This window comes from Hungatella sp. SL.1.14 (assembly GCF_024460495.1).
Classification (GTDB): domain Bacteria; phylum Bacillota; class Clostridia; order Lachnospirales; family Lachnospiraceae; genus Hungatella; species Hungatella hathewayi.
In genome coordinates this window covers 1-57,671 of sequence record NZ_JANFYJ010000014.1, presented here as the reverse complement: position 1 = coordinate 57,671, position 57,671 = coordinate 1, and the positions used below count along the sequence as shown (strand labels likewise).

The window sequence follows — 57,671 nt, the reverse complement described above, 5'->3', positions numbered from 1 at the left end:
TCCGCGTATCGATGAGAACCGAGCTTAAGAATATTCATATCCAGCAGAATTCTACCAGCATTTTCGTTACCCATGACCAGTCTGAGGCTATGAGCCTTGCAGACAGAATCGTAGTCATGTATAAGGGCAAGATCGAACAGATCGGTACGCCTATGGAGGTGTATCAGGACAGTGCGACCAGATTTGTCGCGGAGTTTATCGGCACACCGCCGACCAATTTCTTTGTCACAAAGATTGAAAAAACGGCCGACGGTCTCATGGCTGTAAATGACAGTATTCATTATCAGGTCCCGGATTCCTTAAGGGATGCGCTTTTGCCGTATGCAGGCAAAGAGGTGGATTTGGGTGTGAGACCGGAATATATCGATCTGTCCTTTTCCATGGAACGGACAAAAGGTTATTTATGTGACACCGTAATTGATTTTGTAGAACCTCAGGGATCTCATGCAATCCTGATTACCAGGATAGGCGGAAATGAAGTAAAGATTCATACCACTGCCTACATGGAAATGGCACCGAAGACCAATGTGGCATTAAACGTTAAGGATGACAAGGTTATGTTTTTTGACCGCAGCACGTCTTTCCGTATTAAGTAAGAAACAGATAAGTGAGGAAACCGTAAAGCGGTGGAAAGAGGATTCAATATGGATAAGATTCTGATCGCAGCGTCAACCCATTGGGACCGTGAATGGTACCGTACCTTTCAGGAGTTTCAGATCCGGCTCTGTGGCCTGATGAACCGGCTCATTACACTTCTGGAGCAGGACGAAGAGTTTCTGTGCTATACCTTTGACGGGCAGTCAGCAGTCCTGGAAGACTATCTGGAAATCTACCCTGAAAACAGAGGAAGGATCGAAAATCTGGCGGCAGAGGGGCGCCTCGTATTTGGGCCTCTCTATAATCTTCCGGATGAGTTCTTATCCGGCGGGGAGGCGCTGATCCGCAATTTTCTGCTCGGAGACGAGGTCTGCCAGTCCGTAGGAGGAAAGTTAAACGCGGGCTATGTGCCGGACAATTTCGGCCATATCTCCCAGCTTCCGCAGATATTAAACGGCGTGGGGATCGATACCGCCTTTTTCTTTCGGGGGATGGACAGGACGGAATATAAGGAGAAGGAATTCTACTGGGAATCCCCGGACGGATCCCGTGTCCTGTGCGAGTATATGATTCTGGGATACTGGAGCCTGAAGAGCTGGGGAAAAATGGGAAAGAGTACTGCAGAACACTTTTACGATGCATACCGGCTGTTAAAAGAATCCAGCTGTTTAAATACCTTTCTGCTGATCAACGGTTCCGACCATCTCTATCAGGATCCCGATTTTACTGCTATGGTGAGAGAAGTAAAAGAGGCATATCCGGAGCTGGACATAAAGAATGGCTCGATTGCCGATTATGCGGAGATGGCGAAAGCGGCTGCCAGTCAGTCTGATTGTTTAAGGACGGTTGAAGGAGAACTGAGGGATTTCCGGTACGGGCCGGACCCTACGGCGGTCACTTCCTGCCGGGGCCGGATAAAACGTCTCCTCTCAGCAGTACAGTCGGAGGTGGAACGGTATGCGGAGCCCCTGGCTGTTCTGGCTTCCAGGACAGGAGGCGGATTTGACTATCCCGGGGGGCTGTTCGGAAAAATATGGAGAAATATTACCATTTCTCTGGGACACGACGCAGTCTCCGGTTGTTCAACCGATGAGGTGATGGAAGATATCAGGTCCTACTTAACCCATGCCCTCCAGTCAGCCTCAAGGATCAGCGAGATGGCAATGGAGGAGCTGGCCGGACGGGAAGAGTATGGCCGGAAGTATGGGGAGGAGTCGTATCTGGCTGTCTTCAATCCCCACCCGTTTGCCTGTTCAGGCATGACCGAACAGACGATACGTTTGGAGAAGGCGGGGGCGTGGAAGGATTTCGTGCTTTACGGGGAGAACGATGAGGAAATTCCATATGAAATCCTGGAATGGTCGGATGAGGTGATTACCCGTGAATACCTCTATAACAGCAAGGAGAAGGTGCCGGAGACGTGTGTAAAGATTCTTTTTCCGGTAAACGATGTTCCTGCACTCTCCATCCGGCATTTCCGGATTCAGAAAAGCCGCCTGCTGGAGAAAAGGAGCCAGGAATTCTATGTTCGGAGCCAGCCTTCCAGGGCAGAAATTGAAAACCAGCGCTTTTCCATTACAGTTAATGAGGATGCCAGTATCAATGTTCTGGATAAAAAAAGCGGACGGATCTACCGGGGACTGAACAGCTTTGTGGACAGAGGCGAGGCGGGGGATGAGTATCAGCACGTGTCCCCGCTTCTGGACGAGCATGTGATGGCAAGACTTACAGGCGTATCAGTCATACATAACAGCCCGTTGTCGCAGAAGCTTAAGATAACAGCGGAGCTGAATATACCGGACCGGGCAGAACGCGGATTTTTGAAGCGTTCCGGTGCTTATCGGGTGTGCCGGATTGTAACAGTCGTCTGCCTGACCAGGGGAACAGACCGGGTGGAATTTACGGTACAGATCGATAATCCCTGTTCGGATCATATCCTGTTTGCGAGATTCCCGACTGCATTGCATTCCCCGGTGGAATATTCAAATTCAGGTTTTGATGAGACTGAGCGGGACTGTGAGAGGAAGGCTTTTGCACCGGAGCTTAAATCGACCCAGTCTCTGCTGAAACCGATGCGCGGGTATGCGGGGATTAAGGGAGCGGATGGAAGCTTTCATGTGATGGGAAAAGGGCTTTATGAGTACCACACGAAGAAAAGCGGGCAGGGAACAGACTTTTATCTTACCCTGTTAAGGAGTACAAGTTACTTGTTCCATGGCCTTCCGACCTCCTGGCTGGATGGCCAGGAGAGCACAACCCCGGTGGTGGAGACAAAGGGGGCTGCAGAGTCAGGGGAAAGCACTGTGGAATATGCGATTCTGTTTGATGAACAGAATCCGGCCAGGGAGGCGGAGAAGTACCTGTATCCCCTTTATGGAGTCAATGTGACGTGTCTGCCGGATAACAGAGAAGCCTGTAAATCCTTCTTGAGTTTTGACAATGAGAATATTCTGCTCAGTGCCCTCAAGAAACACCGGTCAAAAGACGGGACGGTACTGCGGTTCTATAACAGAAACAGCAGTGAGGAAAAACTGGTGATCCGTACCGGCCGGCAGATTCGCGAATGCCGGGCGTGCAGCCTTTTGGAAGAACTGGAAGGGGAGATGGAGCACACGGCGGACACCATAACCTGCACTGTACCGGGAAAAAAAATCATAACACTATATATTGCATGGAGATAGAATATGGACGGCATAAAAGAACACTTACAACATTTATATCCGGACTGCTGGGAGGAGCTGGAACAGCGGATCGGAGCACTGACAGAATCGTGGAAGTTAAAAATGGGAAACACCTCCGGAGAGGCGCTTTATCCATGGGTAAGTAAAGACGATGTCATGCTGATCACGTATGGTGATGGAATCGGAAGAGAGGGGGAAGCGCCCCTTGCAACACTCCGGTCATTCCTTAACGAGGAACTTTCCGGTACGGTGAGCGCGGTCCATTTACTCCCCATGTTTCCCTATACGTCGGATGACGGATTCTCTGTGACGGATTTTAAAGCAATTAATCCGGAACTGGGAGATTGGGAAGATATCGAGAACCTGCGGAAAGAATACGATCTGATGTTTGACGCGGTAATCAATCACGTCTCTAAATCAAGCGGGTACTTTAAGGAATATGCGGCGGGAAATCCGCACTACCGGGGATTTTTTATCGAGGCAGATCCCGAAGGGGACTACAGCAGGGTAATCCGGCCCCGAACGCTCCCTCTGCTTACAAAGTTTGAGACTTCCATGGGAACGAAGTATCTTTGGACCACCTTCAGTGAGGATCAGATCGATTTAAACTACAGGGATCCGGAGGTCTTAATGGAGATACTCGATGTTCTTCTGCTCTATGCGGCAAGGGGCGCACGGTTTATCCGGTTTGACGCTATCGGTTTTGCCTGGAAGGAGCCGGGGACGACCTGCATGCATCTTCCCCAGACACATGAGCTGATCAAGCTGATGCGATGTGTTTTGGAGTCCTGCGCCAAAGGCTGCACAATCATAACCGAAACCAATGTGCCTCATAAAGAAAACATCAGCTATTTTGGCAGCGGTTACGATGAGGCCGGGCTGGTTTATCAGTTTCCGCTTCCTCCGCTGACCCTGTACTCATATTTAAGCGGAAGCGCCGCACATTTATCCGACTGGGCGGATGGACTGGAAGCAACCACGGAGGCGACCACTTACTTTAATTTTCTGGCTTCCCACGATGGGATCGGCCTTCGCCCGGTGGAGGATATCTTAAGCGAGGGGGAACGGCGCCTTATGGTGGCTGAGGTAATGGAGCGAGGCGGTCAGGTTGGATACCGTTCCCTGGCCGACGGCAGTATGGTTCCGTATGAACTGAATATCAATTACCTGGACGCCATAGCCGGAAACGAGAAGGACATGGGAAGGATGGTACGGAAATTCCTGGGTTCCCAGTGTATTTTGCTTTCTGTTATGGGAATGCCGGCAATTTATTACCACAGCCTTCTGGGATCCAGAAACTGTTACCGGGATTTCGAGGAATCGGGAATCAAAAGAAGAATCAACAGGGAGAAGCTTAACGCAGATCAGCTTAAGACAGAACTCTCTGATCCGAATTCCTTAAGGAGCCGGGTGCTGGCCGGATACAGACAGATGTTGAAAATACGGAAGCAGGAGGAGGCGTTTTCTCCCAACAGCCCGCAGCAGGTGCTGAAGCTGGACGAGCGGGTTTTTGCACTCTTAAGGGGAACGCAGGAAAATCAGATTCTGGTACTTATCAACGTATCGGATGATGTGGTAAAATTAGAGACAGGAATGGCGGGAAGCGGTCTGCTTTCCGAAAAACAGATGAATCAGGCGGTTACGCTGGAGCCATATGAATATCTGTGGCTGAAAATAAAAGGCTGACCGTCACAGGAAAGAGGAGAAGCAGGGTATGGACAGAGATTACAGCTTTTTGGATTCCCTCGACAGGGGAATGTATTTTGATAAGAAAGAGTACGACGGAGTGCCGCCTTTAAGCTATGAAGAGGTAAAGGACAATCTGCCGGTTCCCATCGTATCCAGCCATCCGGAATGGGTAGAATGCTACAGGTATGCGGTTCAGGTTTTATATACCAATATTCACCGCCCGGCAGAGGGAAGCGGATTTGTAAGCAATTTTGTGGATGCCGCGTTTAACGATGATATTTTCCTTTGGGATACAGTATTTATGACGTTGTTTTGTAATCTTCTTCATCCTTACGTTCCGGGAATCTGTTCCCTGGACAATTTTTACTGCAAGCAGTTTGACGATGGGGAGATACCGAGAGAGATGGTGAGGGAGACGGGAAAAGATTTTCTCCTGTGGGTGAATGCATTTGACAGTCCCCTGTACTCCTATTTTCAGAATCACTATGGCTTTCGCACTCTAAGAGAACTGGGAAAGCTGCCGTATGAAGACATGTACAAGCCGAATATGGGACGGATTATTGAGAAGAAACCGTACCTCACCCTGGACAATTTAAATCATCCCCTTCTCGCTTTTGCAGAGTGGGAGAGCTACTGCCATACGAGAGATGCGGCGCGCCTTCACATGGTACTGGAACCGCTGTACCACTATCACGAGGCCATGAAATACCATCTGCGTCATCAAAACGGATTATACGTCACAGACTGGGCAAGTATGGATAATTCCCCGAGAAACAAGCATCTGGGACTGGCGGTGGATACCAGCTGTGAGATGGCCATGTTTGCAGGAAATTTGATAGACATTATGGATGTTCTGGTAAAGCGTGGATACGAGGTGACGGATTACGAAAAAAGGCGTGAGGGTCTTAAAAAGGACCGTGCGGTTTTGATAGAGAAGATCAATCATTATATGTGGAACGAACAGGACGGGTTTTATTACGATATGACATTTGGCGAGCGCCAGACCAGAATCAAGACGATCGCAGGCTTCTTTCCGCTGGTGTCCGGTGTAGCGGACGAAAAGCAGGGAAAGCGTCTTATCGAATGGCTGGAGGATAAGGAGACCTTCAACCGTGTTCACAGGATTCCGGTTGTGGCCGCGGACGAAGAGGGGTATGATCCCAGAGGAGGATACTGGAGAGGTTCCGTCTGGGCGCCGACCAATGCTCTCGTAACCTGCGGACTGGAGAAGCACGGCTTCCATAAGCTGGCCAGGGACATCGCCATCAACCATCTGGATGTGATTGCCAAAGTCTATGAGCAGACGGGAACCATCTGGGAGAACTATCCGCCGGATGAGATATCAAGCGGGGATGCCGATAATAAAGATTTCGTGGGCTGGTCCGGCCTTGCCCCGATTCTCTATCTGATCCAGTACGCCGCAGGCCTGTCTCTCGACAGGAAAGAAGCGGAGCCGACAGTCAGATGGGAGATATCCGAGCATCTGGTTCGGGGAGGCGTTTTGGGATGCAGACGTTACTGGTTTGCAGGAAAGACCGCTGATTTTGTGGCAAAAGACGCAGGCGGATCTCTGGAAGTGAGCATTCATACAGAGGACTGCTTCAAACTCAATCTGATCTATCAGGGAGCACAGCACTCGATTATGGTGCAGGGTGACATGAAGCTGACATTTTAAATCCTGCGAGGTGTGATGTTTTATGAAGACAATAGCGATTTACGGCGACAGTATTTCTACGGGAACACACGGGGAGGGCGGTTATGAGAATACATTAAAAAACAGCCTCTCCCTGGATAAAGTCTATAATTTTGCGGTGGGCTCCAGCGGCCTGACACGGAAGACACCCGGCGGCATGTTGGAAGTGCTCGATAAAAATCCGGTTCCGGAAGATGCAGAACTGTTCCTGATCTGGCATGGAAGCAATGACTGGTATTGGGGAAGTGAATTGGAAGCGTTTTCTGAAGCCATAGAGGCGGCGGTAAACAGACTGCGTGCCGCGGTCCCCACCGCCTGCCTGGTATGGGTAACTCCGATCTACCGGTTCGAATGCCCGGACGGCATGGCACAGGCAGGGGAGGCTTACGAACTGCCCAATAAAAGCGGATACACCATGCTGGATTATTATGTGGAACTGGAACGCGCCAGCAAGCGGCTGGGATTTCCTCTCATAGATATGCGGAGGCTGTGCGGAATTCACCGCGATAATGCTGAGTTATATCTGGAAGACCGGGTTCATCCCAACCGGGCGGGCTACCAGAGGATCAGCGCGGTCCTTGCCAGGGAGATTCAGAGATTTTGTATTTTTTAAACAGGATCTGTTTGACAGACCATATTCCCAGTGGTACACTGAGGAAGTAAAACAAAGAAACCCAAATAAGCATTTCGTTTCCGGCGATAAACGCTTTTTATGAGGATACCAGCGATGAACAGACCAGCTCATGAATTTACTTATGGATATTGCAGCTGTTTCTTCAGTGCAGATACCTGCTGCAGTGAAGTTTTTTGCGTACAATATAAGAGGAAATCCATGCAGTCGGGAAAAGAATTATCGTGAGATTCGTTTTGATATTTTAAATTTAAATGCCAAGATATCGAAGGAACCGTTGCCCGGCGGTTCCTTTTTTGATTGTAAAAAAGTTTGCAGGGAAACAGATGAAAAAATATGTAGAATTTTAGAAACCAATGCAAATTTGCATTGTTCGCTATGATAAAGTATGACCATAGATAACAGAAAGAAAGTCTGAAACGTAACATTTGAGGATGCGTAAGCCCAGCGGCGAGGGCAGGAGACTGTAAATCTCTCACATCGGAAACAACGCAGGTTCGAGTCCTGCCGCATCCATTTCCGCCGGAGAAGCGAGGAACAGCAGACTGGCTGAAACGTGCCGGAAAGTTGAAATTTGGAAAAGTGATCGAGAGGATTAAGATGATACTTTGCTAAAGTATTGTGCTGTCAGGCACCGGGGATTCGAATCCCTCCTTTTCCGTTTGATCTTTTATATGTTTTACATTTTATAATAATTTTATGATAAGTAAGAAGAAAGGAAAATCGAAATGGAAACCGTTGTACTACGTAAGCGATATTGCAGCAGTCAGCCTGTCAGTTATTACAACAACAGGCTTTTTTGCGTTGCAGCAGACAATCGCTTAAAGAGTGTGCGGCGAATATCAAATTCCACGGCATGGACCGCATGATCTTTAAGCCCCAACAGGAGGAGTGGTATCATGCATCAGGTTTTATTTCCGCTGGTGATCGTAACTATATTAAAACAACATGGATCGAAGGAGCAGCCGCTGACAATCTCGCAGATTGCGGACATGATCAACAGACAGTACGCACCGTTTGCGGACGGGGAAAATGTCATGAACCGTTCTACGGTGGCCAGAACGCTGGAATCGCTGGTGCTGTACACGGAAGTCGGCGATCTGCTGGATTTCTGTGTGATCGAGGGCGGTTCAGCCAATAAGAAAAAATACTACATCGAACATCACAAAATTGGATAAATTTTGTCAGGAGCAGATTCGCATAATTTACTCTGCCTCGGCTCATACTAGACTTTGTACAAAAGAAGTACAAAACAAAAAACAGGTGAGTCCATGGAGAAACCGAGTAGGAAACTGAAGAAAACTATTTTAATACTGGGAGTTACGGGGGCAGTTTATGCAAGCTTTAAGTATCTGCTGCCCCTGGTGATTCCCTTTTTGATTGCATATATATTTGCCCTGGCACTTCGCCCTTCCGCCGTATGGCTGGAAAGGAAATGCCGGCTGCCGTTCAAAAAGAAAGAAATTCATCTGCCGTTAGCTGCCATCGGGGGCATCCAGATCCTGATTCTGATGGTTTTGTTTGGGGCGCTTCTGTATTATGGAGGCAGAAAGCTGTTTATGGAGGCAAATTTATTCTTTGACAATCTTCCGCAGATGATTAACAGCCTCGATCACTGGCTGACCGGCTGCTGTTTTTTTACTGAGAATCTGCTCCGCCTTCCCAGAGGGTTTCTCGTGAAAATGCTGCGGGATATGCTGGTTGGAGGCGGAAAAGCCATGAAGGATGCCGCCATGCCGTTTTTAATGGTGAACTCCATGACTGTTGTGCGCTGTTTTATAGAAGTAACGGTCATGACCGTTATCCTGTTTATCGCCACCATCCTTTCCCTTCAGGAGATGGAAGATATCCGGATGCGCCGTGACAATTCCATTTTCCGCCACGAATTTGCCCTGTTGGGCGGCAGACTGTCCATGGTTGGAAGCGCATGGCTGAAGACACAGGGAAGCATCATGTTCCTGACCATGTGCATCTGTACCGCAGGACTGTTTCTGATGGGAAATCAATACAGCCTCCTACTGGGGATCGGAATCGGCCTTCTCGATGCGCTTCCCATCTTTGGAACAGGAACGGTACTGATTCCCTGGGCCCTGTTTCGCCTGGTCAACGGAGACTGGCTCTATGGAATCGGCCTCTTCGTCATCTATATTATCTGCTATTTCCTCCGCCAGGTGATGGAGGCCAAAATTATGGCAGATAAGGTTGGGCTGACGCCGCTTGAAACGTTGATTTCCATGTATGTAGGTCTGCAGCTGTTCGGACTGCTGGGATTTATCCTGGGGCCGATCGGTCTTTTGATTATTGAAGATCTGGTGGAACTGTACGGCGGCTAGTGGTATACTGGTTCCATAAAAGGATCATGGCAGATGTGACACGGCAGTTCTGCCATGACAGAAATGGAGGCAGCGATGGAGCCGGGCAAATTAATTGAATTTTTAGGAATACTGGAAAAATTAAAATGCAACACCCGCCATAACTGGACCACTTCGGGCAGGAGGGAGAGTGTTGCGGAACACAGCTGGCGTCTGGCGGTAATGGCGTTTCTGCTGAAGGACGAATTCCCGGAACTGGATATGGACCGGGTGGTGGATATGTGCCTGATCCACGACTGGGGCGAGGCTGTTACCGGGGATATTCCGGCGTTTATAAAAGGCAGCACAGATGAAAAGACAGAGAGTGCCGTTCTCCGGATCATGACGGGTTCTCTTCCCGAAGACCTGGCCCGCAGGCTTAACGGGCTCTTTGACGAGATGGAGGCCCTTCAGACGAAGGAGGCAAAACTCACCAAGGCTCTGGACAAGATCGAGACCCTGATTCAGCATAACGAGGCGGGGGCGGACACATGGCTTCCCCTGGAATACGAGCTGAATCTTACATATGGAAACGAAATATCGAACATGTCGGAGTACACCAGACGATTACGTGATTTAGTGAGACAGGAGTCTGAGCGGATTATAAGTGAAAAGCCGCTTAAGGATCAGGAATGCGGCAGTACAGGAAGCCACAGCGCTCTGGATGATGAAACTTTTGAAAAAATAAAGGAGCTCCGAAAGGAACTCCACGAAATTCCGGAACTGTCCGGTCAGGAACGAAAGACCATGGAAGTTTTAAAAATGTTCCTAAGGAAACATACCTCCCTTTCGGTTAACGACCGGGGAAGCTGGTTCTACGCCATTCATCAGGAAGATGGCGCCGGGGAAACCGTCGTTTTCCGCGCGGACATGGACGCCATAAAAGGCGCCGGAAATATTCCTTATCATGGCTGCGGCCACGACGGCCACAGTGCTATTCTGGCCGGGCTCTGCCTCTTAACGGAGGGACGGGTATTTCAAAAGAATCTCTGCTTCCTCTTCCAGCCCGCAGAAGAGACTGGAGAGGGCGGAAAAATCTGCTGTAATTTATTAGAAGAACTGGGGGCAGACAGAGTCTACGGCTTCCACAATCTCCCGGGCTATCCGCTTGGGACTGCAGTTATGAGAAGAGAAACATTTTCCTGTGCTTCCAGAGGACTGATCATCAGGCTTACCGGTAAACCATGCCATGCCGCCTATCCGGAGCAGGGAATCAATCCGGCCTATTTGATCAGCGGGATAATCGCTTCCCTGCCGGATTTCCTGAAACCTGAGGAATATCAGGGAATGGTACTGGCCAGCATCATCGAGGTGAAAGTTGGAGACGAATCTTTTGGCGTGTCCGCAGGTGATGGAACACTTGCACTCACTATCCGTGCCGAGCACTTAGAAGACCTGGACAAACTGGAAGGCCGTATCAGAGACGAAGCAGAATCAAAGGCAGAGGCCGAACATATGGCATGCTGCATCACCCGCCGCGACGAATTCCCGGATACCGTAAACACCGCTGAGATCGCAGACAAAAGCCGAATGCTGTTTGAAAAGGAAGGAATCCCCTGTCTCGAAGCCGCCGCCCCCTTCCGCTGGTCCGAGGATTTCGGATGGTATTTAAAGAAATCCCAGGGCATGTATTTCGGCATGGGAGCCGGCGAAGACTGCCCGGACCTCCACACGCCAGACTATGAGTTCCCGGACGAATTGATCCGAAATGCGGTCAGATGCTTATACCTGCTTGCAGAGATTTAGGTACTGTGGAAAGAAGAAATATAAATTGCTTTTACAAGATTGGACATTGAGAGGGAGAAAAGATGAAAAAAGTGGCCGTCATCACCCTTGACAAAGAAATCCAAATAGCGTAAAATCAACCATACAAACCAACATAACAACATACGTTTCAGACGTGGAAGAGGATTAGTAAGCGATGATGCATTCCAGAGAGAGGGTCACTGGTGGAAGACCTTCATGCCCCTGGTCGCCCAACCTGCCTTGGAGTCCCGCAGCAAACTGCGGCGCATATCCGGCGTTATCGGAGATACAAGTGAGTCACATTGTGGCTAAATTGGGTGGTACCACCGAGCTGTTCGGTCCCTTGTATGGGGATCGGCGGCTCTTTTTCGTTTCATAGAAAAATACGTAATTTAACAGGTAAAGGAGAATGATTATGGCAAAGGACAAAAAGTTAGTAGAAGCAATCACATCGATGGATGTGGACTTCGCCCAGTGGTATACCGATGTGGTGAAGAAAGCGGAACTCATCGACTATTCCAGCGTAAAGGGCTGTATGGTGATCAAACCGGCCGGCTACGCGATCTGGGAGAACATCCAGAAGGAACTGGACAGCAGATTTAAAGCGGTTGGCGTGGAGAATGTATACATGCCGATGTTTATCCCGGAAAGCCTTCTCCAGAAGGAGAAAGACCATGTGGAGGGATTTGCGCCGGAGGTGGCGTGGGTGACATACGGTGGCCTGGAGCCGCTTACAGAGCGCCTCTGCGTGAGACCGACCTCCGAGACTCTGTTCTGTGATTTTTATGCAAGAGATATTCATTCCTACCGTGATCTTCCAAAGGTATATAACCAGTGGTGTTCCGTCGTTCGCTGGGAAAAGACGACGAGACCGTTCCTTCGTTCCCGCGAGTTCTTATGGCAGGAAGGCCATACGGCTCATGCCACGGCAGAGGATGCGCAGGCCAGAACCGAGCAGATGTTAAACCTCTATGCTGACTTCTGTGAGGAAGTTCTGGCCATGCCGGTAATCCGCGGCCAGAAGACCGACAAGGAGAAGTTCGCCGGAGCGGAAGCCACTTACACCATCGAGGCGCTGATGCACGACGGCAAGGCGCTGCAGTCCGGAACGAGCCACAACTTCGGCGATGGATTCGCAAAAGCCTTTGAAATCCAGTACTCTGATAAAGAAAATAAACTGCAGTACGTACACCAGACCTCCTGGGGTATGAGTACCCGTCTGATCGGCGGTATCATCATGGTACACGGCGATGACAACGGCCTTGTTCTGCCTCCGAGAATCGCACCGGTTCAGGTGATGATCGTCCCGATTCAGCAGGCGAAGGAAGGTGTTCTGGAAAAGGCGGCTGAGATCAAATCCGTTCTGTCGGGTTACCGTGTGAAGGTGGATGACACCGATAAGAGCCCGGGCTGGAAATTTGCAGAGTCCGAGATGCGCGGCATACCGGTTCGCGTGGAGATCGGCCCGAAGGATATTGAGGCAGGCCAGGCCATTCTGGTACGCCGCGATACCCATGAGAAGATATCCGTTTCCTTAGAGGAGATCGGCCAGAAGGTGGGAGAACTGCTTGATACAATCCAGCACGATATGTACGAGCGCGCACTGGCACACCGCGAGGCCCATACGTATGAGGCGACTGATTTTGATACATTTACAAAGACCATCGAAGAGAAGCCGGGCTTCGTAAAAGCCATGTGGTGCGGATGCCAGGAATGTGAAGACAAGATCAGGGAACTGACAGGAGCGACTTCCCGCTGTATGCCATTTAAGCAGGAGAAGCTTTCCGATACGTGTATCTGCTGCGGAAAGCCGGCGACGAAGATGGTATACTGGGGCCGTGCATATTAAGGTACCGGTGATCCAACCGTACGGCTTCTGTAATATACCGATAATAGAAATGAGATGATGGCATGGTGAAAGAAATACGGGTTCCGGCGGATGCGGAGCAGATCATTGAAAAACTGAATGAGCACGGATTTGAGGCGTATGTCGTGGGCGGGTGCGTCCGCGACAGCCTGCTGGGAAAGGAGCCGGAGGACTGGGATATCACCACTTCGGCCAGGCCTGGGGAAGTGAAATCCATTTTCAGCCGGACGATCGATACGGGGATCCAGCACGGCACGGTTACAGTAATGCTTAACCGGCAGGGATATGAGGTGACCACGTACCGGGTGGACGGTGAGTATGAGGATGGGCGTCATCCGAAGTCCGTAGATTTCACTACCAGCCTTTTAGAAGATTTGAAACGCCGTGATTTCACCATCAACGCCATGGCTTACAACAGCCGTGAGGGGCTGGTGGATGCATTTGGCGGTATCGAGGATTTGGAGAACCGGGTGATCCGGTGCGTCGGCAGCGCCGTGAACCGTTTTACCGAGGATGCGCTTCGGATCTTAAGAGCAGTCCGGTTTTCCGCGCAGCTGGATTTCCGGATTGAGGACGAGACTTATGAGGCGATTTCCATCATTGCCCCCAATTTAGAAAAGGTGAGCAAAGAACGGATTGCCACGGAGCTTACGAAGCTTCTGCTGTCCTCCCATCCGGAAAAGATGAAGAGAGTATCTGATACGGGGGCTTCACGCTACGTCTCCGAACCATTTTGCAGGGCGGCTGCGCTTAACAAGGACGAGCTGCGTCCGCTGGGGCTTCTGCCTGCTGTAAAATATATGAGGTGGGCCGGGCTTCTCCGCAGGGAGAAGGGGGAGACGGCAGCAGCCATACTTCGGGATTTAAAGATGGACTGTGATACCATGGATAAAGTAAAAATACTTGTTTCCCGGTGGAGAATACCGATTTCCGCAGAGAAACCGGCGATTCGCCGGGTGATGAATCAGATTCCTCCGGATCTCTTGGACAGCCTGCTCTGTTTCCAGGAGGTCTTTGCCGCAGAGCTGGGCGAAGGCTATAGAGGGACGTTAAAGGCGGTGAAGACGCTTGCGGAAGAGATCCGCAGGGACGGTGATCCGGTAAATCTAAAGGAACTGGCTGTGGATGGCCGCGATCTGATGGCGGCCGGCATGAAGCCGGGGCCAGCGCTTGGAAAGACGCTGAATGCGCTGATGGAGCAGGTGCTGGAGCGGCCGGAGTGCAACACGAGAGAGTATCTGCTGAATGCCGCCGGATTGAAATGCGAGTTACCATAAAACAGGAGAAGCCGTTTGGCCCCTGCCCGCGTCTGTTTGAAGAAGCAGCTGCGGATGCAGGGGCCAAACTTTCTTTTTTCACGTATATTTCCGTTCCGCCGCTCATACCCTAGAAGTAGCCGATGAGCTAAGAGTTGGAGGGGTGGTTGTGATAGAGAAATACACAGAGGTGCTTTCGCAGTATGAGCTTGAAATTCTGGATGTGAGACGCGGCCGCGGCGCCTGGCTGTGTGAGACAAACCAGGGCCTGAAGCTTCTCAGAGAATATAAAGGGACCATAAAACGGCTGGAATTCGAAGACCAGGTGTTTACGCAGCTGGAAGAGGCCTGGCACCCTTTTGTGGACCGTTATGTGAGAAACCGTGAAGGCGAACTGCTTTCCAGCGCGGATGACGGGACGAGATGGATCGTAAAAGACTGGTATGCCGACAGGGAGTGCAATTTAAAAGACGACAGGGAAGTCCTCAGAGCCATTACGCAGATTGCCAGTTTACATAAAATGTTGCGAAAAATCGAATTCAAGGAAGAGTGGAATCTCGGTTCCATACTCGTGCAGCTTCCGGGAGATGAGATGGAGCGCCATAACAGGGAGCTTATACGGGCGCGTTCCTTTATCAGGAACAAGAGGAAAAAGACGGAGTTTGAACTCTGCGTCATAGGAAATTATGACATGTTTTTTGAACAGGCCAGGGATGCCAGACTCGGCATGAAGGAGTTTTGTGAGCGCTATGGAGAGGAAGAGTGTTACCTGTGCCACGGGGACTTGAACCAGCACCATATCCTGATGTGTCCCAGAGATGTGGCTGTGGTGGAATTTAACCGGATGCATCTGGGAATGCAGATGGAAGACCTGTACCATTTTATGAGAAAGGCCATGGAGAAGCACGACTGGAGTTTAAAACTCGGCACCTCCATGCTGGAAACGTATTCCAGAATTCTTCCGCTGTCGGACACAGACAGAACCTGCCTTTACTATCTGTTTTTGTATCCGGAAAAATACTGGAAACAGATTAATTTCTACTACAATGCCAACAAAGCATGGATTCCGGCCAGAAATATTGAGAAATTAAAGGATTTGGAATTGCAGCAGCCGCTTCGCAATGAGTTCCTTTCCAGAATTAAATAACACAATTTCGCTTTCCTTTTAGACTGTTATGATTTATAATGTTGATAACAGAATGGAGAGAAAGGAGTATTGTGTTTTATGAAAGACTATAAGAGTATTTATGAAGAATGGCTGGCTAATCCATACTTCGATGAGGCTACGAAAGAAGAACTCCGGTCCATTAAAGAGGACGAGAATGAAATGAAAGAAAGGTTTTATCAAGATCTGGAATTTGGCACGGCCGGCCTGCGCGGCGTGATCGGCGCAGGTATCAACCGTATGAATATTTATGTGGTACGCAGGGCAACCCAGGGGCTTGCCAATTACATTATCAAGCAGGGCGGCGCGGATAAGGGCGTGGCGATTGCTTACGATTCGAGACATATGTCTCCGGAATTTGCAGAGGAAGCGGCCCTTACTCTGGCGGCCAACGGCATTAAGGCCTATAAATTCGAATCCCTGCGTCCGACTCCTGAACTTTCCTTTGCAGTCAGGGAACTGGGCTGTATCGCCGGTATCAACATCACCGCAAGCCACAACCCGCCTGAGTATAACGGATACAAGGTATACTGGGAGGACGGCGCGCAGTTTACCCCGCCTCATGACAAGGGGGTAACTGCGGAAGTACTTGCAATTACAGACCTTTCCACCGTGAAGACCACCGATGTGGAATCTGCAAAGGCGGCGGGCAAGTATGAGATCATCGGCGAGGCGATTGATGATAAATACATCGCCCAGGTAAAAGCCCAGGTGGTGAATCAGGATGCCATCGACAAGATGCAGGACAGCATTCAGATTGTCTATACTCCACTCCACGGCACCGGTAATATTCCGGCCAGAAGAGCGCTGGCGGAGATCGGCTTCACCCACGTTTATGTGGTTCCGGAGCAGGAACTTCCGGATGGGGATTTCCCGACTGTCAGCTATCCGAATCCGGAGGCAGAGGAAGCCTTTGAGCTGGGCCTGGCGCTGGCAAAGGAGAAGGATGCCGATTTAGTTCTGGCGACCGACCCGGATGCAGACCGCCTCGGAGTTTACGTAAAAGATACGAAGTCCGGCCAGTACATTCCGCTTACAGGAAATATGTCAGGTTCCCTGTTATGTGAATACGTTCTGAGCCAGAAGAAGGAACGCGGAGCGATTCCGGCGGATGGACAGGTGGTGAAGTCCATCGTTACCACTAACTTGGTTGATGCGGTGGCGAAGTCCTACGGATGCGAGCTGATTGAAGTACTGACCGGATTTAAGTATATCGGCCAGCAGATTTTAAAAGAAGAGAACACGGGATACGGAACGTATTTATTCGGTCTGGAGGAGAGTTACGGCTGTCTGATCGGAACGTATGCCCGTGATAAAGACGCGATTTCCGCCACGGTAGCGCTCTGTGAGGCAGCCGCTTATTATAAGATGAAGGGCATGACCTTATGGGATGCCATGATTGCCATCTATGAGAAGTACGGCTACTATAAAGACGCTGTCAAGTCCATCGGACTGAAGGGAATCGAGGGCCAGGCAAAGATCCAGGCCATTATGGATACATTAAGAAACAACACACCAACCGAAGTGGGCGGATACAGGACGGTCTCTGCCAGGGACTACAAGCTGGATACGATTAAGGATATGGAAAACGGCGAAGTAAAACCGACCGGACTTCCGGAATCAAACGTTCTCTATTACGATCTGACCGATGACGCATGGCTGTGTGTAAGGCCATCCGGCACAGAGCCGAAGATCAAGTTCTACTATGGGATCAAGGGCACTTCCCTAGCGGATGCGGATGAGAAATCTGCGAAGCTGGGGGAAGCGGTGATGGCCATGGTGGATTCCATGATGTGATAGAATAATAATGAAGTGTAAAAACGCCTGTGGAACCAAAACACAGGCGTTTTTCAAATGATTCAGGATTGTTATAGTCGTCAAACATTCATATCCCGGCTTCTTTCATAAGCTCCATAATCTTTTCTATGCGCCGCTCCATATCTTTCCCGGTATATTTGGGGAAATGTGCCTCGCGCACGATCCTGCCGTCACACAGGAACAGGACGCGCTCCGTGCGGGCTGCGATTCTGGCATCGTGCGTCACCACCATGACTGCGGTTCCCTGTGTGTTGATTTCCGTAAAAATATCCATGATTTCCTGGGCGGACTTTGAATTTAAGGCGCCGGTGGGTTCATCACCAAACAGGATTTTCGGGTCATTCATGAGGGCGCGGCAGATTCCCGCACGCTGGAGCTGTCCGCCCGATGCACGGGAGATATCCCTGTCCTCCAGCTCCCCGATTCCGGTTTTTTGTATGAGTGCCCGTGCCTTTTCGGTGACTCGGGAGACATTTTTCTTTTTATCCCGCAGGGAGGGAAGGATGATATTGTCCAGAATGTTTAAATTCTTCAGCAGAGTGGGCTGCTGGAAGACGAAGCCCATCTGTGTCCGGCGAAGGTCTGCCAGCTGATTTTCCGTGCAGGCGGTTAAATTGCTTCCGCAGAAGGATACGCTTCCGCCGTCGATGCGGTCCATGCCGCTCAGAGCGAAGAGCAGCGTTGATTTTCCGGAACCTGAGGGCCCCATCACCGAGATAAATTCGCCTTTGCGGACCGACAGGCTGATTCCATCCAGGATGCGCTGGTGTTCGGATCCCTCATAAAACGATTTAACAATGCTTTCGGCATGTATGATTTCTTCCATGTTATTCCTTTCCATATTCAGATATTGTGATCTTCTCTATTCCCTTTGTGCCGGCAAGTGAGGCAGAGACCGCGGTGCAGATCATGAGAAGCGGGCAGAGCAGACGGGACAGGAGGGGATTTACCGCAAAGCGGAAGGAGGGGGCGCCGAAACCGGAGAGGACCAGACCGGCCAATGCCCCGCCAGCAGTATTGGCCAGAAGGATTCCGGCGAAGATTCCGCACACGGATACGAGTACGAAACGGCTTAAATACTGCAGCCGGATGTCTCCGGCGGTGAATCCGGAGGCCTTCATGACTGCGATGGAATAGCGGTCCTTTGCGGTCAGCAGGTTGACGAACAGCAGTGTAATCAGACCGGTGAGCGTAACCGCCACCGCAGCCGCAGCGATAGCCGCCATGCGAATGGAATTCAGCGTGGGTCCGTAAGTCTGGGAGATGTAATCGCGGATATCCGTGACTTTTGTATCGCGAAATGTGTCCGTATATTCACGGACAATCTGTGAGAGCATTGAGGGATCTTTCAGCCCGGCGTAGATGACGGCCCAAACTGTGTCGTCCGAATCTGCCGGGAAGGCGGCCTTCGCCGTTTTTCCTCCGTTGGTGATGTCGGAATAGATTCCGCACACCGTCAGTGTCTGTGTACCGCTGCCGGTAATCAGTGTGAGACTGTCGCCCGGGGCCTTGCGCAGCTCCTCGGCGTTCATGGCAGAGAGGGCGATCTCATCGGGGGTGACGGGGGCCTGCCCTTTTACGTAGGAAACAGGAAATATCCGGTGATCCCCCAGCTCCGTCAAAAGATTCCGAACGGTACCCTCCGGCGTTTCCACCTGAAAGGACTTGGTAGTCAGTGCAGTATGGCGGAGAATGGAGCCGTCCTGTTCCATTTTCCGGATGATCCGGGCGGCGTCTTCCGCTAAATGGTCTGACTGGCGCAGATCGATCCGCAGATCACAGTTACCGATTCCCATGTAGGTGACGAAGCCCCTGGACGACATGGTGGTATACAGATTGATGGGAATCACAAGGAGAAAGGCTGCAAAGAGAAGTACGGTGAAATTGACGCCGTACAGCCTTTTTTCCAGGAGTACATCCCGGATTCCCAGGAAGATGCTGACATTGAAAAAATGGCTGTGATTCAGAGACAGCCGGCCGGCGCTGCGAAAAGCCATTGATCCGGTACCGCGCCGCATGGCTTCGGAGGCGGATAGTTTCTGTAAGCGTCCCAGAACTCCGTTTACATAAAGCAGAATGGAGAAAAATACAATCAAAACGCCTGCAGGTGCGAGGAATAAGGCGGCAGGGCCGTTTCCGCCGGTTCCCATGTTTAAACGGATATTCTGAAGGAGAAGGTTCTTAAGCAGAAATGAAAAAACGATGCCTGCCGTGCATCCGGATGCGGCGATCACTGCATATTTGGCGAGATACAGCTTCTTTATGTCGGAGACGCGCAGGCCGATTGCCTTCATCACACCCAGTTCCCGGTAGTCGGATTCTAACTGGGCCAGAAGCGTATAACGAATGCATAAGAAGGCAATCAGAACGGTCAGGAAGCCGAGAAGCAGGATCACGGCGATCATCATGCCGTCGGATAAGGAGCCCAGCAGACGAAACATCGGATACGTGACGGCAGGACCGCTGGAAGGAAGCCCGGCAGCCGTATAATCAGCGGCAAAGGCGTCCAGGGCCGATAGGTCTTTTAAACGGAACTCGATCAAATGCTCCATGGTTCCAAGGCTTCTCAGCCGTTCAAAATCCTGGGGACTTACGAGGAAGCGTTTGGAGGAAGAGAGCATGGAATTCATCTGTGAATCCCGCAGAAATCCTGCTGTTCGAAACGGGATTCCACAGACGGAGACGATGTCGCCGGTCTTCATGGCGGCTTCCTGCATGTAGCAGACCGGTACGTAGATATCCCCGCCGGCAGGGGTGATGACGGCTCCGTCCAGGTCCAGAAGGTAATCAAATGCACCGCTCTGAGTGGAAAACCCGTTGTCCTGTGTACTGCTGATTAAGGAGTGGCCATTCAGTTCAATCTCACTGTTGTCAATGTTTAGAAACTCCAGAATTTGATACCGGTCAACCGCTTCATGCTGCGAGGCAAAACGGTTGACCGGCTCAGTATCCAGCGGGCCGGAGTGCATCTGCATGAAATGCGGCGTCTCTGCCTGCACCATCAGCCGGTCCAGGGCGCCCGCAAGGTTCAGAGCCAGAATAACAGCCAGGGAGACGAGCGTGGCGGCCAGCGCCACAAACAGGGCGGTGATCATGGTAGTGAGCCGGCTTTTTCTGATATCGTTTCGGATAATGCGGCAATCAATCATAGCTTACCTCGTTTCTTCAAGAGCCCTCACGGATTTGATGCGGCAGGGCAGAAAGGATATGGCGGCCAGGAGAATCCCGGCTGTGACGATCAGGAGGCCGGAACCTCTCCCGGATCCGATGGATAACAGCGCGCCGGTACCGTCTGCCAGAATGCCGGAAATACCATAAGCGGCCACGTATCCCAGCTGTGACAGGACCCCGATCAGTCCCCAGGCTCTCCCCTGGAAATCATCGGCAATGTTGGTGCGTACGAGAAAATCCAGCGCCGCGTTTGCAAAGGGCAGGGAGGAGAAGAAAAGAAATCCGAAAACACAGATGACAACGATGTTTTCCCGCATTCCAAAACCGGCCATGAAGATCCCCGCTGCAAAGAGGGCGGCAGACAGGATGACCACGCGGTTTTTCTTCAGACTGACCGTCCCGATTACCAGGCTGGAGATGAGCATGCCCGAGGCACAGATGGTCTCGGAAATGCCGAGGACGGTACTGTCTGCGAATCCCAGGATCATCGGGCCGAAAAGTGTCTGGATAAAGCCTAAGAAAAATGTGATGGCAGAAGACAGAATAACCAGCACCAGAACACCCTTCTTCTGCGTGATGGCATTCCATCCTTCCGAGAATTCTCTGGTGAAGGATTTTGTCTCCATTGCCTGCTTCGACTGGATTCCTTTCCGGACGACCAGCGTCGCGGTTACCGTTAAGAAAAAGGTAGCGGTGTCTAAGAGAAGCAGAAGGCGGATATCGGAGATGGTGAGCAGCAGGCCTGCGAGTACCGGAGAAATCAGGTATTTCGCAGATCCCGCAACGCCCACCAGACCGCTGGCCTTTGTATACTGTTCCGGCGTCAGCAAGTCGGTCACCGTGGCCTTGTAGGCGGGATCGAGAAGCGAAGAAAACACAGAACTTATGGTGACGCCCACACAGATCTGCCACAACGCGGCCTCTCCCTTAGAGAGGCAGAGCAGGATGAAAAGGAGTCCCAGCGCGGACAGGCCGTCACCCAGAATCATTAAGAGCCTGCGGTCGTAACGGTCTGCCAGGACCCCGGCAGGAACGCCCAGAATCAGTCCCGGCGCAAAGGCCAGCAGTGTGACGAGAGCGGTGGAGGAGGCCAACCCTGTCTGCTGAAAGACGTATACTCCCAGCCCGAAGGAGGTGAGACCGCTTCCAATGGCAGAAACCAGTTCTCCTGTCCAGAGGAGAAGAAATTTATGGAAATAATTAGCTGTCTGCTTCATTCTGCCCGACCTTTCTGCTGCCGAACACCCGCATGAGATCCGATGCAAGACTCCCGGTTTCTGTTCCCAGCAGCCGCTCTATATTGAAGATAAGGGCCTGCACCCGCTCGTCTCTCAGCTCCTCTGTGGCTTCCGCGGCATCGTCGAAAAAGACGTTGCTGTAGACCATAATCATCTCCATACACTCCCTTGGGTAGGGAGTCTGAAAGTATCCGGCCTCCGCGCCTTCCCGGATCAGCTTCGTCAGAATCGGAGTGACGCCGTTTAATACCGCCATCTGTGTTTTCTGGTGCATCAGCGCATTCTGCGGCCGGTGCATCTGTTCCTTCAGCTCCTGCCCGCCCTTCTGGCTGACATTCAGCGCAAGAATTGTACGGATCAGCCGCTCTTTGACAGAGAACCTTTTGTCGGATGCGGCCTCCTGCGCCGCACTCAGAATCTGTCTGTTATACCGCTCGATCAGGGCATCCAGAATATCCTCTTTGGATTTAAAATGGTAGTACAGGGTTCCTCTCGCGATTCCGACCATCTCTAAAATATCGCCGGTGCTGGTATTGTCAAAGCCCTTTCGGGCGAAAAGCGTATCTGCTGCATCTAAAATTTCATTTTTACGTATCTCTGGTTCTTTCACCGTTCTCATTGCGCAGTCTCCTTTTTCACTTCATTACCGACTGACTGTCGGTCTGTAAAAAGAGAATACCACACTCCGGTCTGTTTGTAAAGAGAAAGAGTAAAAAGTATGGCCGGGAAGAGGGCGTTTACGAAACAGGGCCGCATTTCTGGTACAAAAAAACAGAGCCGTTTCAGCTCTGTTTTTAGTAATTAGCTTTTCAGACGTTCCTTTAATTCTTTCAGCGCCTCTCCAAACTGTCTGGAAGAAGCGGTAGGGTTTCCTCTTAAGAGACCCTTGCGGTAGAAACCGAGATGTTTGGATAATTTATCCCGGTTCTCTGTGAGGGACTGCAGCCGTTCGGTCAGTGCGGATAGATCGGGGACTGCCTTGCCGGCGGTCTCTTTGATGCTGGCTGCAGCTTCGAGACGGCGCTCCGCGCTTTCCTTTAAAGCATTTAGTTTTTCTTCCGTACGCATTGCGGTTTCTGCCTTTAATGTCGTAATCTTAACGGCAGCCTCACCCTTTAAGTTGGCGGCCCGCTGAATCTGCTCGTCGCGCAGGTCAGAGAGTTTGTCTGCTGTTTCAGCTTTTAAAAGAGCCATCTGCAGCTGGATTTCTTCCAGTTCCGCCTTCATCTTTGTCATGGACTCCAGCACACGGCCAAGATCGAGGGCCTCTTTCGTGGATTCAACGGCATCGGCCACAAACAGGACCCCGATGATGCCGCATAAGACGATGCACAGGACAGGATTTAGATCCAGAACCACGCTTTCCACGGGGCGATGGATAAATTCTGTTAAAACAATGGTCAGAAAACCCCAGGCAATGGACGTGCCCAGGCAGATGTAGCCGTTGAGGTTAAGCGGTTGTTCAGTGTAGTCCCAGTACTTCATCTTAAACAGGCGCTCCATGGTCCAGCCGGTGATGTATTCCAGCACCGAGGCTCCGATCATACCGGACAGGAAAACCAGGAACAAGTTATTCTGAAACGGCAGGGAGGCCCACAGCATGATGATCGCCCCGCTTCCATACAACGGAAGCATTGGAAGCCGCAGAAAGCCGCGGTTTACGAAATGGCCGCATTTTAAGGAGACATATGTGGATTCAATGATCCATCCAATGAAGCAGTAGAGGAAGAAAAAGAGAAGCCACTGATACCAGGTGTATATGTACATAAATAAAATCCTTTCGTTTAAATTTATTGACTTAAAGACCTACCATCTATCATAAACGTTTTTGCCGATTTTGACAACCGAAACTTAGTGGCTTCTTTCCCCTTGCAAGAACGGCGGTTGTCATGTAAAATGGGTTAAGAAATAAGAAGATTGAGGAGTTTACGAATGAGCATATTAAATGTTGAACATCTGACACATGGATTTGGCGACCGTGCCATCTTTAACGACGTGTCATTCCGTCTTTTAAAGGGAGAGCATATCGGTTTAATCGGAGCTAACGGTGAAGGCAAATCCACATTTATGAATATTATTACCGGAAAGCTTCAGCCTGACGAAGGAAAGGTGGAGTGGGCGAAGCGCGTCCGCGTCGGCTATCTGGATCAGCACACGGTGCTGGAGAAAGGAATGACGATCCGGGATGTGTTAAAGAGCGCATTTGCATTTCTGTTTCAGATGGAAGAGCAGATGAATGAGATCTGCGACCGCATGGGCGAGGCGGGAGAGGAAGAGATGGAGTCCATGATGGAAGAACTGGGAACGATCCAGGATCTTCTGATGGCCCACGATTTCTATATTATCGACTCCAAAGTGGAGGAGGTGGCCCGGGCCCTGGGGCTTACGGATATCGGCATCGACAAGGATGTCACTGAGCTCTCCGGAGGCCAGAGAACCAAAGTGCTGCTGGGAAAACTGCTGCTGGAAAAACCGGATATCCTCCTTCTGGACGAGCCGACCAATTATTTAGATGAGCAGCATATTGAATGGCTGAAGCGTTATCTGTTAGAGTATGAGAATGCGTTTATTTTAATATCCCACGATATTCCATTTTTGAACAGTGTGGTGAATATTATCTACCATATGGAAAACCAGAGTCTGGACCGCTATGTGGGAGACTACGATAAGTTTGTGGAGGTCCACGCTGTGAAGAAGGCGCAGCTGGAGGCAGCTTATAAGCGTCAGCAGCAGGAGATCGCGGAGCTGGAAGACTTTGTAGCGCGCAACAAGGCCAGGGTTTCCACCCGGAACATGGCCATGTCGAGGCAGAAGAAGCTGGATAAGATGGATGTCATCGAGCTGGCGCGGGAGAAACCGAAGCCGGAGTTTCATTTTCTGGAGGCGAGAACCGCAGGAAAGACGATTATTGAGACAACCGACTTAATCATCGGATACGATGAGCCTCTGTCGAGACCGTTAAATGTCCGCATGGAGCGAGGGGAAAAGATCGTACTGGTCGGCGCCAACGGAATCGGAAAAACCACCCTTTTAAAGAGTATTCTGGGACTGGTTCCGCCGCTGGACGGAAAGGTGATGCTCGGAGACTATCTGTCCATCGGTTATTTTGAGCAGGAGATGGCGCCAGGCAACAAGACAACCTGTATTGAGGAAATCTGGAAGGAATTCCCTTCCTATACCCAGTATCAGGTTCGTTCCGCCCTGGCCAAATGCGGCCTGACCACCAAGCACATCGAGAGCCAGGTGCGTGTCTTAAGCGGAGGTGAGCAGGCAAAGGTTAGATTATGTAAACTCATTAACCGGGAAACAAATGTGCTTCTGCTGGATGAGCCGACCAACCATTTGGATGTGGAGGCGAAGGAGGAATTAAAGCGGGCACTGAAGGAGTATAAGGGAAGTATCCTTTTAATCTGCCATGAGCCGGAGTTTTACGAGGGCGTGGCGACGAAGGTGTGGGATTGCCGGGAATGGGCGCTGAAGCTGTCATAGGAGCACCTGTCCGGCAGGCCGCCGGAATCTGATGATGTGAATAAAGAAGCAGCCGTCCTGTTACAGGCGGCTGCTTCTTTAAACTATTGGGAATGGTAGGTATAATAAATTAGGATAATGTCTTTAGGGGGGCCGGATGATCTTTCAATCATCCGGTATGAGTATGAAAAAGCTTTGTGTTAATCACTGTTTTGTGATTGACTTTATAATACCAGGAATTTGTGTGCATTTTGTGGACTTTCCATTAAGAAAAAATAAAAAAGATTATAACTTTATGAAGAATCTGTTTAAATTTATTTCGCTGAAATCGGGTATCCTATAACGGAACTGCATGTTACAAACAAAAGTCCCGCTCCGAGGGGGACCGAAGCGGGAAATAATCATTTAGGGGGGCCGGATGATCTTACGACCATCCGGTATGAGTATGAAAAAGCTTTGTGATTTCAAGTAAGTTACTTGAAACAAAGGCCCGCTATCCTCTCGGATAACGTATTTTCAGTATACGGGTAAAATGTGACCAAAATGTGTATTGGACATAAAAAAAACATAAACATAATAAAAATAAAAAAAACCCTTTAAAAACAGGTTGTTATTGTATATAATAAGGGAGATAAACAAAATTGGACTATTAGGGCCAGTAACCCGAATTGGAAATACAGATAAAGGAAACTCTGGGAACCGTTTAAGCGAACAGGAGGAAATAAATGATGATGTCTAATGATATCGGTATCGATTTAGGTACCGCCAGCATACTTGTGTATATAAAAGGGAAAGGTGTTGTATTAAAAGAGCCTTCCGTAGTTGCAATTGACCGTGACACGAACAAAATCAAGGCGATCGGGGAAGAGGCGAGACTGATGATCGGCAGAACGCCGGGCAATATCGTCGCAGTCAGACCGCTTCGCCAGGGTGTTATCTCCGATTATACCGTAACGGAGAAGATGTTAAAATATTTTATCAACAAGGCAGTAGGCAAGAAAACACTGAGAAAGCCGAGAATCAGCGTCTGCATTCCAAGCGGAGCCACAGAAGTTGAGAAGAAGGCCGTAGAGGACGCTACGTATCAGGCAGGAGCCAGAGAGGTAGCCATTATCGAAGAGCCGGTTGCGGCTGCGATCGGCGCAGGCATCGATATCGCCAAGGCCTGCGGAAACATGATCGTAGATATCGGAGGCGGTACTTCTGATATTGCAGTCATCTCCCTGGGCGGCACGGTAGTGAGCACGTCCATCAAGGTGGCCGGTGATGATTTTGATGAGGCACTGGTTCGCTATATGCGTAAAAAACACAACCTTCTGATCGGAGAGAGAACCGCAGAGGAGATAAAGATTAATATCGGTGCGGCTTACCGCAGACCGGAAGTCCTGACCATGGAAGTGAGGGGCCGTAACCTGGTTACCGGTCTTCCAAAGACGATTGTCGTTACATCCGATGAGACTCTGGATGCATTAAAGGAACCGGCCATGCAGATCGTGGACGCAGTACACAACGTTCTGGAGAGGACTCCACCGGAACTGGCAGCCGACATATTTGACCGCGGCATCGTTCTGACCGGAGGCGGTTCCCTGCTTTCCGGCCTGGATTCCCTGATCGAGGAGAAGACGGGGATCAACACCATGATTGCAGAAGATCCGCTTACGGCTGTTGCGATCGGTACAGGAAAGTTTATCGAGTTTACCCATGACGGCGGTAAATCTGAATTTTAACCATTGTAAGCAGGAGAGCTGCAGGACAACCCTGGCGGAACACGGATTCCGGCAGGGTTAGTTTTGCGGCTGCCTGCTTTCTGTATTTTCTATGAAAACAAAGGGGGAAGACCATGGCGACGGTCTGCGGATTTGTAGAACGAATTAAATATCGCAATGAAGAAAATGGCTATACGGTCTTAAGCCTCACGGATGAAGGAGACGAATACACGCTTGTCGGTAACTTCCATTATATCAGCGAAGGCGAGATGGTGGAGGCCACCGGCCCCATGACCGAGCATCCGGTTTATGGGGAACAGATGACGGTGGAAACCTATGAGATCAAGACTCCCGAGGATACCGCTGCCATGGAGCGCTATCTGGGATCCGGCGCGGTGAAGGGAATCGGAGCCGCGCTGGCGGCCAGGATCGTCCGGCGCTTTAAAGCAGATACGTTTCGAATCATGGAGGAAGAACCGGAGCGCTTATCCGAGGTAAAGGGAATCAGTGAGAAAATGGCCATGGCGATTTCCGAACAGGTGGAAGAGAAGAAGGAGATGCGCCAGGCCATGATGTTCCTCCAGGAATACGGCATTTCCATGAGTCTGGCCGTGAAAATCTTTCAGGAATACGGTCCCAGGCTCTATACCGTGATAAAAGAAAATCCCTATCAGCTGGCGGATGATATCGCGGGCGTGGGCTTCAAAATGGCGGATGAGATCGCCAAGCGGGTGGGGATCTTCACGGATTCGGATTTTCGTATTAAATCGGGAGTACTCTACACGCTTCTTCAGGCCACGGCAAACGGCCATACGTACCTGCCGGAGGATGAACTTCTCTCACAGGCGTCAGAGCTTTTGCGGGTAGAAAAGGAATCCATAGAAAAGCATCTGATGGACATGCAGATCGACAAGCGCCTGGTGATCCGGGAGTCGGAGGGAATCCGCATTGTCTATGCATCCCAGTATTACTATATGGAAATGAGCGTGGCGCGTATGCTCCACGATTTAAATATCAGAGGCAGGGAGCCGGAAGAGACAATCAGGAAAAAGCTGCTTCAGATTCAGAAGGAAGAGTCGATCGAGCTGGACGAAAAACAGGTTCAGGCGGTGGTGGAGGCGGTAAACAGCGGCCTTCTTATCATTACGGGAGGACCCGGAACCGGAAAGACCACGACGATCAATACCATTATCCGGTATTTTGAGAGTGAGGAGATGGAGATCCTTCTGGCTGCGCCTACAGGAAGGGCGGCAAAGCGAATGACCGAGGCTACCGGCTATGAGGCCCGGACGATCCACCGTCTGTTGGAAATTTCCGGCATGCCCGGGGACGAGCGTTCTGTCGGCATGCATTTTGAGAGAAATGAGGAGAATCCGCTGGACGCAGATGCCGTCATCATCGATGAGACCTCTATGGTGGATATCCATTTGATGCAGTCCTTATTAAAGGCGGTAAATCCGGGAACGAGGCTGATTCTGGTGGGTGATGTGAACCAGCTGCCCAGCGTCGGCCCCGGCAATGTGCTGAAGGATGTCATTGAAGCCGGCTGTTTTAATGTAGTTATGTTAACCAGAATCTTCCGGCAGGCGAGCCAGAGCGATATCGTTGTCAACGCCCATAAGATCAACGCGGGCGAGACGGTTCCGCTTGGCAAGAAGAGCAATGACTTCCTGTTTATTAAGCGCGACGATCCCAACACGATTATAAACGCCATGATTACCCTGGTGCAGAAGAAGCTGCCGGGATACGTGGGGGCAGACCCCTATGATATCCAGATCATGACTCCCATGCGAAAAGGCGCGCTGGGAGTGGAACGGCTGAATACCATCCTGCAGGAGTATTTGAATCCGCCGGATAAAAGCAAGCTGGAGAAGGAGAGCGGCGGTGTGACCTTCCGGGTGGGCGACAAGGTCATGCAGATCAAGAACAATTACAACATCGAGTGGGAAGTGCGGAATAAATACGGGATCCCTGTAGACAAGGGAACCGGTATTTACAACGGAGATATCGGAATTATCCGGGAGATCAATTTGTTTGCGGAGCTGGTGACCGTGGAATTCGACGAGGGCCGTATGGTGGAGTACAGCTTTAAGCAGATGGAAGAACTGGAGCTGGCCTACGCCATCACCATCCACAAATCCCAGGGAAGCGAGTATCCCGCTGTGGTGATTCCCATTTTCAGCGGTCCGAAGATGCTGATGACCCGGAACTTAATCTATACCGCCGTGACACGGGCCCGGGCCTGCGTCTGCCTGGTGGGAGTGCCGGAGGTGTTCCAGGCCATGGTGGACAATGAGATGGAGCAGAGGCGGTATTCGGGGCTTAAGGAGAGGATTTGTGAGATTTATCAGGTGGAATGATTGATACAGCTTCCACCTGTTTTTGTCATGTTGAGTGCGGCACTGTACGCGCTGGGAGTCATCCCGGTCTTCTTTTTAAAAAGCTGGGAAAAGTAATGAGGATTGTTTCCGCAGCCAACCTTTTCCGCAACAACCTGAATTTTTTCACCGGCAGCCATATACTCTTTCGCACGGGTAATCCGGATATCGGTCAGGTAATCGGAAAATTTGCGCCCGGTTTCTTTAAAAAAACGCTTGCTGACGTAATCTACATTCATAAACAGAACCTGTTCTGAGATGAATTTAAGCGTCAGTACAGAGTTTCCCAAATTGTTTTCCACATAGGTTGTGATCTGCTCCACCATGGAACTGGCGCTGTTTTCCTTTGATGGCGAGAGAAGCAGATATTCCAGGTGATCCAGAATCAATGGTTTCAGCCTTTTGGGATCAGTTTCTCCGTCAATCTCAATCAGCCATTCCGTAAGGGTTACGGCAGAGCATGAGGGATTGTCAGCAGCCGCTTTCAGGAGCAGATTTCCGGACAGCTGTTTTAAGAAAGCGGCGTCTTCGATTCCCGTCAGAAGATCAGCAAGGCTGTGAAAGATATCTGCTGATTCGTGTTTTATCTGCTGATACAGATGCTCTGCCTCGGACATGAGAGAGTTGTAATTGCAGGTGTAGAGCAGATGAAAGTTGTTAATATAATAGATGGTACTGAACCGCTTTAATTTAACAAGGATGATTTCAAGCAGTTTATACAGGCTGGGATATGTCTCTTTCTGTATCTCCAGACCCACAGGCTGGGAGGGGATCGAAAGGTTACGGATCAATTGCATCAGCAGGTCGCTGTCTGCTGAATAATCCTTATAAAAGAGAAGCAGGGTGTTATGTACATAGGTACCGTGCATGGTGACCTGCGGCAGATTTTGTTCGCAGAACAGCTTCAGTTCATGTAGGAAGGAATCCAGGCTGTCTATTTCAAGAAAGAACACGTAGAGAAGCTGGTACGGGGTGGAATAAAAATCGAGATACGGCTCATAGGAACGGAGAATATCAGGCAGAGCCTTTTTCTGCCCCAGGCTTTCACTGATTACACTGGAGACGATGTTGTGGTGCATGCTCCCGGTCAGGAGAGCATGGCCGCTTTCTAAATACCTCGTCCGTTTTCTGGCATAGCTGTCCTTCGCGGCCTCTGCGATGCAGTCTGATATCTGTGATTTATTGCAGGGCTTCAGCAGATAATGCTTTACGCCATACTTCATGGCTTCCTTTGCGTATTCGAATTCTCCATATCCGGATAATAGGATAAATCGTGTATCGAGATCCATAAGAGATACTTTTCTGATCAGTTCCAGTCCATCCATACCAGGCATCCGGATGTCGGTCAGGACGATGTCGGGGTCCTCATCAATAATCATATCGTAAGCCTCAAGGCCGTTTCTGCATAATCCGGTCAGCTCTACTCCGAGTTTTTCCCAGTCAATAAGACGGGAAATACTCTCTCTTATGACGCGTTCGTCGTCGGCAATTATCATTTTCAGCATACGATTTCCTCCTGATCGGTAATATAAGGCATGTGAATCCGGGCAACCGCCCATTCCTGGTCATTGTACAGGGTCAGGCCGTATTCTTTTCCAAACATCAGCTTGATCCGCTCGTCGATATTGATGAGGCCGATCCCAAAGCCGTGCGGCCTGATCTCCTGTGAACGAAGCTTTTCCAGCAGACACTCTTCAAAGAGTGAACCGTCATTTTTGACCAGGACCATCAGGCTGCCGGATTCCTGCTGATGTTCAATGGTTATTTCAATGGAGCACAGTTCCGTGGATTCCTCCAGACCGTAATTAATTGAATTTTCCACCAAAGGCTGGATACACATTTTGGGAATCTGAGCATTGTATAAGGCTTCATCGCAGTGTATGGAAAATTCCAGCCGGTCCTCAAATCGGTATTTCTGAATCGTGATATAGGCGGTTACGATCTCCAGCTCTTTTTTCAAATCAAAATGGGAGGTGGAATTGCTGAGTGTGGCGCGGAGCAGAGTTCCCAGCGATTCTATCATGGACGAGATTTCCATGTTTCCTGCCACCTGTGCCCGCCAGTTGACGGATTCCAGAGTGTTGTACAGAAAATGCGGGTTTATCTGAGTCTCCAGGGCTTTTAGCTGAGCATCCTTTTTCCACAGTTCATTTACGTAGTTTACCTGTATTAAATGTCTGATTTTTCCGGCCATGCTGTCAAACTGCCGGTTTAAAAGGCCGAATTCATCCCTGCGGCTGCTGTAGTCGTAATCGCTGTCAATCACTGCATTTTCATCGGTGCTGAAGGCCTCCATCTTGCGAATCAGACCCTGCGTGTGTCTGCTGATAAAGGAGATCATGGACTCAGAAAAGATGATAGCTAACAGAATGCTCAATATAATCATGACAATACTCAGCGTCCGAACAAAGGATACTGATTTGAAAATAGGATCATAGGAGAGATAGCATACGTAAGTCCAGCCAATACCGGGAATTACATCCTCCGTCACAAAATATCTGTGTCCATCGACATTCATGATATCATAACTCCGCATGGCTGAAGCCTTCCTCTGGTCATGAATAGTGGCCGATATGGGATTATCGTTGTAAATGATCGTATCTCCGGTCATGATATAATACTGGGGATTCTCATACAGCGGATCTCCTTTGTTTAAAGAATTCATTAACCCATCCAGATCAATGGAGACAAGAAGCGTTCCGAGCTCTTCCAGATTGGAGCTTTGGATATTTTTAATGAGCCGTCCCATAAAAATTCCATATTCATTTCCGTAATCACATATCCATACCGGACGGCCGTCTCCGTCATGAGCTGCGTTAAGGACACTGCGCTCAATCTCCTCCGGTGTTTTGCGGGAGCCGAGAAAGTTTGAATAGGTGATAAAATCAGGATTATTGAGGGTAATATAGCTGATAAAATTAGGCTTGTACTGTTGATAGTATTCCAAAACCGTATAGGACAGTTTTTTATAAGCCTCTGTACGTATCCGGGGATTATCCGAATGTCTGACGTCGGATAAGTTGCTTTGAATATTGGAATCAGACAGCATGAGGCCTGACATGGTTTCAATGTTGGATAAGTAGTAGGAGATGGTAGTCGCAGAGTAGGAAAGATTGTTTGCTATGGTCTTTTGAAGCAGTTTTAAGTAGGCGTCAGAGACTACGGAGATTCCCGCCAGACTGACACCGGATATCAGAAAAATAGAAACAAGAACAATGGTAAGTATTTTTCTTTTCAAAGATATATTGGAAAAAATCAGTTTGATTCGATTGACCAGGCCTTTCACTGTGCTGCCGCCTCCCCGTTCCCATATGCTGTGAGCCGTTATGATGATACTATTATCATAAGAAAACACTGGGAAAAAAGCAAGAATAAGCGCAGAAGAAGACGGTTTTTTGATACAGGATACCGGAATATTGGATTAAAATTATGGATTTTCGGTGATATACTGAGGGCAGTTGAGGACAACGAAAAAGAAATGAGGGGGAAAGAAGATGACGAAAAAGGAGCGGGTACTGCATGCGATCAGGGGTGAAGAGACGAAAGGGATTCCTTCCTGCTTTTCCATGCATTTTTCACCGGAATATGCGAACGGAGAGAATGCGGTTCGTGCACATGTTGATTTTTATAAGCAGACAGATGTCGATATTCTCAAAATCATGAACGAGAATCTGGTGACCTGCGATCATGAGCTTCACACGATACAGGATTATACGGAATTCCAGAGGATTACCGCAGAACAGCCTTTTATGAGACGGCAGGTGGATCTGGTCAAACGGATCCTGGATGAAACGGGAGGAGAATGCTATACCATAGGCACCCTTCACAGCGTAGGTACTTCGGCCATGTATCATCCGTTTAAACCGCAGGGATACGGATATGACCAGTCCAGAAAAATCTTTGACGCATGGCTGAAAGAGGACCCTGTAAAGATGCTGGAGGCTATGAAAAGAATCACAGACGGACTCTGTGAACTGGCGGTAAAATACATAGAAGTAGGTCTGGACGGCGTCTATGTGGCTTCACTGGGAGCAGAGAGAAGATTTGGACTTACCAGAGAGCAGTTTTTAAACTGGATCGCACCTTTCGACCAGATGATCATGAGGGCGGTAAAGGAGGCTGGCGGAACCTGTTTTCTCCATGTATGCAACCGTGATGTCAATCTGGATTATTACCGCGATTACGATGATAAGCTGTATGATGTGGTGAACTGGGGAACGTTTGAAGTTCCGTGTTCCTTAAAAGAGGGAAGAGAAATATTCCATCAGAAGACGGTAATGGGTGGCCTTGCTAACCGGCAGGGGGTGCTGGCAGCAGGAAGCGAGGAGGCGCTTGTAAATACGATCCGCTCGGTGACAGAGACGTATGGAAGAAAAGGGTTTATCCTTGGAGCCGACTGTACCGTGGCGACGGAACAGGACTTATCAAGAATCAGATTAGCAGTAGACACTGCGAGAAAATTATAAAGGAGAAGGACTATGAAAAAAAGAGGATTGGTTATGATGGCGGCTGTGCTTGCGGCAGCAGGACTGGCCGGATGCGGCGGCAATTCAGCAGAAAAACAGCAGAATACTACTCAGGCGGCTGAGAGTACGGCAGGGCAGGAGAGCAGCAGCGGAAAAGAAACAACAGCAGAAGCGGGAAATACTCAGGGGGATAAGACGGAACTCACCATTACCTGGTGGGGAAGCCAGCAGCGGGCGGAGCTGACACAGGAAGCGCTGTCACTGTATGAAGCGGAGAATCCCGGCGTTACCTTTGACGGCCAGTTCCTGTCAGGAGCGGATTACTGGAATAAGCTGGCGACTTCAGCGGCGGGCCATACCATGGCTGATGTGGTGCAGATGGACAAGGCGTATATTCAGCAGTATGTGGACAACAGCATGCTGGTTGATTTGCAGCCTTATGTGGACAGCGGTGTTATTAATATGGAAGATGTGGATAAAACAGTACAGGAATTTGGAAGGATCGGAGACGGGCTCTATGCCATCTGTATCGGTGTTAACTCTCCTGCACTGCTGTATAACCAAACGCTGCTGGAGGAAAATGGAATAGAGCTGAAAGACAACATGACTATGGATGAGTTCCTGAATGTGTGCAGACAGGTAAAGGAAAAGACGGGGTATAAAACCAATCTGCAGTACAATAATGGAACCTCATGGATGGACTTCTTCCTTCGTTCAAAGGGAGAGTACTTATTTGGGGACGGTGCGATCGGCGCATCGAAGGAAAATCTTACTGAGTATTTTAACCTCTATAAGATGGGAATCGATGAAGGCTGGCTGATTGACCCCAGTGTTTTCGCAGAGCGGTCCATCGGACAGCCGGAGCAGGAACCGCTGGTCTACGGTTCAGATCCGTCTAACATGTCATGGTGTGCGTTCTACTTTTCCAATAATATGAATGCCGTCACGAACGCAGCGCCGGAGGGTATGAAGATCGGTATTACCACCTGGCCATCCGACGATGCAGTGAAATCCAATTATTTAAAGCCAAGCATGTTCTTTTCTGTCTCTGTTGACAGTGAGAAACCGGAGGAGGCCGCTAAGCTTATAGATTACTGGACTAATTCGGTGGAATGCAACAAGATTCTTTTAGGTGAGCGCGGAGTACCCGTGTCGTCTGTTGTGGCGGACGCTATTGCCGCAGATATGAGCGAATCTGATCAGAAGGTGGTCGATTATATTAATAATGTTGTAACACCCAAGTGCTCTACGGTCAGCCCGGCTTCGCCTAACGGAGCTACGGAAGTGTATGATGTTGTATATAAAATGCAGGAGAAGATCTGCTACGAGGAGATCACTCCGGAAGCGGCGGCAGAGGAACTGTTAAAACAGGGCAACAAGATATTACAGAGCAAGCAATCATAGGAACGAAGGGGCTGCTGCAAAGGAGCGGCAGCCCTTTCTGCGCCTGAAAACAGCGAAAAACAGTCAGAATGGCGGTGGTTGATATGGATCATATATGGTTTAAAATAAAGACAGAGTTAAATAAGAACAGTACGGCAGGCGTTGTATTTGCACTGCCATTTGTCATTGGATTTTTGATGTTTATGGTAGTTCCCATGGGAATGTCGCTGTATTACTCATTTTGTGAATTTGAAATACTGGGGGCTCCGAAATTCATTGGTCTGGGCAATTATCTGAAAATGTTTACGGAGGATGAGACCTTCTACAAATCAATTTCGGTGACCTTTTTTTACGCCTTAGTCTCGGTTCCTCTGCGTCTCATATTTGCACTGATGGTAGCCATGATTTTGCAGAGAACGACGAAAGCAACCGGTTTCTACCGGGCTGCCTATTACCTTCCGTCCATCATCGGCGGATCAGTGGCGATATCGATTCTGTGGAAGCGGCTGTTCGCAGAGGACGGCACGTTTAACCGTATTCTTCAGATCATAGGCGTCAACAGTCATTTTTCCTGGCTGGGTAATAAACATACCGCGATCTGGGTCCTGATTATTCTTGCAATCTGGCAGTTTGGTTCCTCCATGCTTATCTTCCTGTCGGCATTAAAGCAGATACCGTTTTCCCTCTATGAAGCATCGCGGGTAGACGGGGCGGGGAAGACAAACCAGTTTTTCCGGATTACACTGCCTCTTTTAACACCTACGATTTTCTTTAACCTGGTGATGCAGATGATCAGCGGCTTTCTGGCATTTACGCAGTGTTTTATCATTACGCAGGGAAGGCCCATGAGTTCTACGCTTTTCTACAGTGTCTACATGTACCAGCAGTCCTTTGAATTTTACAATACGGGATATGGCGCCGCCATGGCGTGGGTTATGCTGCTCTTGATCTCTGTCATAACCGTGTTCCTGTTCTGGTCGAAAAAGTTTTGGGTGTATGAAGGAGGGAACTGAGGCTTATGAAGAGAAAACGGATGGCCGGGAAAATTGTGTATCATATACTGGTCAGCATCGGAGCATTTATCATGGTATATCCGCTGCTCTGGATGGTGATGAGTTCTTTTAAGGAGACAAATACAATCTTTACCACGGCAGGCCAGCTTATACCGAAGGAATTTACGCTGGAGAATTATAGAAACGGCTGGAAGGGGTTCGGAAAAGTAAATTTTGGCACCTTTTTTAAGAATTCGTCCCTGATATCGGTTTTAGCAACAGCCGGTACCATACTGTCCTCTGCTTTTGTGGCGTATAGCTTTTCAAGATGCAGCTTTCGGGGGAAAAAACTCCTGTTTTCCGCAATGCTGGTGTCCATGATGCTTCCGGCACAGGTTCTGATGATTCCGCAGTATTTATGGTATCAGAAGCTGGGCTGGGTCGGAACGTATCTTCCGCTTATCGTGCCTTACTGCTTTGCGGTCCAGGGATTCTTTGTTTATCTGATTATGAATTTTATTAATGGTATTCCAACAGAGCTTGACGAGGCGGCCAAGATCGATGGCTGTTCCTATTATTCGATATTTTTCCGTATTATTCTGCCGCTGGTGGTACCGGCGCTTATTACAGCCGGCATCTTTTCCTTTATCTGGAGATGGGAAGACTTTCTGTCACCGCTGCTGTATGTGAATAAATCGGAATTATACCCCATCAGCCTGGCGTTGAAGCTGTTTTGTGATCCGGCTTCCACTTCAGACTACGGTGCCATGTTCTCCATGTCAGTCCTGTCGATTTTGCCGCTGATGCTTATTTTTATCCTGCTTCAGCGGTATCTGGTGGAGGGAATTGCTTCCTCCGGCATTAAGGGATAGGTGAAGTGTATGAACCGGGAGAGAGAAGCAGAACTGAGACAATGGATTGATGCACATGAGGAGGAACTGGTCCGGGATATCAGGAAGCTGGTAAGAATCCCCAGTGTCTCGCGGCCGGAACAGGAACGGTCAGATGATACGGTGAAAGCGGCGCACTGCATGATGGAAATTGCGGCACAGTATGGACTTCATGCGGAGAATTGTGAGGACTGCTGTGTAAAGATACTTTACGGGGCTGGGGAAAACGAGGTACAGGTATGGGGGCATCTTGACGTCGTGCCCGCCGGTGAGGGCTGGATCTATCCGCCGTGGGAGTGTACAAGGAAGGGCGATTTTCTGATCGGAAGAGGTGTTTCAGATAATAAGGGGGCGGTAATCGCGGTCCTTTACTGCCTCAGATATCTGAAGGAGCATAGCATAAAGCCATGTTTCCGTATTAGTCAGATCTGTGGCCTGAGCGAAGAAACGGGGATGGCTGACGCAGCCTGGTATCTGACGAAATGGCCGGCACCAGATTTTGCATTTGTATCGGACTGCCGTTTCCCTCTGTGCTATGGAGAGAAAGGCAGATGTGTGCTGACTCTGAAGCGGGACTCTGTTCCGGACGTGATTCTGGATATGTCAGCGGGGGAGGCATCCAACAGTGTACCGGCAGAGGCCGTGATCTGCATTGACTGTTCCGCTCATATGGGAGACCGGAAGGCGGAGGCTTTGCAGCTGGGCATGGACATGAGAGAAGAACTGTCCGGCAATACAGTGCGCTATACGGTGAAAGGCATACCGGGGCACGCAGCGGCACCGGACCGCTGTGTAAATCCCATTGGTCTGGCAGGTATGCTGCTGAAAGACGGAAGCGGGCTGAAACCGGAGGAAAAGCATTTTCTGGAATTTTTTCAGACAGCCTGTCTGGATGGATATGGAAAAGGACTGGGGATTGCCTCCAGTGATCCGGTTTTTGAGAAGCTGACGTGTGCCGGCACTGTTCTGGAGATGAAAAACAGGACGGTTACCCTGACGATGGATATCAGATATCAGCCTTCAGTAAATGCGGCGGATATCGTGAAGCAGGTGCAGAAAACAGCGGGACTCTATGGATTTGTACTTTCTGCCGAAGAACATAGAGATGGATACTGCGGCAGCATCGATTCGGAGGAGGTTAAGGCGCTGCTGTCCGCGTACGACCATGTGGTAAAGGACGGGAAAAAGCCGTATGTGATGGGAGGCAATACCTATGCGGGAATGATACCAAATGCGGTTTGTTTTGGACCGGGTATTCCCAAGGACTACTCTGAACTTGAACTGCCGGCAGGGCATGGAGGCGGCCATGGCTGTGATGAAATTCAATCGATATCCAGTCTTAAGAAAGCAATGGAGGTCTACGTGCACGCTTTCATGAATCTGAATGACTTATATGAAAAGAGGAGCAGAAAAGAAGAAAGGGATTGAAAAAAAGAACATAACTGCTATAATGGGACTATACTTCGGTATGGTCCCACATTATTATTCGGAACATCCACAGCATTACTCTTATCTTTTTTATTCAGAAACAGAATCATTCATGACAGATTCCCAACAGGAGAATAAAATATGAGGAACGAGACTATTACGGTTCTGCTCAGAGCCTTTTTAACCGATCTCCTATTTCCGCGCCGCTGCCCCGTCTGCGGCGATATCGTGCTGCCCAAAGGAGAGCTGATCTGCCCGGCATGTGTGAAAAAACTGTCTTTTGTGAAGCAGCCTGTCTGCAAGAAGTGCGGAAAGGAGATATCCAGTGCCGAGAGGGAGTACTGTCTCGACTGTACGAAGCATAAGCGTTCCTTCGATTATGGGCGGGCACTGTTAAATTATAATGACACCGCGAAAAAATCCATGGCAGATATCAAGTACAGAAACAGGCGGGAATATCTTGATTTTTATGCGGAGGCGGTCTGTCTGCGGTATGGGACTGCTTTGCTGCGGCTGGGAGCCGACGCTCTGGTGCCGGTTCCTGTCCATCCGTCGCGGCGGCGTCAGAGGGGATTCAACCAGGCTGAGATTTTTGCCTGCCGGATTGGAGCCAGACTGGGAATTCCGGTGCGTACAGAGCTGCTGGTGCGCAGTAAGAAGACTGCGCCGCAGAAACAGTTAAATCCAAAGGAACGGCTTCATAATCTTGAGGAGGCGTTCATGGCGGGAGAGGTACCAGAAGGGGTAAGGCGGGTGATTCTGGTGGATGATATCTATACGACCGGAAGCACGATCGAGGCGTGCACCAGGGCTCTTTTGCGGACGGGGGTGAAAAATGTCTATTTTATTGCGATTTGTATTGGACGGGGACAGTAAAATATTGTAATATAGGAAAAGAAATTAGAAACGCAGGAGGAACTGTTTATGGAAATCAGAATTGCACAGGAGGAGGATGTTCCTTATCTTCTGGATATCTATAACTATGAGGTGCTGCACGGGGAGGCGACCTTCGATATCAATCCAAGGACGCTGTCGGAGCGTCTCGACTGGTACTATGCCCATAACATAAGCAATCATCCCCTGATTGTGGCGGTGGAAGACGGCCATGCCGTTGGCTATGCCAGCCTGTCTCCCTATCGTGTGAAGGAAGCCTACGCGGCAACCGTGGAGCTGTCGGTCTATGTTCACAGAGATTACCGGAAGCGCGGAATTGCCAGGAAGCTGACGCTGCATATATTGAATATGGCCAGGGAGGATGAACGCATCCATACCGTTATTTCCGTGATTACCGGCGGAAACCAGGCCAGCATCCATCTGCACGAGGAACTGGGATTTCTGCACTGTGGGACGATCAAAGAAGTGGGCGTGAAGTTTGGAAAGTATCTGGATATTGAGAATTATCAGATGATGGTGTAAGAGAAAAGAGGGAGCGGAAATTCTGCTTCCTTTTTTTTTCTTTCCCCTCCTCTCATTACAACTCTTCCGCGAAAAATAACGAAAAATTTTCCTTAAAATCATAGTTTCGTATCCTGTTTATTTTCCGCGATACCACTATAATGAACATAGTAACTTGAGACAATGTGTAGGAATCAGGGAGAAGGAGGTAATTTATGAAACGGGTGTTAGTTCTATGTGATGACCTGTGGCATCCGGCAGAGGTGATCGAAAAAGGATTTGCGCTGATGGAGGGAGATGCGTATCAGTTTGATTTTATCCTTGCGGTAAAGGATATTCTTACCCCGGAACGGCTTGCGCAGTATCCGGTTGTGATCAACTGCAAGAGCAATAATGTGATTGCGGCCAATACGGAGCCATGGTTTGAAGAGGGGGTGACGGAGGTCTGCCCGCAGCAGTTCTTAGAATATGTGGAAAATGGCGGGGGCTTTATTTCCATTCATTCCGGCAATGCGTTTTCCGAAAAATTCTGTAAACCGGAGGAAAAGTTCCAGAAGCCATGCAGAGAATATATTGAGTTTGTCGGAAACCATTTTACGGGTCATCCGCCCCGCTGTCCGGTGAGCGTCCGCGTGACGAATCCGGAACATCCGATTATGAAAGGGGTAAGTGATTTTACCGAGCGCGATGAACATTATCAGGTAGAGGTATTTGGAGAAGGCGCAGAGACTTTGTTTGAGACAGTCTCGGAGACGGGAGGCGTTCAGACCGGCGGATACGTGAAAACGATAGGCAGGGGAAAGCTATGCGTTCTCATGCCGGGGCACACTCTGGCCGTATGGGAAAATGAGAACTTCAGGCGGATCGTGCGGAATGCCATAGACTGGTGCATGTGAGAATGGTAAAGGAGATAAGATGAGATCAGTGCTTATAACGGGAGCTGACAGAGGCGTTGGATTCGCCCTTTGCCAGCAGTTCGTGGAAAATGGATGGAAAGTATATGCCGGTCAGTTTATGCCTGATTGGGCTGAACTAAGTAATCTGCAGGACACATACAGAGAACAGGTCGAGATCATTCCCTTAAATGTGGCAGACACGGAATCTGTAAAGAATGCAGCCAGATATGTGGCAGAACGTACAGAAGTATTGGATATGCTTGTCAATTGTGCCGGAATCGGAGGCATGGAGGATGACAGGGCCGCCATGAAGGCTGTCTTTCACGTCAATACCCTTGGCCCCATGCGCATGGTGGAGGCATTTCTTCCACTGATGAAGAAGGGACTTAAGCGGCTCTGCTTCGTTTCATCGGAGGCTGGGAGTGTTTCTGTCGCCCACCGTGCCGAGGGCTTTGCCTACTGCATGTCAAAGACGGCGCTGAATATGGAAGTCAGGCTGATGTTTAACCGACTGTCCAAAGAGGGATATACCTTCCGGCTGTATCATCCCGGCTGGGTGCGCAGCTATATGATGGGCGTCAAGAGCACAGTCGGCAATTTTGAACCTGAGGAGACTGCCGCGGTGGCATATGCACAGTTTGCAGAGGACAGAGACTGGGAAGATGTGCTTGCTATGACAGACGTATCCAATGAGTTCTGGCCGTTTTAGGAGGAGAAGCGATGAGACAGACTGTATTAGTTGTGGGGGCGGAGTACCGGGAGGCGCTTGAGACCGCCGTCTGGTATTTAAAACGTGGAGATGCCGTCTACGTGGGAGTTACAAATGGAGAAGCATGGCTTGCCGAAAAACTGGAAAAGGAATATCCGGGCCTGAAAGCTATGCTGATCGATCTGGGAGCAGAGGAAACAAAGGAATTAACGGAGCGGATCACAAGGGAAGAAAAAAAACTGGATATTCTGGTACTTTTAGCGGGCCGTCATGCGAAAGACGATGGGGAGATAGGAAAATACCATGACTACGATGACATACTCCGTGTTTTAGATTATAATATAAATGGATTGCGTCAGGTAATAGAAAACGCACTGCCTCTCTTAAGGCAGGGAGAAAAAAAGCGGATTGCAGTGATTACCGAAAGCGGATCCAGTATCAGCTGGACAAAGGAAACGGATGATTTCGCATATCATATGTCACTGGCGGCGATTCATATGATGGAAAAGCTGTATTTTAACCGTCTGCGGCCAGAGGGATTTACCTTCCGCTGTTACACGGAGGAAGGAAGCGGGGGAATCTGCGGTGCGGAATATATTGAGCGTGGACTCTGCTATGATGAGAAGGAGCCGTATATTCATTCTGATGAGAACCGCCTCGTTATGAGAGACCGGTATCTTCATGAGATTCCGTGGTAAAGGAAGCCAGGAAATGTAAACCCGTTTTAATGACGTGGCTGTGATCAGAGGGGTGTTGGGGGAAATAGAATATGAAACTGATGATTGTTGACGATGAGACGGCTACAAGAAACGGTATTTTGAAGTATGTACACTGGACAGAGCTGGGGATCGAACAGATCAAAGCGGCAGGCAGCGCCCTGGAGGCGCTGCGCATCAGCTCTGTCTGGGAACCGGATATAGTCATTTCTGATATCCGCATGCCGGATATGGATGGTGTTACACTGTGCAGAAAGTTAAAGGAGCTGCTTCCGGCCTGCTGCCTGATTTTTATCAGCGGCTATGCGGATAAGGAGAATTTAATTGCTGCGATCAGTTTATCAGCGGTAAGCTTTGTGGAAAAACCGTTTTCTATTGATGAACTGGAAGCTGCGATCCAAAAAGCCGTGGATCACTGCTTTGCAAACCACGAAACGGCATACTTAAAATCATCTCTCCGTTGTAATCTGCCGGTGATCGAGGAATTTGTGGTCAAGGGGCTGATCGGGGGGAAAATTACAGACGAGCTCCTCGATAACTGCCGATTCCTGGAATTTCCGGCAGATCGGAGAACGTGTTTCCAAGTGTTGTTATTTGAGGCGAGGGAAGCCGTCAGAGTGAGAGCGGAGTTCCTGGGAACCATCCTTCCGTATTTTGAAGAACGGCAGGAGCGGACGGTGAAATACTTCCGCAGTGACCGGGAGCTTGTCATGATCCTGTTCAGTCCAGAAAAAGGCTGTTTTATAAAAGAAAGTATACAAAATATAATATTGGAACTGGTTGAGCGGCTGAATCATGAGGGGATACCGCTCTTTTGTGCTGTTGGTTCCGTTGTCTGCGGCCTGGAGCAGATCGCCTCATCATTCGAAAAAGCGGAACAGATGAAGGAGGAGCTGTTTTTTACAGGGTATGGCGGCTGCGCCTTTTACCAGAAGAACGGGAAGGAGAGGCAGACGAGCGGACAACTGATGAAGGTTTCAGAAATTCAGGAGGCTATCCGTCGTTATGATGTTCCGGGAATCTCTAAATGGGAGGAGCGGCTTTACCGGACCCTCCGGCGCGGAAGTATCTGTTCGGTCAGCGAGATCAGGAAGGTCTATTTCCAACTGCTTTACGCGGTGGAGTGCGCCGCACTGAAGCTGCTCCATCAGGAGGTGGTAAGAACTGGAGATGAGATCTGGTTTACCATAAATGCCATTGAAACTCTGGAAGATCTGCACAACTGCTTTTTAAGCGAGGCGGAGAAGAAGCTGGCCCCCAGCCATGAGAGAGAGGGATTGAGTGACACGGTTTTTCAAGTGATCTGCCGGATAAAGAAAGATTTTTCCAGAGAAGACCTGGATATTACCGCTCTGGCGGACAGCGTTTATCTGACACCTACGTATTTGTCCAATCTCTTTAAAAAGGAGACCGGATTTACAATCGGACAGTACATTACCCTGGTGAGAATAGAAAAAGCAAAAGCGCTTTTAGAGGATAAATCACTGAAGCTATATCAGGTTGCAGAACAGTGCGGATACAGCGACCAGAACTATTTTGCAAAGATTTTCAAACGCCAGGAAGGAGTCAATCCGTCTGATTTTAGAAAGACGAGGATGTAGGAGGGAACTATGAAGAATGCATCACTGAAGACAAAGTATGTCGTGGTGTTTTTGGGAGCGGCCATGGTTTCTTATGCATTGATTTTCGCCTTTATCTACGCCAGGACTATGCGGTATGAGATGAGCAATCTGCAGCATTTCCTCGATAATTCCATGGAACAGGCCAAGAACTTTGTGGAGTCGGAGACGAAGATGGTGGCATATGCGTCGGATACGCTTTATTATAACCGGGATGTCTACCTGGTACTGGAGGGATGCGTCAATGAGACTGACCGGGATCCGGGGCAGGAATACCGGTACTGGTCAGATATTTCCGATTTTATGAAGTCTTTGGAGACGGGAAGTATCATAAATGTTTGTATATATGCACCGGACAATTATACTTATAAGGATACAAGCCGTAATTTCTTGTCATTGGAGAGGCTGGATCCGGTGTTCATGGAACAGATGGAGGGAAAGGGGGAACGGGCCGTGTGGTCCGCTCCCTATGATTTTACCATGCCGTTAACCGGAGAGGAAAAGCGTGTGGTGTCACTGACCCGGCGTGTAGTGCAGCAGGACGATTACTCGAAGACCTTCTGTGTGGAACAGGTCAGTCTGCCGGTGGCTCCAATCAATGAGATACTGGAAAAGGCGGACAGCACGGAACGCGGATGCGTCTATCTCGTAAATCAGGACAATAAACTGATCGGCAGCTCCAGACGATCAATGGCAGATAACATGGATCTGGATTTTTTCATGGAAGAATCAGGAGACGGGGAGGATGGCTGGAGAGAGGTCAGTAAGGAAAAAGAAATTTATATGATGAACCGGATGGAACTGGAGAATACGGGGTGGACCATGGCAGCCGTTGTTCCATTAAGGGAACTGCGAACGAAAAGCCGCAGAGTATGCGACGGCCTGATCTGGGGGCTGCTTCCGATTATGGGAGCAGCCACCTGCATCATCTATTTTTTCGCGGGAAGCTTTTCCGACAGGATCAAGAAGCTTTCCTTCCAGATGAGTCACTGGCGGGATCAGGATGTAGTGCAGGAGGTGTCCACGGATCCGGATGACGAGGTAGGAAAGCTGGGCCGTGAGTATAAGGAGATGCGCAGAGAGATCGACGAACTGATCCAGCAGAAATATGAGAGTGGTATTGCGATTAAGGATGCAGAGCTGAAGGCGCTCCAGGCCCAGATTAATCCTCATTTCCTCTATAATACCCTGGATTTAATCAACTGGGAGGCCATGGAGCGCGACGCGCCGGAGATCGGTGAACTGGTGCAGATGCTGGCACGGTATTACAAGTCGGTGCTTCGCAAGGGCTTTGATACGGTGTCCCTCCGCCATGAGATTGAACATATTGTGACTTACGTGAAAATTCAAAATTTTCGTTTTGATGGAAGAATTCATCTAACTGTGGAAATTCCAGAAGAACTGATGGATAAAAAAATGCTGAAGCTGACCCTGCAGCCAATTGTCGAAAATTCCATTTCCCACGGGATATCAGCCGATGAAGAAGGGGAAGAGAGTATTACGGTAAGAGCACGGGTGGAAGAGGAGGACTTAATCATCGAAGTGGAGGATGACGGCAAAGGGATGACAAAAGAGCAGTTGGAAAATATACTGAAAGTGGATGAGAATAATTCCCACTATGCGGTTTTCAATATTCATGACAGGATACGCTTAAAGTACGGAGAAGGGTATGGCCTGCGATATGAAAGCACTGTCGGGAAAGGAACTACAGTAACGATCCGTATCAAAACACAACCTTAGTTTTCTCCTTAAAATCGCAGTTTCCTTATATTGGAAGTAACTTGTGGCTATAGTAAGATATTGCTATAGCCACAAGTTATTTCACCCTTCAGAGTGACAGCAGTTTTATAGCTTCACAGAAGCGAAGGGACCAAAGAGTTGGGAAAGGGGGAAACGCCCGTTGGGGAAGGGCGTAAAACTGATCATGAAAAAAGAAGGGGTAATGCATGAACTAAGAAAGAACAGGACACTGTTCCTCATGATTCTGCCAGCAGTACTCATTGTGCTGGTATTCAGTTATATTCCATTAAATGGACTGGTGCTGGCATTCAAGGATTTTCGGTACGCAAAGGGGATTTGGGGAAGCCCCTGGAATGGACTTGAGAATTTCCGGTTTCTTTTCGCGTCAGGCAAGGGCTGGCAGCTGACACGGAATACAATTCTCTATAATGTAGTGAATCTGCTGATCTCACAGGGACTGGCTCTGGTCGTGGCCATTGTGCTCAGCGAGATGAGGGGAAGGCGTTTTAAGAAGACGACTCAGTCCATCATCTTTCTTCCGTACTTTATATCATGGATCATCGTTGGGGCGTTCGTACAGAACATTTTCAATTATGAGACGGGAACACTGAACAATCTTTTGACTAAATTCGGTATGGATCCGATCAATATGTATGCGATTCCTGCGGCATGGATTTTGGTCATTATCTTTTTCAATTCCTGGAAATGGGTGGGATATAATTCCGTTATCTACATAGCGGCGGTTGCGGGACTCGACCGGGAGTGTTTCGAAGCGGCAGATATCGATGGAGCGAATATCTGGCAGAAAATCAGGTATATAACGATTCCAGGAATCAAACCGACGCTGATTATTATTTTCCTGCTTAATCTGGGGAAAGTGCTCCGGGGAGATTTCCAGATGTTTTATCAGATTATCGGAATGAACGGACAGCTGTACGATATTACAGATGTTATAGACACGTACGTGTTCCGCTCCCTTCTTTCAGGAACCGATATGGGAATGACGGCAGCTGCCACTCTGTACCAGTCAGTCATGTGTTTTGTAATTATCAATATCGCGAATGCTGTTGTTAAGAAGATTGATCCGGATTACGCCCTGTTTTAACGGGAACGTAATGCATGTCTGATAGAAGAGAGGGAAAAAGAATGGGAAAATCGAAAGAAAATGAGACGGACGCATTAACAGTGAGACGGGGAAAGGAACAGAGGACGTTTGATATTCTTGGTATCGTAATCATGTTAGTTCTGGCGGCAATCTGCCTGCTTCCATTCATCATGCTGATATCCGCCTCCATTACAGAAGAAAACTATATTATGCAGCATGGTTACGGGCTGCTTCCGGGAAAGATAAGCTTTCAGGCGTATAAGACGCTGTTTGAGCATCCGATGGATATTTTCAGGGCTTACGGCGTTACGATATTTATCACAGCAGTTGGTACCGGTCTGGGACTCTTAATTACCTCTATGGCCGCCTATGTGATTTCGCGGCCGGATTTTAAGTACCGAAATCAGATATCGTTCTATTTTTACTTTACCACACTGTTTAACGGAGGTATGCTCTCGATCTATATCTTTGTGGTGCGGTACCTGGGACTGAAAGACAGTCTGATGGCTTTGATCCTGCCTTACCTGGTCAACGTATTTTACATGCTGGTGCTAAAGAGCTTTATGTCAAGCGTGCCAATGTCCATCATCGAGTCTGCTAAAATGGATGGAGCGGGTGAATTCATGATTTTTGTTCAGTTTGTGCTTCCGCTGTCGAAGGCGGGGCTCGCCACGGTGGGACTTTTTGTCGCACTGGATTACTGGAACGACTGGTATAATGCCATGCTTTACATCGAAAGCAATACCAAATATCCGCTGCAGTACCTGCTTTACAATATGCTGGCGGCCAAACAGGTGCTGGCGAGAATTGCGGCCCAGATTGGAATTGCTGCGAATAATATGCCGTCTAACTCGCTGAAGATGGCTATGGCGGTAATTGCTACGGGACCGGTGATCATGGTTTATCCATTTGTACAGAAGTATTTCGTACAGGGAATCACGATTGGCGCTGTTAAGGGATAGCTATAAAAAACTACATAAATAATAAATAAAGGAGAGGAAATTTATGAAGAAGCTGAGAAAGAGTGCTGCGTTACTATTGGCGGCCGGGATGCTGACACTTACCGCATGCGGGGGAAACCATGCGGAGACAGGCAATACAGGGGAGCAGACGACATCGGTGAAAAACGGTGAGACAAAAGGCTCCGATATCGGGGAACGGGTGGATCTGGTTATGTATCTGCTTGGGCCGAGACCTGCCAGATACGACACCGTTCTGGAGAAATTTAACGAACTGGCACTTAAGGATTTAAACTGTACATTGACAGTCAACTTTATTGAGTACGGTGATATGGCGACAAAGTATCCGTTGATCTTTTCTTCGGGAGAGGAATTTGATCTGGCCTATGGCGGAACCTGGGTAAACTTTGCGAATCTGGCACAGAAGGGGGCGTTTATGCCGCTTGAGGACTTATTGCCAAAATATTGTGCCGAAAGCCTGAAGCTGGAGCCGGAGGAAGCGCTGGCCCAGGCTACAATCAACGGGCACCTCTACGCGTATCCGACGAATTTCTACACCTACAGCGCATACGGCGTCACTGTGCGGGGCGACATGATGGAAAAGTACGGATTTGACGAGATCAAAGATATTGACCAGTATATGGAATATTTAGAGGCAGTCAATGCCGGGGAGACACAGTTCAGCAATCTGGCCGCTATCGGACAGGATCATGTTCTGACTGACATTTACATTGAATCCAAGGGACTGTACCCGGTGAACGGCGGCCAGTACGGAATCTATTATATAGACAGTTCAAACGGAAGTCCGAAGGTTATTGCGGCTCATGAGTGGGAGGGCTATGAGGAGTATTTAAACAAGGCAAAGCAATGGTCGGATGAGGGGCTGTGGCCTAAATCTGCGCTTTCCATCAAGGATACTTCTACCGATATGGTTCAGGCTGGCGTGGCAGCAGGCGGCTTTGGAAACTTTGATCAGGGCGTTTCCAACTATCAGATCTGTGATCCTTCCTGGAAGGTGCGCTGGTATAATGTTCAGCCGAATGTAAACCATCTGGCTTACACCCAGGACTGTATGGTGGTACCCAGTTCATCCAGGCATCCGGAAAGAGCGCTGATGCTTCTCGACAAGATCAGGACGGATGAGACGTATTATGACCTGCTCACGTATGGAATTGAGGGAGAGGATTACCGCAGAGAAGAGAACAACCGTTACACGCCTCTTGACACGGCCATGTTCCTTCCGGAGCCGGGAACCTGGGGCTTCAGAAGCCAGCAGTTCTACCTTGTTCCAGCCAATGCGCCCGACGATTATGCGGAACAGAAACAGGCTCTCGAGGACATCACGGTGGAGAATATTTTCCGTAACTTTAACATGGATACCGATCCGGTAAAATCCGAGTACGCGGCCATGCAGAATGTGTACTCGCAGTATAACGCACCTTTAAGGCTGGGAATGACGACCGATGTGCAGAAGGATTTAGCACAACTGGCTGAGAAGGCGAAGGCCGCCGGTAATGACAAGGTAAAGGCTGAATTACAGAGGCAGGTGGATGAATTCTATGCAGCAAATAACAAGTAGTATGGCGGTAAAAGGGCAGGCGGTACACTCTGGCCGGATGAAAATCATTATCTACTGCCTGTTTGGAATCATGTTCTTCTTTGCAATCTCTTCAACAATGATTGGTATTCTGATTCCGGAAATGACTACGAGCTATAATCTGAACAACACACAGATTGGAATTATCGGATCGGTTCAGAATGTGGGCGGGATAGCGGCCATGATATTTGGCGGCGTCTTATCGGATCGGTTTCCTAAGCTTAAGCTGATCGTGGTGTTTTTTACGATCTATACTGCGGTACTGTTTGGAATCGGAGCAGCTCCGGCGTATGTGATGCTTCTTGTGTTCTTTTTTGCACTGGGGGTGGCGAACAGTTACTTAAATCTCCTGATCAGCGCGTTTGTATCGGAAGCGTATGGGGATAAGAGGACCGCATATTTAAACATGATTCATGCATTCTTCAGTCTGGGATCGCTGGCAGGGCCAATCTACGCCTCCATAGTCCAGCGGAGCGGCCAGCCGTGGAACCGATCTTTTGTAAATCTTGGTGTTCTGTGCACCGCAGTTACTCTGGCCTTTGTGATCATCGCAATTCCGGTAAAGGACGATAAAAAGAAGTCAGGAAACGGTAATCTGCTGGGAGGTGTAAAACGCCTCCTGGCGGACCGTACCATACTGATTCTGGCGTTGCTGTGCGCCGCATATATGGGCCACCAATCAGCGATTGGACTCTGGATTACCACGTATATTCAGGACGGACTGGGACTGGACCGGAGTGTTTCCAGCATGGCTCTGATTCTTTTCTGGGGTGGAATCGTGGCCGGCAGATTCATGCAGCCGGCTGTGGATCGGAAGATAGAGTACAGCAAGTGGCTCTGCACCACGTGCTTTCTTTCCGCATTTCTCTATATTGCGGCGTTTCTCCTGGGAAACGGAGTCTTCCTGATTGCCGTTCTCTTTACCGTAGGAGCACTGACTGGAGCTGCATTCCCGTCCATTATTGGCATGGCGTGCGGGAAGTATCCTCATCTTTCCGGTACGGCGACTTCCACAGTCAGTCTGACCAGCTCTTTGATCGGCACGGTTTTATCGGGATTTATCGGGGCCCTGGTGGATGCCGCAGGATATCTGGCGGGGATGATGGTGATTCCGGTGCTGCTGGTTATCTGTACGGCGATACTGACTGTGTACAGGAGGATGCAGGGAGTGGATAAGCAGGCAGAGGGAAATGAAAAGTAAATCATAAGACAATAGAAAAGCAGAAATAAAATAGAGGTAAAGCAGATACAGCAGAAGATACGGCGGAACTGGAACTTTCCGGTCAGACCGTATCTTTTTGTGTGTAAAAAGAAAATTAGGGAAAATCTAAAAAACACTTGACCCTTCCCTTACGTCACCCTGTATAATGGTAACATAAAGATCCCAGAGCAAAGGTGGTGATGCAGAAGATGCAAGGGTATTATACGTCCGGAGAATTCGCAAAAAAGGCAAATGTATCGATCCGGACCATCCGTTATTACGATAAACAGGGCCTGCTTAAACCAGCTGGTATGAGCGAGGCGGGATACCGGTTATATACGGATTCCGATTTCGCAAAGCTTCAGAAGATACTTTCTCTCAAATATCTGGGCTTCTCCTTAGACGAGATTCGTTCAATCACCATCAACGATGATGACAACGGCTATGTGGAGCAGTCTCTGGAGCTTCAGCTGGATCTGGTGAAGAAGCGGATTGAGCATTTGAAGCTGGTAGAGCAGACTCTCTCGGAGACCTCGAAGCTGGTAAAGGACAATCCGGTTATAGACTGGAATAAAATCCTGCACTTAATCCATATTACCAATATGGAAAAGAGTCTGGTGGAGCAGTACAAGAACGCGGCCAACTTAAGCATCAGGATCGATCTTCACAGGAAATATGCCAGGAACCCCATGGGCTGGTTTCCGTGGCTGTACTCCCAGCTGGATTTAAAAGACGGTGAAACGGTTTTGGAGACAGGCTGCGGGAACGGAGAACTGTGGAGAGAGAACCGGGACTTAATTCCCCCGGATGCGGTTATCTGCCTGTCTGATGTCTCGGAGGGAATGATACAGGACGCCAGGGAACATCTCAAGGGAGTGCCCGGAAGATTTTCCTATGAAGTCTTTGACTGCTGCAGGATTCCCAAGGCGGAGGAGAGCTTTGATAAGGTCTCAGCCAACCATGTACTGTTCTATTTAAAGGACTTGGACGGTGCGCTGGAGGAGGTGCGGCGGGTGCTGAAGCCGGACGGAACATTTTTCTGCAGCACTTATGGCCGGGAACACATGAAGGAGATCAGCCAGCTGGTGAAGGAGTTTGATTCGCGGATCGTGCTGTCGGAAGTGAATTTATACGATGCGTTTGGTCTTGAAAACGGCTGTGAGATACTGAAACGCCATTTTGGCAGGGTGGAAGAGATCCTTTATGAGGACCATTTAGAAGTCCGGGACGAGGGACCGCTGATGGAGTATATTCTCTCCTGTCATGGCAATCAGCAGGAGTATTTGAGTGAGCGGTACGATGAATTCCGGGACTTTTTAAAGAAAAAGATCGAGAAAAAAGGGACGCTTTTCGTTACCAAGAGAGCCGGTATCTTTCGATGCCGGAAGAACTGAAACCGAAGAAACAAAACGCGGGACAGATTTTGTAAAATATAAAATACGGAGGAACACACTATGAAGGGAATTATCCTCGCCGGAGGCTCCGGCACAAGACTTTACCCGTTGACGATGGTCACATCGAAGCAGCTTCTGCCGATCTATGACAAACCCATGATCTACTATCCGCTGTCCGTTCTGATGAACGCGGGAATCAGAGATATTCTGATCATCTCCACTCCGGACGACACACCGCGGTTCGAGGCGCTCTTAGGGAGCGGAAGCCAGTTCGGAATCCGTTTATCCTACGCCGTTCAGCCGTCACCGGATGGACTGGCCCAGGCGTTTATCATTGGCGAGGAATTTATCGGGGATGATAATGTAGCCATGATTCTGGGCGACAATATCTTTGCGGGACACGGCCTGACAAAACGGCTTCTGGCGGCCGCCAACAAGAAAGAGGGCGCTACCGTATTCGGATATTATGTGGACGATCCGGAACGGTTCGGCATCGTGGAATTTGATTCCAACGGAAAGGCTATTTCCATCGAGGAGAAGCCGGAGCATCCGAAGAGCAACTACTGCGTGACCGGACTCTATTTCTACGATAATAAGGTGGTGGAGTATGCAAAGAATTTAAAGCCTTCCGCCCGCGGCGAGCTGGAAATCACCGATTTGAACCGGATCTATCTGGAAGAGGGAAGATTGGATGTGGAACTTCTCGGACAGGGCTTTACCTGGCTCGACACAGGAACCCACGAATCCCTGGCGGACGCCACCAACTTTGTCCGCACCATGGAGACCCATCAGCACAGGAAAGTGGCGTGCCTGGAGGAGATCGCGTATCTTAATCACTGGATTACCAGAGACCAGCTCTTAGAAGATATCGAACCACTGAAGAAGAACCAGTATGGCCATTATCTCATGGATGTTCTGGCCGGCAAATATATTGATATTAAGTAAACGGACAGACTGATAAAGTTAAAAACCCCGCCGCGAGCGGCAGTAGCCAAATGGACGCGCCAGCGCGTCCGTCCGGCTCGTTGCCTGCGGGAATAAAGGAAAAACAGGAGGAATTCACACATGAAAATCATCGTTACAGGAGGCGCAGGCTTCATTGGAGGCAACTTCGTCCATCACATGGTAAACAAATACCCGGATTACGAGATCATCAACTTAGACTTACTCACTTACGCAGGCAACTTGGAGACCTTAAAGCCGGTAGAGGAGAAGCCGAATTACAAGTTTGTGAAAGGTGATATCGCGGACCGTAAATTCATCTTTGACTTATTTGAAAAAGAAAAACCGGACGTGATCGTCAATTTCGCGGCGGAGAGCCATGTGGACCGATCCATCACCGATCCGGAGAGCTTCGTGAGAACGAATGTCATGGGAACCACCACCCTGCTCGACGCCTGCCGGGAGTTTGGAATTAAGAGATACCATCAGGTATCCACCGACGAGGTGTACGGCGACCTTCCGTTAGACCGCCCGGACTTATTCTTCACAGAGGAGACTCCGCTTCACACCTCCAGTCCATACTCTTCCTCCAAGGCGAGCGCCGATTTATTCGTACTCGCTTACCACAGGACCTTCGGACTGCCGGTCACGATCTCAAGATGCTCCAATAACTACGGACCCTACCATTTCCCGGAGAAACTGATTCCGCTGATCATCAGCCGTGCGCTGGCAGATGAGGAACTTCCGGTCTATGGAACCGGCGAGAATGTCCGTGACTGGCTCCATGTTGCGGATCACTGCGAGGCCATTGATTTAATTATCCATAAAGGCAGGGAAGGCGAGGTTTACAACGTCGGCGGCCACAATGAGAGAACGAACCTGGAAGTGGTAAAGACGATCTTAAAGGCATTAGACAAGCCGGAAAGCTTAATCAAGTATGTCTCCGACCGCCCAGGCCATGACAGACGCTACGCCATCGACCCGAAAAAACTGGAGACAGAGCTGGGATGGAAGCCGAAATACACCTTTGATACGGGAATTGAGCAGACCATTCAGTGGTATCTGGACAATGAAGACTGGTGGAAGCACATCATCAACGGAGAGTACCAGAATTACTTCGAAAATATGTATGGAGACCGTTTATAATATGCCGTTCCGGCTGACGCGATGGAGGTATCTATGAGAGTTTTTGTAACAGGAGTAAAAGGCCAGCTGGGCCACGATGTGGTTGATGAGCTGGAAAAGAGAGGTCACGAGGCGATCGGCGTGGACATCGACGAGATGGACATTACGGATGCCGAAAGCGTAAACCGCGTTATCCGGGAAGCCGCTCCGGAGGCGGTAATCCACTGTGCGGCTTATACGGCGGTAGATGCGGCGGAGGACAATTTAGAGCTTTGCAGACGCGTCAATGCATACGGCACGGAAAACATTGCGAAGGTATGCCGGGAGCTGGATATCAAGATGATGTACATCAGCACGGATTACGTGTTTAACGGCCAGGGCACCCGTCCCTGGGAGCCGGATGATGAGAGAGAACCGTTAAACGTCTACGGGCTGACAAAATATGAGGGAGAGCTGGCCATCGAGGAGAATCTCACCAAATATTTTACTGTGCGGATCGCCTGGGTGTTCGGCGTAAACGGCAGGAATTTCATAAAGACCATGCTGAATCTGGGAAAGACCCACGATAAGATCACTGTGGTATCCGATCAGATCGGTTCCCCTACCTATACCTACGATCTTGCCCGCCTGCTGGTGGATATGATAGAGACCGACAGGTATGGCCGCTACCATGCCACAAACGAGGGACTGTGCAGCTGGTGCGATTTTGCAAAAGAAATATTTAAGCAGGCGGGCATGAAGGTAGAAGTGGTACCGGTCACGTCTGAGGAATATCCGTCCAGGGCGAAACGGCCGATGAACAGCCGCATGAGCAAGGATAAGCTGGAAGCAAATGGATTTGAGAGACTGCCGTCCTGGCAGGATGCACTGGGACGGTATCTGAAAGAAATTCAGTAACAGGTGTATAAACCATACAAAAACAGGATTCTCTGATGCAGTAATCGGAGAATCCTGTTTTGATCTTACAGGAGAGTGTTCCCGCGAAGTATCAGTGCTCTTTTCTGTATTCACTGGGAGTCATATAGTAAAATTTTTTAAAGAACCGTATATAGCTTCTCACGTCACTGTAGCCTACGGCTTCGCTGATCCAGTTGATCGTCTCTTCCGTATGCGTCAGCAGATCCAGCGACTTCTGGGTGCGGTGATAGTTTAAATACTCCGACAGCGTCTTTCCGGTAGACAGCTTGAACAGCTTCGTCAAATAGATGGAACTGACTCCCACGAAGCCGGCAATCTGTGGAATGGTGATGGGCTGTGAATAATTCTGTTCGATATACTGGACCGCCTTCTGTATGTATCCGTAGGATTCCGTGGAAATCTTGTTTTTTGCATCCAGCATCCCGAACAGACAGCTGCAAAAATGCTTGTTGATTTCGTCAATGGTGGAGGCGTTTTCCAGTTTGCGCACAGATGCGTTCATCTGAATGTCGGGAATATCCCCGTTCATCTCCAAAAGCGAGGCATAGATGGTGCAGACCGTAATGAGGGCCAGACGCTTCACTTCCTCCTCGTCCCCGTTCTCTAAATAGCGGTTTCGGAAAGCGTCGGTATGCTCCTTTAAGCCGGTGCCGTTTTTATCGATGATGGCCTGCGTAATATGAGATACGATATCCTGATCAATGGAGGAGGTGAACTCATTCTGGTAGCTGAACAGGACGAAGTCATCGGCATCCGCAGCCGTAAAGATAAAATTGTGCCGTGCCAGCTGCCATACCTGCCACGGAGCCGGTTCCGTCTCGGAGCAGATGCCGATGGAAAACAGCGGATAGACACTGAGAGTCTGCTTCATCCGTTTCTTCAGTGCGGTGCACAGTCTGGAAAGCTCCTTCGACAGCGTATCGGACAGCCCGGTGTTTAAGATAATGCAGATGCTTTTGTTGTCAATATAGAGGCTGTAGGCGGTGCCAAGGGCGGAAAAGGCATTTGTGGTATTGGTTCTGATGACCAGCTTTAACTGTTCCCGTCTCGTATAGTCCTCCATCTGATCGAGAGAGGGAAGAGAAATCAGGATAACAGCGTAATACGGGAACGGAAACAGGAGCCCGTGTTCCTCATATTCCGGCGGAAGACTGGTGATATCCACATAGTTATAGAGGATGCCGGACAGCAGACGTTCCCGGACCAGCTGTTGGTTTTCATGCATGACGGTCCCGATGTCAGACAGCTGCGCATTCAGATTGTCGAGAGCGGTGCTGATCAGTGAAAATTCATCCTCCCGGACTCCCGGTATCTCCGTGTAGGGATTGATCCCGATCTTCTTCATAATCGCATCCACCGGGCGCAGCATGATCATGCCGTAAACCATGGAGGCGGCAAAGTCAGCCGCCGCTGCGGCCAGATAGATCAAAAACCACTGCAGGAGCGTGGCGCTTACCGCAGTCAGAAGTTCCAGCTTCGACGCGTGGAAGGAACATCTGGCTCCGATCGTGGAAAAGGAGGAAAAGGCGGTGGTGCCGGGCAGCAGAAGGCCTTCGTTTTCGGCGGCAGTCAGCCCGTTATCCCAGGTTTTCATGACTGTGTCAGAGGAGGACCAGAGCAGATGGTCCTGAAAGCAGACCGTAGCCGTGTAGGGGGTGTAGCCCGCGGCCTCTGCGGCGGCTTTCTGAAGCCGGCCAAGAGAGTAGGAGACGGTTACATATCCCCTCCCCTGCGATTTGTACAGGGGAAGCCTGCGCGCATAAGTAATCACGGCAACTGCCGGATCAGGGCTGTAGTAGCGCTTATAGGGAACGTTAATCAGCCACATCTCTTCGCCCTTCATATTCTCAAGGGTTTCAATCAGTTCTTTGTCATAGAAGTCATCATAATCATACATTCCGCCGCTGGAATCAAAGATTCTTTGAGACCGGTTGAAAAAGAGGCAGATGGACTCGTAATGATACAGAGTGGAATAAGGCGTTACATCGTTGGTCATGCGTACCAGCTGATCCAGCGTAGGTGATTTCGCTTCCAGAACCCGTTCGATGGACGCCAGATTTCCCATAAATACCGCGCTGTTTTTCATGTTTGATAAATTATCCTGGACTGACAGCGCAACATAATTTGCCTTCATCTCCAGATTCTCATGCAGCTTCATCCGGTTTTGAAGCGTGATTACCACGCCGCCAATGATAAAGATAATGGTAGTAAACAGAAATGTGATAAAGAAAAATGAACGGAAATGCCTGGATTTCAGAATGTTTTTCCATTTGCTGTCCCTGGTGTTTTTGTGCTTAATTCCCAATGGTCCCATCCTTTCCAATGATTAGTTATATCCAATTATAACAAAAAAGACACTGACAGTCAAAAGGTTTTGTACGAAATGAGCATAAAATGTTTTGCTGTATGGTAAAAAATAAAACAAAACTTAGATATAATGTACAAAAACAATAGCAAAAAATCAACTTAATTGGTAAAAAAGCAGATGAATTTTTGCTATTCTCCTTGAAAACAGGGTAAATGTGACGGATTGTGAAAAAAGAGACGAAATAGGATTAATTCTTGTACTTATTTTCGTACAATGTTCTGGTATAGTTTTGTCATAAAGCACGATAAGCAATTTGGTAATATGTCAAGAGGAAAATGAAAAAGATTTTCTAAGAAAAGGGTAACTTTAATAAACCTACGGTTCAAAAGAAACGTAAGTTCGATATGCACTATGGATTACCTACTCTTTTCCA

Annotated in this window: 44 protein-coding genes, 2 tRNA genes and 1 other annotated feature (1 of these 47 running past the window's edge); of the genes, 38 read left to right on the top strand and 8 right to left on the bottom strand. The window is 49.3% G+C overall.

Features of this window, described 5'->3' with window-relative positions:
• The 15 genes from NE473_RS15935 to NE473_RS15865 form a co-directional block, all read left to right on the top strand.
• Positions 1 to 596: the 3' portion of an ABC transporter ATP-binding protein gene (locus tag NE473_RS15935; RefSeq protein WP_022030925.1), read on the top strand. The gene continues 508 nt to the left of window position 1, outside the view; 596 of the gene's 1,104 nt are visible here — the last part of the coding sequence; its start codon lies off the left edge, out of view; the stop codon is at positions 594 to 596.
• Between the two features lie 48 nt (positions 597 to 644).
• On the top strand, positions 645 to 3,278 hold the full coding sequence (locus NE473_RS15930; RefSeq protein ID WP_055651596.1) for a glycoside hydrolase family 38 N-terminal domain-containing protein: 2,634 nt from the start codon (positions 645 to 647) through the stop codon (positions 3,276 to 3,278).
• Positions 3,279 to 3,281: 3 nt separating this feature from the next.
• Entirely contained in the window at positions 3,282 to 4,964 is a 1,683-nt protein-coding gene (locus NE473_RS15925) for a sugar phosphorylase (protein ID WP_055651597.1), read from the top strand.
• Between the two features lie 28 nt (positions 4,965 to 4,992).
• Positions 4,993 to 6,642, top strand: coding sequence for an MGH1-like glycoside hydrolase domain-containing protein (locus tag NE473_RS15920; protein WP_055651598.1), 1,650 nt, complete (start codon positions 4,993 to 4,995; stop codon positions 6,640 to 6,642).
• 22 nt (positions 6,643 to 6,664) lie between these two features.
• A complete protein-coding gene (locus tag NE473_RS15915) occupies positions 6,665 to 7,273 on the top strand; it encodes an SGNH/GDSL hydrolase family protein (protein ID WP_022030922.1) in 609 nt (202 codons plus the stop codon).
• 130 nt (positions 7,274 to 7,403) lie between these two features.
• On the top strand, positions 7,404 to 7,673 hold the full coding sequence (locus tag NE473_RS15910) for a hypothetical protein (RefSeq protein WP_147418904.1): 270 nt from the start codon (positions 7,404 to 7,406) through the stop codon (positions 7,671 to 7,673).
• A gap of 50 nt (positions 7,674 to 7,723) precedes the next feature.
• Positions 7,724 to 7,807: transfer RNA gene (locus NE473_RS15905), tRNA-Tyr, on the top strand.
• Positions 7,808 to 7,867: 60 nt separating this feature from the next.
• A tRNA-Ser gene (locus NE473_RS15900) sits at positions 7,868 to 7,952 on the top strand.
• 238 nt (positions 7,953 to 8,190) lie between these two features.
• A complete protein-coding gene (locus NE473_RS15895) occupies positions 8,191 to 8,469 on the top strand; it encodes a hypothetical protein (protein ID WP_055651599.1) in 279 nt (92 codons plus the stop codon).
• A gap of 93 nt (positions 8,470 to 8,562) precedes the next feature.
• Complete coding sequence (locus NE473_RS15890; protein ID WP_055651600.1) at positions 8,563 to 9,624, top strand: AI-2E family transporter; 1,062 nt, start codon at positions 8,563 to 8,565, stop codon at positions 9,622 to 9,624.
• Positions 9,625 to 9,678: 54 nt separating this feature from the next.
• On the top strand, positions 9,679 to 11,388 hold the full coding sequence (locus NE473_RS15885) for a M20/M25/M40 family metallo-hydrolase (RefSeq protein ID WP_055651601.1): 1,710 nt from the start codon (positions 9,679 to 9,681) through the stop codon (positions 11,386 to 11,388).
• A 146-nt stretch (positions 11,389 to 11,534) separates the two neighbouring features.
• Positions 11,535 to 11,735, top strand: a binding site (T-box leader).
• Between the two features lie 68 nt (positions 11,736 to 11,803).
• Positions 11,804 to 13,237, top strand: a complete 1,434-nt coding sequence (proS, locus tag NE473_RS15880; RefSeq protein WP_022031453.1) for a proline--tRNA ligase — start codon at positions 11,804 to 11,806, stop codon at positions 13,235 to 13,237.
• A 62-nt stretch (positions 13,238 to 13,299) separates the two neighbouring features.
• Positions 13,300 to 14,532 carry a CCA tRNA nucleotidyltransferase gene (locus NE473_RS15875; protein WP_055651602.1) on the top strand — a complete coding sequence of 411 codons (1,233 nt, stop codon included), beginning with the start codon at positions 13,300 to 13,302 and terminating at the stop codon, positions 14,530 to 14,532.
• A gap of 148 nt (positions 14,533 to 14,680) precedes the next feature.
• Complete coding sequence (locus tag NE473_RS15870) at positions 14,681 to 15,658, top strand: protein kinase family protein (protein WP_022031455.1); 978 nt, start codon at positions 14,681 to 14,683, stop codon at positions 15,656 to 15,658.
• A gap of 78 nt (positions 15,659 to 15,736) precedes the next feature.
• Positions 15,737 to 17,473, top strand: a complete 1,737-nt coding sequence (locus tag NE473_RS15865; protein WP_006772399.1) for a phospho-sugar mutase — start codon at positions 15,737 to 15,739, stop codon at positions 17,471 to 17,473.
• 88 nt (positions 17,474 to 17,561) lie between these two features.
• On the opposite strand, the gene NE473_RS15860 is transcribed toward NE473_RS15865, so the two are convergent.
• The 5 genes from NE473_RS15860 to NE473_RS15840 all read right to left on the bottom strand — a co-directional run bounded on the left by NE473_RS15860 (position 17,562) and on the right by NE473_RS15840 (position 23,670).
• The gene (locus NE473_RS15860) at positions 17,562 to 18,320 is read right to left on the bottom strand and encodes an ABC transporter ATP-binding protein (RefSeq protein WP_055651603.1); all 759 of its coding nucleotides are present in this window, start codon (positions 18,318 to 18,320) and stop codon (positions 17,562 to 17,564) included.
• Between the two features lies 1 nt (position 18,321).
• On the bottom strand, positions 18,322 to 20,643 hold the full coding sequence (locus NE473_RS15855; RefSeq protein WP_055651604.1) for an ABC transporter permease: 2,322 nt from the start codon (positions 20,641 to 20,643) through the stop codon (positions 18,322 to 18,324).
• A 3-nt stretch (positions 20,644 to 20,646) separates the two neighbouring features.
• Entirely contained in the window at positions 20,647 to 21,882 is a 1,236-nt protein-coding gene (locus NE473_RS15850) for an MFS transporter (RefSeq protein ID WP_006772396.1), read from the bottom strand.
• A complete protein-coding gene (locus NE473_RS15845) occupies positions 21,866 to 22,522 on the bottom strand; it encodes a TetR/AcrR family transcriptional regulator (RefSeq protein ID WP_055651605.1) in 657 nt (218 codons plus the stop codon). Before NE473_RS15845 ends, NE473_RS15850 begins: the two co-directional genes overlap by 17 nt.
• Before the next feature lie 182 nt (positions 22,523 to 22,704).
• Positions 22,705 to 23,670 carry a putative ABC transporter permease gene (locus NE473_RS15840; protein WP_055651606.1) on the bottom strand — a complete coding sequence of 322 codons (966 nt, stop codon included), beginning with the start codon at positions 23,668 to 23,670 and terminating at the stop codon, positions 22,705 to 22,707.
• 165 nt (positions 23,671 to 23,835) lie between these two features.
• Here NE473_RS15840 and NE473_RS15835 point away from each other — a divergent pair, with 165 nt between their 5' ends.
• The 3 genes from NE473_RS15835 (at position 23,836) to recD2 (ending at position 29,437) form a co-directional block, all read left to right on the top strand.
• Positions 23,836 to 25,392, top strand: coding sequence for an ABC-F family ATP-binding cassette domain-containing protein (locus tag NE473_RS15835; protein ID WP_006772392.1), 1,557 nt, complete (start codon positions 23,836 to 23,838; stop codon positions 25,390 to 25,392).
• 704 nt (positions 25,393 to 26,096) lie between these two features.
• Positions 26,097 to 27,098, top strand: a complete 1,002-nt coding sequence (locus tag NE473_RS15830; protein ID WP_006772389.1) for a rod shape-determining protein — start codon at positions 26,097 to 26,099, stop codon at positions 27,096 to 27,098.
• Between the two features lie 113 nt (positions 27,099 to 27,211).
• Complete coding sequence (gene recD2, locus NE473_RS15825) at positions 27,212 to 29,437, top strand: SF1B family DNA helicase RecD2 (protein WP_006772388.1); 2,226 nt, start codon at positions 27,212 to 27,214, stop codon at positions 29,435 to 29,437.
• On the opposite strand, the gene NE473_RS15820 is transcribed toward recD2, so the two are convergent.
• Positions 29,425 to 30,960, bottom strand: a complete 1,536-nt coding sequence (locus tag NE473_RS15820) for a response regulator transcription factor (protein ID WP_006772387.1) — start codon at positions 30,958 to 30,960, stop codon at positions 29,425 to 29,427. The two genes, recD2 and NE473_RS15820, sit on opposite strands and share 13 nt — an antisense overlap.
• Positions 30,954 to 32,741, bottom strand: a complete 1,788-nt coding sequence (locus NE473_RS15815; protein WP_070102833.1) for a cache domain-containing sensor histidine kinase — start codon at positions 32,739 to 32,741, stop codon at positions 30,954 to 30,956. Before NE473_RS15815 ends, NE473_RS15820 begins: the two co-directional genes overlap by 7 nt.
• Positions 32,742 to 32,949: 208 nt before the next feature.
• Here NE473_RS15815 and NE473_RS15810 point away from each other — a divergent pair, with 208 nt between their 5' ends.
• The 20 genes from NE473_RS15810 to rfbD all read left to right on the top strand — a co-directional run bounded on the left by NE473_RS15810 (position 32,950) and on the right by rfbD (position 54,909).
• A complete protein-coding gene (locus NE473_RS15810; RefSeq protein ID WP_256265340.1) occupies positions 32,950 to 33,921 on the top strand; it encodes a uroporphyrinogen decarboxylase family protein in 972 nt (323 codons plus the stop codon).
• A 12-nt stretch (positions 33,922 to 33,933) separates the two neighbouring features.
• Positions 33,934 to 35,325: an ABC transporter substrate-binding protein gene (locus NE473_RS15805; protein ID WP_055651610.1), complete on the top strand. Its 1,392-nt coding sequence runs from the start codon at positions 33,934 to 33,936 to the stop codon at positions 35,323 to 35,325.
• Between the two features lie 83 nt (positions 35,326 to 35,408).
• Positions 35,409 to 36,317, top strand: coding sequence for a carbohydrate ABC transporter permease (locus tag NE473_RS15800; RefSeq protein ID WP_055651611.1), 909 nt, complete (start codon positions 35,409 to 35,411; stop codon positions 36,315 to 36,317).
• Positions 36,318 to 36,322: 5 nt separating this feature from the next.
• The gene (locus NE473_RS15795) at positions 36,323 to 37,168 is read left to right on the top strand and encodes a carbohydrate ABC transporter permease (protein ID WP_055651612.1); all 846 of its coding nucleotides are present in this window, start codon (positions 36,323 to 36,325) and stop codon (positions 37,166 to 37,168) included.
• Between the two features lie 9 nt (positions 37,169 to 37,177).
• Entirely contained in the window at positions 37,178 to 38,614 is a 1,437-nt protein-coding gene (locus tag NE473_RS15790) for a Sapep family Mn(2+)-dependent dipeptidase (protein WP_242866224.1), read from the top strand.
• 141 nt (positions 38,615 to 38,755) lie between these two features.
• Complete coding sequence (locus NE473_RS15785; RefSeq protein WP_055651614.1) at positions 38,756 to 39,490, top strand: ComF family protein; 735 nt, start codon at positions 38,756 to 38,758, stop codon at positions 39,488 to 39,490.
• A 48-nt stretch (positions 39,491 to 39,538) separates the two neighbouring features.
• Positions 39,539 to 40,030 (top strand): GNAT family N-acetyltransferase, encoded by a 492-nt coding sequence (locus NE473_RS15780; RefSeq protein WP_006772377.1) that lies wholly within the window; start codon positions 39,539 to 39,541, stop codon positions 40,028 to 40,030.
• A 194-nt stretch (positions 40,031 to 40,224) separates the two neighbouring features.
• Positions 40,225 to 40,905: a ThuA domain-containing protein gene (locus NE473_RS15775; protein ID WP_055651615.1), complete on the top strand. Its 681-nt coding sequence runs from the start codon at positions 40,225 to 40,227 to the stop codon at positions 40,903 to 40,905.
• A gap of 19 nt (positions 40,906 to 40,924) precedes the next feature.
• Positions 40,925 to 41,614 carry an SDR family NAD(P)-dependent oxidoreductase gene (locus tag NE473_RS15770; protein WP_055651616.1) on the top strand — a complete coding sequence of 230 codons (690 nt, stop codon included), beginning with the start codon at positions 40,925 to 40,927 and terminating at the stop codon, positions 41,612 to 41,614.
• 11 nt (positions 41,615 to 41,625) lie between these two features.
• The gene (locus NE473_RS15765; RefSeq protein ID WP_055651617.1) at positions 41,626 to 42,312 is read left to right on the top strand and encodes an SDR family NAD(P)-dependent oxidoreductase; all 687 of its coding nucleotides are present in this window, start codon (positions 41,626 to 41,628) and stop codon (positions 42,310 to 42,312) included.
• Positions 42,313 to 42,383: 71 nt separating this feature from the next.
• Positions 42,384 to 43,931 (top strand): response regulator, encoded by a 1,548-nt coding sequence (locus NE473_RS15760; protein WP_055651618.1) that lies wholly within the window; start codon positions 42,384 to 42,386, stop codon positions 43,929 to 43,931.
• Positions 43,932 to 43,940: 9 nt separating this feature from the next.
• On the top strand, positions 43,941 to 45,689 hold the full coding sequence (locus tag NE473_RS15755) for a cache domain-containing sensor histidine kinase (protein WP_256265339.1): 1,749 nt from the start codon (positions 43,941 to 43,943) through the stop codon (positions 45,687 to 45,689).
• 160 nt (positions 45,690 to 45,849) lie between these two features.
• Complete coding sequence (locus NE473_RS15750) at positions 45,850 to 46,794, top strand: ABC transporter permease (protein ID WP_138313023.1); 945 nt, start codon at positions 45,850 to 45,852, stop codon at positions 46,792 to 46,794.
• A gap of 41 nt (positions 46,795 to 46,835) precedes the next feature.
• Positions 46,836 to 47,756, top strand: coding sequence for a carbohydrate ABC transporter permease (locus tag NE473_RS15745; RefSeq protein WP_055651620.1), 921 nt, complete (start codon positions 46,836 to 46,838; stop codon positions 47,754 to 47,756).
• A 43-nt stretch (positions 47,757 to 47,799) separates the two neighbouring features.
• Complete coding sequence (locus NE473_RS15740; protein WP_055651621.1) at positions 47,800 to 49,332, top strand: ABC transporter substrate-binding protein; 1,533 nt, start codon at positions 47,800 to 47,802, stop codon at positions 49,330 to 49,332.
• Entirely contained in the window at positions 49,313 to 50,551 is a 1,239-nt protein-coding gene (locus tag NE473_RS15735; RefSeq protein ID WP_172682289.1) for an MFS transporter, read from the top strand. Before NE473_RS15740 ends, NE473_RS15735 begins: the two co-directional genes overlap by 20 nt.
• Before the next feature lie 209 nt (positions 50,552 to 50,760).
• The gene (locus NE473_RS15730) at positions 50,761 to 51,945 is read left to right on the top strand and encodes a MerR family transcriptional regulator (RefSeq protein WP_022031463.1); all 1,185 of its coding nucleotides are present in this window, start codon (positions 50,761 to 50,763) and stop codon (positions 51,943 to 51,945) included.
• Between the two features lie 60 nt (positions 51,946 to 52,005).
• The gene (gene rfbA, locus NE473_RS15725; protein ID WP_055651623.1) at positions 52,006 to 52,890 is read left to right on the top strand and encodes a glucose-1-phosphate thymidylyltransferase RfbA; all 885 of its coding nucleotides are present in this window, start codon (positions 52,006 to 52,008) and stop codon (positions 52,888 to 52,890) included.
• 120 nt (positions 52,891 to 53,010) lie between these two features.
• The gene (gene rfbB / locus NE473_RS15720; RefSeq protein WP_055651624.1) at positions 53,011 to 54,033 is read left to right on the top strand and encodes a dTDP-glucose 4,6-dehydratase; all 1,023 of its coding nucleotides are present in this window, start codon (positions 53,011 to 53,013) and stop codon (positions 54,031 to 54,033) included.
• A gap of 33 nt (positions 54,034 to 54,066) precedes the next feature.
• The gene (gene rfbD / locus NE473_RS15715; RefSeq protein ID WP_022031466.1) at positions 54,067 to 54,909 is read left to right on the top strand and encodes a dTDP-4-dehydrorhamnose reductase; all 843 of its coding nucleotides are present in this window, start codon (positions 54,067 to 54,069) and stop codon (positions 54,907 to 54,909) included.
• 91 nt (positions 54,910 to 55,000) lie between these two features.
• Here rfbD and NE473_RS15710 read toward each other — a convergent pair whose 3' ends face one another.
• Positions 55,001 to 57,235: a helix-turn-helix domain-containing protein gene (locus tag NE473_RS15710; RefSeq protein ID WP_196411667.1), complete on the bottom strand. Its 2,235-nt coding sequence runs from the start codon at positions 57,233 to 57,235 to the stop codon at positions 55,001 to 55,003.
• Positions 57,236 to 57,671 lie beyond the last annotated feature (436 nt).

Bases quoted from the DNA above. Each gene is read 5' to 3' on its own strand.
- NE473_RS15930 (WP_055651596.1), top strand. From the start codon at position 645: ATGGATAAGATTCTGATCGCAGCGTCAACCCATTGGGACCGTGAATGG.
- NE473_RS15925 (WP_055651597.1), top strand. From the start codon at position 3,282: ATGGACGGCATAAAAGAACACTTACAACATTTATATCCGGACTGCTGG.
- NE473_RS15920 (WP_055651598.1), top strand. From the start codon at position 4,993: ATGGACAGAGATTACAGCTTTTTGGATTCCCTCGACAGGGGAATGTAT.
- NE473_RS15915 (WP_022030922.1), top strand. From the start codon at position 6,665: ATGAAGACAATAGCGATTTACGGCGACAGTATTTCTACGGGAACACAC.
- NE473_RS15910 (WP_147418904.1), top strand. From the start codon at position 7,404: ATGAATTTACTTATGGATATTGCAGCTGTTTCTTCAGTGCAGATACCT.
- NE473_RS15895 (WP_055651599.1), top strand. From the start codon at position 8,191: ATGCATCAGGTTTTATTTCCGCTGGTGATCGTAACTATATTAAAACAA.
- NE473_RS15890 (WP_055651600.1), top strand. From the start codon at position 8,563: ATGGAGAAACCGAGTAGGAAACTGAAGAAAACTATTTTAATACTGGGA.
- NE473_RS15885 (WP_055651601.1), top strand. From the start codon at position 9,679: ATGACAGAAATGGAGGCAGCGATGGAGCCGGGCAAATTAATTGAATTT.
- proS (WP_022031453.1), top strand. From the start codon at position 11,804: ATGGCAAAGGACAAAAAGTTAGTAGAAGCAATCACATCGATGGATGTG.
- NE473_RS15875 (WP_055651602.1), top strand. From the start codon at position 13,300: ATGGTGAAAGAAATACGGGTTCCGGCGGATGCGGAGCAGATCATTGAA.
- NE473_RS15865 (WP_006772399.1), top strand. From the start codon at position 15,737: ATGAAAGACTATAAGAGTATTTATGAAGAATGGCTGGCTAATCCATAC.
- NE473_RS15860 (WP_055651603.1), bottom strand. From the start codon at position 18,320: ATGGAAGAAATCATACATGCCGAAAGCATTGTTAAATCGTTTTATGAG.
- NE473_RS15855 (WP_055651604.1), bottom strand. From the start codon at position 20,643: ATGATTGATTGCCGCATTATCCGAAACGATATCAGAAAAAGCCGGCTC.
- NE473_RS15850 (WP_006772396.1), bottom strand. From the start codon at position 21,882: ATGAAGCAGACAGCTAATTATTTCCATAAATTTCTTCTCCTCTGGACA.
- NE473_RS15845 (WP_055651605.1), bottom strand. From the start codon at position 22,522: ATGAGAACGGTGAAAGAACCAGAGATACGTAAAAATGAAATTTTAGAT.
- NE473_RS15840 (WP_055651606.1), bottom strand. From the start codon at position 23,670: ATGTACATATACACCTGGTATCAGTGGCTTCTCTTTTTCTTCCTCTAC.
- NE473_RS15835 (WP_006772392.1), top strand. From the start codon at position 23,836: ATGAGCATATTAAATGTTGAACATCTGACACATGGATTTGGCGACCGT.
- NE473_RS15830 (WP_006772389.1), top strand. From the start codon at position 26,097: ATGATGATGTCTAATGATATCGGTATCGATTTAGGTACCGCCAGCATA.
- recD2 (WP_006772388.1), top strand. From the start codon at position 27,212: ATGGCGACGGTCTGCGGATTTGTAGAACGAATTAAATATCGCAATGAA.
- NE473_RS15820 (WP_006772387.1), bottom strand. From the start codon at position 30,960: ATGCTGAAAATGATAATTGCCGACGACGAACGCGTCATAAGAGAGAGT.
- NE473_RS15810 (WP_256265340.1), top strand. From the start codon at position 32,950: ATGACGAAAAAGGAGCGGGTACTGCATGCGATCAGGGGTGAAGAGACG.
- NE473_RS15805 (WP_055651610.1), top strand. From the start codon at position 33,934: ATGAAAAAAAGAGGATTGGTTATGATGGCGGCTGTGCTTGCGGCAGCA.
- NE473_RS15800 (WP_055651611.1), top strand. From the start codon at position 35,409: ATGGATCATATATGGTTTAAAATAAAGACAGAGTTAAATAAGAACAGT.
- NE473_RS15795 (WP_055651612.1), top strand. From the start codon at position 36,323: ATGAAGAGAAAACGGATGGCCGGGAAAATTGTGTATCATATACTGGTC.
- NE473_RS15790 (WP_242866224.1), top strand. From the start codon at position 37,178: ATGAACCGGGAGAGAGAAGCAGAACTGAGACAATGGATTGATGCACAT.
- NE473_RS15785 (WP_055651614.1), top strand. From the start codon at position 38,756: ATGAGGAACGAGACTATTACGGTTCTGCTCAGAGCCTTTTTAACCGAT.
- NE473_RS15780 (WP_006772377.1), top strand. From the start codon at position 39,539: ATGGAAATCAGAATTGCACAGGAGGAGGATGTTCCTTATCTTCTGGAT.
- NE473_RS15775 (WP_055651615.1), top strand. From the start codon at position 40,225: ATGAAACGGGTGTTAGTTCTATGTGATGACCTGTGGCATCCGGCAGAG.
- NE473_RS15770 (WP_055651616.1), top strand. From the start codon at position 40,925: ATGAGATCAGTGCTTATAACGGGAGCTGACAGAGGCGTTGGATTCGCC.
- NE473_RS15765 (WP_055651617.1), top strand. From the start codon at position 41,626: ATGAGACAGACTGTATTAGTTGTGGGGGCGGAGTACCGGGAGGCGCTT.
- NE473_RS15760 (WP_055651618.1), top strand. From the start codon at position 42,384: ATGAAACTGATGATTGTTGACGATGAGACGGCTACAAGAAACGGTATT.
- NE473_RS15755 (WP_256265339.1), top strand. From the start codon at position 43,941: ATGAAGAATGCATCACTGAAGACAAAGTATGTCGTGGTGTTTTTGGGA.
- NE473_RS15745 (WP_055651620.1), top strand. From the start codon at position 46,836: ATGGGAAAATCGAAAGAAAATGAGACGGACGCATTAACAGTGAGACGG.
- NE473_RS15740 (WP_055651621.1), top strand. From the start codon at position 47,800: ATGAAGAAGCTGAGAAAGAGTGCTGCGTTACTATTGGCGGCCGGGATG.
- NE473_RS15735 (WP_172682289.1), top strand. From the start codon at position 49,313: ATGCAGCAAATAACAAGTAGTATGGCGGTAAAAGGGCAGGCGGTACAC.
- NE473_RS15730 (WP_022031463.1), top strand. From the start codon at position 50,761: ATGCAAGGGTATTATACGTCCGGAGAATTCGCAAAAAAGGCAAATGTA.
- rfbA (WP_055651623.1), top strand. From the start codon at position 52,006: ATGAAGGGAATTATCCTCGCCGGAGGCTCCGGCACAAGACTTTACCCG.
- rfbB (WP_055651624.1), top strand. From the start codon at position 53,011: ATGAAAATCATCGTTACAGGAGGCGCAGGCTTCATTGGAGGCAACTTC.
- rfbD (WP_022031466.1), top strand. From the start codon at position 54,067: ATGAGAGTTTTTGTAACAGGAGTAAAAGGCCAGCTGGGCCACGATGTG.